Annotated in this window: 53 protein-coding genes, 1 tRNA gene and 2 pseudogenes (2 of these 56 cut by a window edge); 27 read left to right on the top strand and 29 right to left on the bottom strand. The window is 37.8% G+C overall.

The annotated features are described in order from the left end of the window. The 6 genes from CCS77_RS02020 to CCS77_RS01995 form a co-directional block, all read right to left on the bottom strand. On the bottom strand, window positions 1-595 hold the 5' portion of the coding sequence (locus tag CCS77_RS02020) for an EcoRI family type II restriction endonuclease (RefSeq protein WP_103606795.1). Its footprint begins 131 nt before the window's first position; 595 of the gene's 726 nt are visible here — the first part of the coding sequence; it begins with the start codon at window positions 593-595; its stop codon lies off the left edge, out of view. 1 nt (window position 596) lies between these two features. After that, window positions 597-1,697 (bottom strand): DNA adenine methylase, encoded by a 1,101-nt coding sequence (locus CCS77_RS02015; RefSeq protein ID WP_107916411.1) that lies wholly within the window; start codon window positions 1,695-1,697, stop codon window positions 597-599. Next, a complete protein-coding gene (gene trpD, locus CCS77_RS02010) occupies window positions 1,694-3,298 on the bottom strand; it encodes an anthranilate phosphoribosyltransferase (RefSeq protein WP_107916410.1) in 1,605 nt (534 codons plus the stop codon). The genes CCS77_RS02015 and trpD overlap by 4 nt, the downstream gene beginning before the upstream one ends. Before the next feature lie 83 nt (window positions 3,299-3,381). Beyond that, window positions 3,382-3,954 carry a recombination mediator RecR gene (recR, locus tag CCS77_RS02005; protein ID WP_103570086.1) on the bottom strand — a complete coding sequence of 191 codons (573 nt, stop codon included), beginning with the start codon at window positions 3,952-3,954 and terminating at the stop codon, window positions 3,382-3,384. Then, the gene (locus tag CCS77_RS02000) at window positions 3,951-5,207 is read right to left on the bottom strand and encodes an ArsS family sensor histidine kinase (RefSeq protein ID WP_107916409.1); all 1,257 of its coding nucleotides are present in this window, start codon (window positions 5,205-5,207) and stop codon (window positions 3,951-3,953) included. The genes recR and CCS77_RS02000 overlap by 4 nt, the downstream gene beginning before the upstream one ends. Continuing rightward, window positions 5,204-5,875: a response regulator transcription factor gene (locus CCS77_RS01995; protein WP_009294394.1), complete on the bottom strand. Its 672-nt coding sequence runs from the start codon at window positions 5,873-5,875 to the stop codon at window positions 5,204-5,206. The genes CCS77_RS02000 and CCS77_RS01995 overlap by 4 nt, the downstream gene beginning before the upstream one ends. A 123-nt stretch (window positions 5,876-5,998) precedes the next feature. On the opposite strand from CCS77_RS01995, the gene dnaJ reads away from it, so the two are divergent. Further along, window positions 5,999-7,141: a molecular chaperone DnaJ gene (gene dnaJ / locus CCS77_RS01990; RefSeq protein ID WP_107916408.1), complete on the top strand. Its 1,143-nt coding sequence runs from the start codon at window positions 5,999-6,001 to the stop codon at window positions 7,139-7,141. A 979-nt stretch (window positions 7,142-8,120) separates the two neighbouring features. On the opposite strand, the gene pyk is transcribed toward dnaJ, so the two are convergent. After that, window positions 8,121-9,572, bottom strand: coding sequence for a pyruvate kinase (pyk, locus tag CCS77_RS01985; protein ID WP_107916407.1), 1,452 nt, complete (start codon window positions 9,570-9,572; stop codon window positions 8,121-8,123). Between the two features lie 92 nt (window positions 9,573-9,664). Between pyk and CCS77_RS01980 the strand changes: the two genes are divergently transcribed. The 5 genes from CCS77_RS01980 to CCS77_RS01960 all read left to right on the top strand — a co-directional run bounded on the left by CCS77_RS01980 (window position 9,665) and on the right by CCS77_RS01960 (window position 15,722). Continuing rightward, complete coding sequence (locus CCS77_RS01980; protein WP_107916406.1) at window positions 9,665-10,726, top strand: TRAP transporter substrate-binding protein; 1,062 nt, start codon at window positions 9,665-9,667, stop codon at window positions 10,724-10,726. A 105-nt stretch (window positions 10,727-10,831) separates the two neighbouring features. Continuing rightward, window positions 10,832-11,479 carry a hypothetical protein gene (locus CCS77_RS01975; protein WP_107916405.1) on the top strand — a complete coding sequence of 216 codons (648 nt, stop codon included), beginning with the start codon at window positions 10,832-10,834 and terminating at the stop codon, window positions 11,477-11,479. After that, on the top strand, window positions 11,476-11,619 hold the full coding sequence (locus CCS77_RS01970; RefSeq protein ID WP_107916404.1) for a diadenosine tetraphosphate hydrolase: 144 nt from the start codon (window positions 11,476-11,478) through the stop codon (window positions 11,617-11,619). The genes CCS77_RS01975 and CCS77_RS01970 overlap by 4 nt, the downstream gene beginning before the upstream one ends. A gap of 105 nt (window positions 11,620-11,724) precedes the next feature. Then, on the top strand, window positions 11,725-12,555 hold the full coding sequence (locus CCS77_RS01965; protein WP_107916403.1) for a hypothetical protein: 831 nt from the start codon (window positions 11,725-11,727) through the stop codon (window positions 12,553-12,555). After that, a complete protein-coding gene (locus CCS77_RS01960) occupies window positions 12,552-15,722 on the top strand; it encodes an Mbeg1-like protein (protein ID WP_107916402.1) in 3,171 nt (1,056 codons plus the stop codon). The genes CCS77_RS01965 and CCS77_RS01960 overlap by 4 nt, the downstream gene beginning before the upstream one ends. Before the next feature lie 8 nt (window positions 15,723-15,730). Here CCS77_RS01960 and CCS77_RS01955 read toward each other — a convergent pair whose 3' ends face one another. Further along, the gene (locus CCS77_RS01955; RefSeq protein ID WP_103573295.1) at window positions 15,731-16,930 is read right to left on the bottom strand and encodes a molybdopterin molybdotransferase MoeA; all 1,200 of its coding nucleotides are present in this window, start codon (window positions 16,928-16,930) and stop codon (window positions 15,731-15,733) included. A gap of 136 nt (window positions 16,931-17,066) precedes the next feature. Between CCS77_RS01955 and yedE the strand changes: the two genes are divergently transcribed. The 6 genes from yedE (at window position 17,067) to CCS77_RS01925 (ending at window position 23,672) form a co-directional block, all read left to right on the top strand. After that, window positions 17,067-18,125 carry a YedE family putative selenium transporter gene (gene yedE, locus CCS77_RS01950; RefSeq protein ID WP_107916401.1) on the top strand — a complete coding sequence of 353 codons (1,059 nt, stop codon included), beginning with the start codon at window positions 17,067-17,069 and terminating at the stop codon, window positions 18,123-18,125. Window positions 18,126-18,242: 117 nt separating this feature from the next. Then, a tRNA-Met gene (locus CCS77_RS01945) sits at window positions 18,243-18,319 on the top strand. 269 nt (window positions 18,320-18,588) lie between these two features. Next, window positions 18,589-19,740, top strand: coding sequence for a Cj0814 family flagellar-dependent secreted protein (locus CCS77_RS01940; RefSeq protein WP_107916400.1), 1,152 nt, complete (start codon window positions 18,589-18,591; stop codon window positions 19,738-19,740). Window positions 19,741-19,844: 104 nt separating this feature from the next. Beyond that, complete coding sequence (locus CCS77_RS01935; RefSeq protein WP_107916399.1) at window positions 19,845-21,599, top strand: response regulator; 1,755 nt, start codon at window positions 19,845-19,847, stop codon at window positions 21,597-21,599. 91 nt (window positions 21,600-21,690) lie between these two features. Then, window positions 21,691-22,857 (top strand): Cj0814 family flagellar-dependent secreted protein, encoded by a 1,167-nt coding sequence (locus tag CCS77_RS01930; RefSeq protein ID WP_107916398.1) that lies wholly within the window; start codon window positions 21,691-21,693, stop codon window positions 22,855-22,857. 11 nt (window positions 22,858-22,868) lie between these two features. Further along, window positions 22,869-23,672 (top strand): cell surface protein, encoded by an 804-nt coding sequence (locus CCS77_RS01925; protein WP_107916397.1) that lies wholly within the window; start codon window positions 22,869-22,871, stop codon window positions 23,670-23,672. An 81-nt stretch (window positions 23,673-23,753) separates the two neighbouring features. Here the strand turns inward: CCS77_RS01925 and CCS77_RS01920 are convergent, their stop codons facing one another. Both CCS77_RS01920 and CCS77_RS01915 read right to left on the bottom strand, forming a co-directional pair. Continuing rightward, window positions 23,754-24,461 (bottom strand): hypothetical protein, encoded by a 708-nt coding sequence (locus CCS77_RS01920; RefSeq protein WP_107916396.1) that lies wholly within the window; start codon window positions 24,459-24,461, stop codon window positions 23,754-23,756. A 72-nt stretch (window positions 24,462-24,533) separates the two neighbouring features. Then, complete coding sequence (locus tag CCS77_RS01915) at window positions 24,534-25,457, bottom strand: Cj0814 family flagellar-dependent secreted protein (protein ID WP_430516331.1); 924 nt, start codon at window positions 25,455-25,457, stop codon at window positions 24,534-24,536. 146 nt (window positions 25,458-25,603) lie between these two features. Here CCS77_RS01915 and CCS77_RS10810 point away from each other — a divergent pair, with 146 nt between their 5' ends. Both CCS77_RS10810 and CCS77_RS10805 read left to right on the top strand, forming a co-directional pair. Then, the gene (locus CCS77_RS10810) at window positions 25,604-26,788 is read left to right on the top strand and encodes a recombinase family protein (protein WP_021092745.1); all 1,185 of its coding nucleotides are present in this window, start codon (window positions 25,604-25,606) and stop codon (window positions 26,786-26,788) included. Window positions 26,789-26,794: 6 nt separating this feature from the next. Next, window positions 26,795-27,451: a DUF4368 domain-containing protein gene (locus CCS77_RS10805; RefSeq protein WP_009495137.1), complete on the top strand. Its 657-nt coding sequence runs from the start codon at window positions 26,795-26,797 to the stop codon at window positions 27,449-27,451. 2 nt (window positions 27,452-27,453) lie between these two features. Here CCS77_RS10805 and dcm read toward each other — a convergent pair whose 3' ends face one another. Next, window positions 27,454-28,635, bottom strand: coding sequence for a DNA (cytosine-5-)-methyltransferase (gene dcm, locus CCS77_RS01905; protein WP_009495138.1), 1,182 nt, complete (start codon window positions 28,633-28,635; stop codon window positions 27,454-27,456). Window positions 28,636-28,737: 102 nt separating this feature from the next. Between dcm and CCS77_RS01900 the strand changes: the two genes are divergently transcribed. The 8 genes and pseudogenes from CCS77_RS01900 (at window position 28,738) to CCS77_RS01860 (ending at window position 33,149) form a co-directional block, all read left to right on the top strand. Continuing rightward, entirely contained in the window at window positions 28,738-29,655 is a 918-nt protein-coding gene (locus CCS77_RS01900; protein WP_009495139.1) for a type II restriction endonuclease, read from the top strand. A gap of 77 nt (window positions 29,656-29,732) precedes the next feature. Continuing rightward, complete coding sequence (locus tag CCS77_RS01895; RefSeq protein ID WP_009295467.1) at window positions 29,733-30,086, top strand: cupin domain-containing protein; 354 nt, start codon at window positions 29,733-29,735, stop codon at window positions 30,084-30,086. 501 nt (window positions 30,087-30,587) lie between these two features. Next, window positions 30,588-30,776: pseudogene (locus CCS77_RS10600) on the top strand (DUF3847 domain-containing protein); the annotation flags it as partial. A gap of 757 nt (window positions 30,777-31,533) precedes the next feature. Continuing rightward, window positions 31,534-31,878 carry a hypothetical protein gene (locus tag CCS77_RS10455; RefSeq protein WP_009295465.1) on the top strand — a complete coding sequence of 115 codons (345 nt, stop codon included), beginning with the start codon at window positions 31,534-31,536 and terminating at the stop codon, window positions 31,876-31,878. Window positions 31,879-32,079: 201 nt separating this feature from the next. Next, window positions 32,080-32,304, top strand: a complete 225-nt coding sequence (locus CCS77_RS10800) for a hypothetical protein (RefSeq protein ID WP_009295464.1) — start codon at window positions 32,080-32,082, stop codon at window positions 32,302-32,304. Next, window positions 32,258-32,617 (top strand): ATP-binding protein, encoded by a 360-nt coding sequence (locus tag CCS77_RS10795; RefSeq protein ID WP_009295463.1) that lies wholly within the window; start codon window positions 32,258-32,260, stop codon window positions 32,615-32,617. The genes CCS77_RS10800 and CCS77_RS10795 overlap by 47 nt, the downstream gene beginning before the upstream one ends. Then, entirely contained in the window at window positions 32,618-32,914 is a 297-nt protein-coding gene (locus tag CCS77_RS10790; RefSeq protein ID WP_107698022.1) for an ATP-binding protein, read from the top strand. It abuts the gene before it with no gap. A gap of 61 nt (window positions 32,915-32,975) precedes the next feature. After that, window positions 32,976-33,149, top strand: coding sequence for a transposon-encoded TnpW family protein (locus CCS77_RS01860; protein ID WP_009295461.1), 174 nt, complete (start codon window positions 32,976-32,978; stop codon window positions 33,147-33,149). Between the two features lie 676 nt (window positions 33,150-33,825). Here CCS77_RS01860 and CCS77_RS01855 read toward each other — a convergent pair. The 17 genes from CCS77_RS01855 to dnaG all read right to left on the bottom strand — a co-directional run bounded on the left by CCS77_RS01855 (window position 33,826) and on the right by dnaG (window position 53,765). Further along, window positions 33,826-35,418, bottom strand: a complete 1,593-nt coding sequence (locus tag CCS77_RS01855) for a relaxase/mobilization nuclease domain-containing protein (protein WP_107916394.1) — start codon at window positions 35,416-35,418, stop codon at window positions 33,826-33,828. 47 nt (window positions 35,419-35,465) lie between these two features. Next, a complete protein-coding gene (locus CCS77_RS01850; protein WP_107916393.1) occupies window positions 35,466-35,795 on the bottom strand; it encodes a plasmid mobilization protein in 330 nt (109 codons plus the stop codon). A 366-nt stretch (window positions 35,796-36,161) separates the two neighbouring features. Beyond that, complete coding sequence (locus CCS77_RS01845; protein WP_021084979.1) at window positions 36,162-36,449, bottom strand: type II toxin-antitoxin system RelE family toxin; 288 nt, start codon at window positions 36,447-36,449, stop codon at window positions 36,162-36,164. Continuing rightward, on the bottom strand, window positions 36,439-36,690 hold the full coding sequence (locus CCS77_RS01840) for a type II toxin-antitoxin system Phd/YefM family antitoxin (protein ID WP_084042015.1): 252 nt from the start codon (window positions 36,688-36,690) through the stop codon (window positions 36,439-36,441). The genes CCS77_RS01845 and CCS77_RS01840 overlap by 11 nt, the downstream gene beginning before the upstream one ends. 81 nt (window positions 36,691-36,771) lie before the next feature. Further along, window positions 36,772-38,553: a site-specific integrase gene (locus tag CCS77_RS01835; protein ID WP_107916392.1), complete on the bottom strand. Its 1,782-nt coding sequence runs from the start codon at window positions 38,551-38,553 to the stop codon at window positions 36,772-36,774. 659 nt (window positions 38,554-39,212) lie between these two features. Beyond that, window positions 39,213-39,464 carry a type II toxin-antitoxin system Phd/YefM family antitoxin gene (locus tag CCS77_RS01830; protein WP_107916391.1) on the bottom strand — a complete coding sequence of 84 codons (252 nt, stop codon included), beginning with the start codon at window positions 39,462-39,464 and terminating at the stop codon, window positions 39,213-39,215. Between the two features lie 206 nt (window positions 39,465-39,670). Next, window positions 39,671-39,916: an ABC transporter substrate-binding protein gene (locus CCS77_RS10765; protein ID WP_343287516.1), complete on the bottom strand. Its 246-nt coding sequence runs from the start codon at window positions 39,914-39,916 to the stop codon at window positions 39,671-39,673. Beyond that, entirely contained in the window at window positions 39,903-40,580 is a 678-nt protein-coding gene (locus CCS77_RS01825; RefSeq protein ID WP_343287515.1) for an ABC transporter substrate-binding protein, read from the bottom strand. The genes CCS77_RS10765 and CCS77_RS01825 overlap by 14 nt, the downstream gene beginning before the upstream one ends. Window positions 40,581-40,787: 207 nt before the next feature. After that, window positions 40,788-42,950, bottom strand: a complete 2,163-nt coding sequence (locus CCS77_RS01820; RefSeq protein WP_107916390.1) for a retention module-containing protein — start codon at window positions 42,948-42,950, stop codon at window positions 40,788-40,790. Window positions 42,951-43,137: 187 nt separating this feature from the next. Then, on the bottom strand, window positions 43,138-44,901 hold the full coding sequence (locus CCS77_RS01815; protein WP_107916389.1) for a retention module-containing protein: 1,764 nt from the start codon (window positions 44,899-44,901) through the stop codon (window positions 43,138-43,140). A gap of 190 nt (window positions 44,902-45,091) precedes the next feature. Then, window positions 45,092-46,081 carry an argininosuccinate synthase domain-containing protein gene (locus tag CCS77_RS01810; protein ID WP_107916388.1) on the bottom strand — a complete coding sequence of 330 codons (990 nt, stop codon included), beginning with the start codon at window positions 46,079-46,081 and terminating at the stop codon, window positions 45,092-45,094. Window positions 46,082-46,140: 59 nt separating this feature from the next. Then, window positions 46,141-47,364, bottom strand: a complete 1,224-nt coding sequence (gene pepT / locus CCS77_RS01805) for a peptidase T (protein WP_107916387.1) — start codon at window positions 47,362-47,364, stop codon at window positions 46,141-46,143. A gap of 9 nt (window positions 47,365-47,373) precedes the next feature. Next, complete coding sequence (gene dcuC / locus CCS77_RS01800) at window positions 47,374-48,684, bottom strand: C4-dicarboxylate transporter DcuC (protein ID WP_107916386.1); 1,311 nt, start codon at window positions 48,682-48,684, stop codon at window positions 47,374-47,376. Between the two features lie 14 nt (window positions 48,685-48,698). Then, complete coding sequence (gene pepE / locus CCS77_RS01795) at window positions 48,699-49,397, bottom strand: dipeptidase PepE (RefSeq protein WP_107916385.1); 699 nt, start codon at window positions 49,395-49,397, stop codon at window positions 48,699-48,701. Beyond that, the gene (locus tag CCS77_RS01790) at window positions 49,394-50,713 is read right to left on the bottom strand and encodes an amidohydrolase (protein WP_107916384.1); all 1,320 of its coding nucleotides are present in this window, start codon (window positions 50,711-50,713) and stop codon (window positions 49,394-49,396) included. The genes pepE and CCS77_RS01790 overlap by 4 nt, the downstream gene beginning before the upstream one ends. A 2-nt stretch (window positions 50,714-50,715) precedes the next feature. Then, window positions 50,716-51,954 carry a M20 family metallo-hydrolase gene (locus CCS77_RS01785; RefSeq protein WP_107916383.1) on the bottom strand — a complete coding sequence of 413 codons (1,239 nt, stop codon included), beginning with the start codon at window positions 51,952-51,954 and terminating at the stop codon, window positions 50,716-50,718. A 98-nt stretch (window positions 51,955-52,052) separates the two neighbouring features. Continuing rightward, window positions 52,053-53,765 (bottom strand): DNA primase, encoded by a 1,713-nt coding sequence (gene dnaG / locus CCS77_RS01780; protein ID WP_180996312.1) that lies wholly within the window; start codon window positions 53,763-53,765, stop codon window positions 52,053-52,055. Window positions 53,766-53,826: 61 nt separating this feature from the next. Here dnaG and CCS77_RS01775 point away from each other — a divergent pair, with 61 nt between their 5' ends. From CCS77_RS01775 to aroC, 4 genes are read left to right on the top strand one after another with little or no spacing between them, the layout of a single operon-like run. After that, the gene (locus CCS77_RS01775; protein ID WP_107916382.1) at window positions 53,827-54,852 is read left to right on the top strand and encodes a tetratricopeptide repeat protein; all 1,026 of its coding nucleotides are present in this window, start codon (window positions 53,827-53,829) and stop codon (window positions 54,850-54,852) included. Next, window positions 54,830-55,264: a ribonuclease HI gene (rnhA, locus tag CCS77_RS01770; protein ID WP_021084189.1), complete on the top strand. Its 435-nt coding sequence runs from the start codon at window positions 54,830-54,832 to the stop codon at window positions 55,262-55,264. The genes CCS77_RS01775 and rnhA overlap by 23 nt, the downstream gene beginning before the upstream one ends. Then, window positions 55,261-55,932: a ribonuclease III gene (gene rnc / locus CCS77_RS01765; RefSeq protein WP_107916381.1), complete on the top strand. Its 672-nt coding sequence runs from the start codon at window positions 55,261-55,263 to the stop codon at window positions 55,930-55,932. The genes rnhA and rnc overlap by 4 nt, the downstream gene beginning before the upstream one ends. An 8-nt stretch (window positions 55,933-55,940) precedes the next feature. Next, window positions 55,941-57,008, top strand: a complete 1,068-nt coding sequence (gene aroC, locus CCS77_RS01760) for a chorismate synthase (RefSeq protein ID WP_107916380.1) — start codon at window positions 55,941-55,943, stop codon at window positions 57,006-57,008. 31 nt (window positions 57,009-57,039) lie between these two features. Here aroC and CCS77_RS01755 read toward each other — a convergent pair. Beyond that, a pseudogene (locus tag CCS77_RS01755) lies at window positions 57,040-57,432 on the bottom strand (molybdopterin dinucleotide binding domain-containing protein); the annotation flags it as partial. A 122-nt stretch (window positions 57,433-57,554) separates the two neighbouring features. On the opposite strand from CCS77_RS01755, the gene CCS77_RS01750 reads away from it, so the two are divergent. Then, on the top strand, window positions 57,555-57,671 hold the 5' end (the start) of the coding sequence (locus CCS77_RS01750) for a DNA repair protein (RefSeq protein WP_107916379.1). Its footprint extends 1,152 nt past the window's final position; 117 of the gene's 1,269 nt are visible here — the first part of the coding sequence; its start codon is at window positions 57,555-57,557; the stop codon falls past the right edge of the window.

Here is a 57,671-nt window from a genome sequence, read left to right as displayed (position 1 = left end):
CTAATTTAAAAATATATGTTTTATTAAGGTAATAAAATTCATTCATAGTGCTTAATTTTGAAAACATATTTTTAGTACTAATATCTTTCTCGTTAAAATCATCACCACTTCCGAAACAAACAAAAGGAGTTATGTCTTCGTGATTCATCATAGCCCTTATGCCAATCAAATTTTTTCCTAAACGTTCTATAGCATTGCCTCTTGCTTGTCTTTTAAGACCTTCTTCCTCTCTCTTATCATTTGTTCCTTGTCGTTTAACCTCAGCTGCCAAAATAAGTTTCTGATAATTGTCATCATCTCGTTTTTTTAATATTAAAAAACCACCATCTGGCTTAATTGCATTACTTTTCCAAGATGTATCGAATTGCTTTCTAATACCTCCATTTTTTATATTAGCCATCATTTCATCAAGAGATAGTTTTGAACTAAATTCTATATAGAATCCATTGAAATTAGTTATATCGCTAAATCTTTCTTCTATATAGCTAATCGTTTTTTTCATAGACTGGGCTATATTTTTATCATCAAGTTTAGACTTAGTATTTTTTGGTTTGTGCTGATTTTTGTTTTTTCTTAGGTCATTACTACTTGCCATATTAAACCTTTTTTACAATATAAAGATATTCTGTTACATATAAGGAGCGGTTGTTTAAATTTCTACTAGCACGATAGGTTGGATACTTAATTTCGTGTTTTATAACTTTACCTATTTTAGACAAATTTAACAAAAATTCATTTTCACTAATAAATCCTTCCGAATTAAAAGAAATAATCAAATATTTAGATGGAAAGTTTGTTAGTAATGTAAAAAATTCCTCTGCTGCCTTTGATTTTTTATTAAAATTTGAACGATTCCAATCATTTGGTATACCAGATACTTCACTAATAGTTTCAATTTTTGGTGCTTTAAAATTTGCTATTAAATTTAACATAAAATAGTTTGATCCATAAGGATGTTGATTATATGGCGGATCAAAATATGCTATATCTGTTACAGACAGATGACTAGCTAATTTTAAAGCATCTTCCTGATATACCTCAAAATCACTTTTAAATTTTGAAAAAATAGGTTTTTTTAGTGAAATTTCACCTAAAATTCTAGTCAGAGCATTTTCTCCGCTTCCACCAAATTTACCAATTCCATTTTTATCCTTATAAAAGCCTTTAAAAACGCCTCCAGTATTTGAATGAATACTTGCCTCACTAAGAAGTGGTGCTATAAAAAAATGTTGAAATTTTAGGTCTATTTTTTCTATAGATTTACGTAAGCCACCAATTATAAGTGCATTTTTGCGGGTGAAAAAAACTCTTTCTCCTTTACTAATATTCTCATCATTTTTTGGAGCATAAAGCTCGCTAATAAAACTTTCGCATGGATTAAAATTAGATAAAATCTTCTTAAAATTTTGATCTATTTGATCCCTAAGCTCATCTGAAAAATTCGATAGATAACATAAATTTATAATACGAGAGTAAGACTCTAGGTCATTTGCAATAACTAAATTTGAATGTGCTTTGGCTGCTCTTGCAACCACGCCTGAACCGCTAAAAACATCCACAAAGCTTATTTTATCCCTTTTGAGTTCGTTTTTTATTTCATAAATGACTTTTAAAATTTCATTTATTATTGAACGTTTGTTCCCAAGATAACTAATCAATTGTTCCTTTAAAAAAGCAGGGTTTTCAGAATTTTTCAAATGACATCCCTTATAAACTCTTCATAAAATTTATACGCCTTACCAGAATTTATAGCCTCTAAAACCATTTTTTTGGCCTCGTCTGGGCTCTTTGCGCCATCAGACGCGTAGAGTGCAAACATCGCGTTAAAGACCACGATGTCAAATTTCGCCCCCTGCTCCTCGCCTTTTAGCGTGCGTATCAAGGTTTTGGCGTTTTCTTCAGGTGTGCCGCCCTCAATATCGCTGTGAAGCGCTCTTTTAAAGCCAAACTGCTCTGGCGTGATGCTGTATTCAAAAATTTCGCCATTTTTTAGCTCCACAACACTTGTTTCACTGCAAAGTGTGATCTCATCAAGTCCGTCATCTCCGCGAACGACCAAAGCGTGCTTTCTGCCAAGTATCTTAAGCGTCTGGGCGTAGAGTTTTAAAACAGGCTTATGATAGACGCCAACTAGCTGATTTGTAAGGTTTAAATTTGGATTTAAAAGCGGTCCAAGCACGTTAAATACGGTTCTTATGCCAAGTCTTTGGCGCACTTCTCTCACCTCGCCAACTAGCGGATGGAAAAATGGAGCGTGGAAAAAGGCTAAATTTTTACTAGCTAAATTTTCACGCTGTTTTGCCAGTGATTTTTCACTTTTTACGCCTAAAATTTCAAGCACATCAGAGCTGCCTGACTTGCTTGAAACTGCCTTGTTGCCGTGTTTTGCGACCTTTATGCCAAGGCTTGCAAGGATAAATGCCACAGTAGTTGAGATATTTATCGTCTTAAAGCCATCGCCTCCAGTGCCGCAAAGATCGATCATAGGCGTATCGTCGCGGTAAGTTTGCGAGTATTTTAGGATATTTTTTGCAAGCGCAGCGAGGCTTTTTGGATAGAGGCTCTTTTCGCTAATAAGCACTAAAAGGGCTGAAAGCTGCACGATCTCGTACTCTTTGCTGGCTATTATCTCGCAAATTTGCTCAAAGTCGCTATCATCAAGTGGGATGTTTTCTTGAAGCTTGATAAGATATGGCTTGAGTGAGCGAATCTTTGGCTCTTTTACCTCTTTTTTTGCCTTGTAATTTACAAAATTTTCAACTATCTTTTTGCCGTATTGCGTGAAGTAGCTCTCAGGGTGAAACTGGATGCCAAAGATCGGCTTATCTTTAACGCTAAGTGCCATAACTACGCCATCATCGCTCACCGCATCAGCGCTTAAGCTAGCTGGGAGCTCATCGACATAGAGTGAGTGGTAGCGCATAACTTCAAAACGATCAGGCAGCCCTGCAAAAAGTGGCTCTTTATTTTTCACGTCGATAAATGAGGTCTTGCCGTGAAGTGGGTCGTCTAGTCTTTTTATCTTTGCACCAAAACTAAGCCCTATGGCTTGGTGTCCAAGGCAAATGCCAAGCACTGGCACGCCAAGGTCTGCTTTTAAAATTTCTAAACAAACTCCACTATCTTTTGGGTGCTTTGGCCCTGGGCTTAGGATGATCTTACTTGGGTTTAGTTTTTTGACCTCTTCAAGCGTTATCTTATCGTTTCTAACGCATCTAATCTCTTCGTTTGTGAGCTCTTTTACGTACTGTTCGACGTTGAAGACAAAACTATCGTAGTTATCTATAAGTAAAATCAATCTCTATCCTTTTAAATTTAGCGGCGATTGCGCAGACTAAATATTATAAATTTAGGTGAGATTATAACTAAAAGAAATTTTAATTAGGCTTTTGTGCGGCTCTCGTAGGCTTTTAAGAGTGAGAGCATATCGACATTTTCTAAATTTACACCAGTTGGCACGCCTTGAGCGATCTTGCTAAATGAAATTTCACTCATGGCAAGCTTATCCTCGACGTAAAGCATGAGCGCGTCTGAATTTAGCCCCGGCGTAAAGGCAAAGACGACCTCTTTTGAGCCATTTTGCTTGATAGCACTTCGCAGCCTCTCTATGGCATCCTCGTCGATCTCGTCAAGCACGAAGTAAAGGCCATTGTAGATGCCATTTTGCTCAAAAACCAAGATATCTTTTGGGCTCTCAACCAGCAAGATGACCTCGCTATCCCTACTCTCATCGCTGCAAATGTCGCAAATTTCATTTTCGCTTAGCCCGCCACAACGCTCACATCGCTTGATAAATCTCACCGCATCTTCGATATTTTGCGCGAGCCTTAGCCCCGCAAAGCTATCTTGCATGCAGACAAAATAGGCAAATCTTGCGGCTGATTTTTTACCCACACCTGGCAGCTTGGCAAAAGACTCGGTTAGCTCGTTAAATTTCTCTAAGCCCCTTTTCATGCGCGTTTTGCCTTTGCACGAAGTAAAATTTTAAAGACGTGATAGCCGTCTTCGTAGTCGTAAGCAAGCTCAAATTTTTGCATCTGGCAAATTTGCTCGATGATGTAAAGTCCAAGCCCCATACCGCTCCCAGCACTCACTTTATCGCCTCTAACAAAGGCTTGTTTATAGTAATCAATCGGGTGATTTAGCTTTTTGCCTAAATTTTTAACCGCTATAAATTCACTATCGCAGATCAAGATGGCTTTCTTATCCTCTGCGTATTTTAGGGCATTGTCTATCAAATTTTTAATCGCCAAACTAAAAAGCTGAAAATCAACTCTTAATATGACGTCATCTCTAATATCACAGCTCACACGCTCCTCAAATTTATCAAGCATGAGCATATCTTGCACCTGCTCTAAAATGAGCGAAAAATGGCACTCTTGATAGTTTAGCGCGTAGCTTTTTGAAAGGAGCTGCTCGACCTTGCTAAATTCATTTATAAGCATCTCGAGGCGCTCAAAAACGTTTATGAGTCTCATCTTTTGAGTGTCGTTTGCGACCATTTCAGAGACGATCCTGCCCTTGCCAATAGGCGTCTTTAGCTCATGCATGATCGCACGTAAAAATAGCTGCCTTGAGCGAATTAACTCTCTGATCTTGCAAACGGCGTTGTCAAACTCAACTGCGACCTGCCCGATCTCATCTTGCTCGTTTTCATTTAGCCTAGCAGTCATCGCCATCTCCATATTTCCGCTGGCAAATTTCCTGATATCTTTGCTCAGTCTTCTAAGCGGCAAAAGGCTTCTAAGCACCGAGACATAAAGCGAGATAAGTAGAGCCGAGATGATCAAAAATGCCACCCAAAGTGGGTCATTTACGTGTCTTGCGTCGTTGCTCTCAAGTAGCAGCTGAAAAGATGGATTTTTGATAAGTAGATACAAATCACCTTTGTAATTAACAGACTGCATCATGCCAAGAGGTGTGTGCTGCGTAAAAATGGCGTTTCCGCTTGAGGTAACTGAGGTGGCTAAATTTTTGTTGCCGACGTATTCTAAGTTGAAATTTTTAAAGTAGTGCTCCAAATCTCTTGGAGGATTGCCACGCTCGTAAAGCGCCACAAGATAGTTCATGGCGCTTATTTGCTTATCTTTTAGCTTCTCAAGCGCACTTTCTTGCTGAATGTTTGCAAATGTCACAAAAAGCAAGCACATCAGCGAGAAAGCGATGGCAAAGATTATAGTTATCTTGGTGGTTATGGAGTATTTCATCCGATAAGCTTATATCCTATGCCTCTAACTGAAAATATATGTTTTGGCGCTTTTGAGCTGTCGCCGATCTTTGTTCTAAGGCGTCCGATGATGACATCTAGGCTCTTTGAGTCCTTGTCTTTTAGGCTCTTGCAGTTATAAACTAGCTGCTCTCTTGATACTGAAAAGCTGTGCTGTTTGATGAGATAGGTTAAAATTTCATACTCAGCTGGTGTTAGAGCAAGAGCCTCGTTATTAAAGTAAATTTCATGGCGCTTGTCGTCTATCCTAAATGCGCTATCAACGACCTCTTCTTGAACTTCGTTTGTCTTTTTATATCTTCTAATAAGACTTGTGATACGAGCATACATCTCTTTTGGATCGTATGGTTTTGGCAAATAATCATCCGCTCCAAGCTGAAGGCCAACGACCTTGTCACTGATGTCACTGCGAGCTGAGCTTATGATGATAGGGATGTCATATTTTTGGCGAATTTCTTTGCAAACTTCAAGACCATCAATGCCAGGTAATGTAAGATCAAGTATGAGCAGGTCATAGTTTTTTATCCCTGCACTTAGCCCTAGATATGGGTCTTCAAAGTTAGTCACTTTTATATTAAAACTGTCAAGATATTCAGATAAAATTTGTGCAAATTCTGGATCGTCTTCTATCATTAAAACGTTAATCATAAATCATCCTTTTCATTGAAAAATAGTAGAGATTATACGGCAAAAATGTAAATTTTTTTTTAAATTTAAACTTTTTTGGATAAAATCTCACATTTAAAATAAGCTTAATAAACAAGGAAAAATGTGGAGTTTGATTATTACGAGATCCTTGAAATTTCAAGAAATGCAAGTGGCGACGAGATAAAAAAAGCCTTTAGAAAGCTCGCTTTAAAATACCATCCAGACAGAAACGCTGGTGACAAAGAGGCTGAGCAGAAATTTAAACAGATAAACGAAGCCTATCAGGTCTTAAGCGATGAGCAAAAGCGCTCAATATACGACAGATACGGCAAAGAAGGGCTTGAGGGTAGATTTGGCAGTGGCGGTGGCTTTAGCGCTGATTTTGACCTCTCAGACATTTTTGACTCGTTTTTTGGTGGCGGTTTTGGCGGTGGCTCTAGACAGAGAAAAAGACGAAGTGAAAAATACTCAGCCGACCTTGAAATTCCTATAAATTTAGAGTTTAATGAAGCTGTTTTTGGCTGCGAAAAAGAGATCAAATTTGATCAAAAAGTGCCTTGCCCAACATGTAACGCCACAGGCAGCAAAGACGGCAAAAACAAAACTTGCCAGCACTGCGGCGGAAGCGGCAGGATCACGCGCGGAAATGGCTTTATGAATATCGTTCAAGAGTGCCCATACTGCCACGGATCTGGCGAAGTGATAAGCGAGCCATGCCCTGATTGCAATGCAAAAGCTTATAAAATCCAGCAACAAAGCGTCAAGGTCACGATCCCAGAGGGCGTTGATAGTGGCATGAGGATGAGGGTCGCTGGTAAAGGCAACATCGGTGCAAACGGCGTTCAAGGCGATCTTTATGTGAGCATAAATGTAAAAGACGACAAGCACTTCATACGCCACAACGATGATGTTTATATAGAAATTCCAGTATTTTTTACCCAAGCTGTTCTTGGTGAGAGTATAAAAATCCCAACTCTTCGCGGTGAAGCCGAGCTAAAACTACCAGTTGGCGCGAAAGATAAACAGCAATTTGTCTTTGAAAACGAGGGCATCAAGGGTGTAAATTCACGCAAAAAAGGCAGACTTGTAGCTCAAATTTCTATCCAAACACCTGATAAGCTAAGTGACGAGCAAAAAGAGCTTTTAAACAAGCTTCAAGCTAGCTTTGGCATAGTTTCAGGCAAGTCAAGCACCGATGAGAGCGTCTTTGACAAGATAAAAAGCTGGTTTAAAGGCGATGAGCCAAAAGGCAAAAAGAAAAAATAAATTTAAATTTGTGGCGTGAAATTTGGCGTCACAAATTCTTTCAAAATAAATTTTATATCCTAATTTTTACAAGTAAATTTCACACAAATTTTAAAATTTATGAGCGAGCATATCACACTTCTAAATTTAGCGGCGAATAGTTATGAGCCCTAAATTTAGTAAGTTGCTAAGGCAAGCGGGTAAGATTTTAAAATTTGCAAATTTTTTTATCAAGTCAAATAAGTGTCTGACAAATTTTAAAATTTCATGAACGAGTAATTTCGGCTCTAAAATTTGAGCTAAGCGGCAAGCGAAGCCAAATTTTAGTAGTCAATTCTTGCGAGTGAATGGAATTTTAAAATTTACAAAATAGCAAATTTCTCTTTTAAAAATACAGACCTTAAATTTAAAAACTCTTTTATCCAAAAGGGAGACAAGGGGGACTCGAGTTACGAGGCCGTCCCCTTATCCCCCTTTTTAAATCCCCCAATCCCCTCGCACGTTAGAGGTGCATGCAATGGCGCTAGTGCACTGCATGCGTTTTGTTATCAGGTGAATGTAATGCAAATTTTAAAATTTATGAGCGAGCAATTTCGGCTCTAAAATTTGAGCTAAGCGGAAAGCGAAGCCAAATTTTAGTAGTCAATTCTTAGGGGTGAGTGAAAGTTTAAAATTTGCAAAACAATCTAATCAAATTTAAATGTTTGCTTCTTTGTTAAGGGGGAAGAGGCTTGAATTACGAAGTCGCTCCCTTCCCCCTTAACAATCCCCTAACCCCGACAACGTTAGATGTGGCATGCGTCAGTGCTAAAGCACCGCATGCGTTTTATGTGAGAGAATTTATAACAAATTTTAAATTTAGATCCGGCATATCACGGCTCTAAATTTAGTGGCAAAATGAAGAATTTAAATTCGGTAGATTTTCAAGGCGATTGCATAAAAGCGCATAAATTTAAAAGAAATTTTAGTGCCCAAAGTATCAGGCACTAAATCCATAAATTTACTCGGTTGCAAGATCTAGGTAATAATCAAGCTGGTCGCGTCTAATTATACGTATGAGGTTTGTGCTGCCCTCTACGCCTGTTGGATGGCCAGCTGTGACGAGATAGGTCTTGTCATGCTCGACGTATCCAGCATCATAAGCCTTTTTGATGACATTTGCGAGAAGGACATTCAGCTTTGTCTTTTCAAGCACGAGCGCTGGCGTCACGCCCCAAGCGAGGGTAAGCATATGAGCTGTCTGCTCGTCGTGTGCGATAGCGATGATGTCGATGTTTGTGCGGTTTCTAGCTAGCTTTATTGCTGATTTGCCAGAGCCTGTGATAGAGAGTATCGCATTTGCCTTGATACGCACGGCTAGCGAAGCTGCGCTATTTGCGACCATGTCAGTCTCGTCCAAAAAGTCGAATTCGTCAAATTTATTGTATGGATAGATGCTTTGCGTTTGTATGATCGTTTTGCTCATCGCCTCTACGACTGCGACTGGGTTTTTGCCGATCGCGCTCTCCTCGCTTAGCATAACCGCGTCAGTGCCGTCTAGCACGGCGTTTGCCACGTCACTAATCTCCGCTCTTGTAGCAGTTTCATGCTCTGCCATGCTTAGCATCATCTGCGTTGCTGTGATGACTGGCTTGCTGGCTGCATTTGCCTTTTTGATGATGAGCTTTTGTATGGTTGGCACATTGTAAAATGGCACTTCTATGCCAAGATCGCCACGAGCTACCATGATACCATCGCTCTTTGCGATGATGTCGTCTATGTTTTCAACTGCGTCAAATTTCTCGATCTTAGATAAGATAGCCGCACGTGATCCAAATTCTTTTAAGATATTTCTTGCTTTTATCACGTCATTTGCGTCTTGCACGAAGCTAATGGCAACGAAATTTACGCCCTGCTTTGCGCCAAATTCCATATCTTCTTTATCTTTTGGCGTGATAATGTCAATGCCAAGGGCGGTGTTTGGGAAATTTACACCTTTGTTTGAGTTTAAAATCCCGTCATTTTCGATGATCGTTTTTACCACATCTTTGCCCTCGCCTGTAACTCTTGCTCTGATCGAGCCATCGTAGAGATAGACGTACTCGCCAGCCTTTAGCATAGGTAAAATTTGAGGCTGATTTAGGCTCACTCTATAAACGCCCTTTTCGATCTTTTCGCCCACGATATCCTCGGCATAAATGCTAAGCTCGTCGCCAGCTTTTAAGTAAAATGGCTCGCTAAGCTTGCCAACTCTGATCTTTGGACCGCAGATATCTTGCAAGATACCTATGCGTTTGTTTAGTCTTTTTTCGATGTTTCTTATCTTGTCGATGTTTGATTTGTGGTATTCATGTGTTCCGTGGCTAAAATTTAAACGAAAAACATTAACCCCTGCTTTAACCATCGCTTCCATCGTCTCTTCGTTGTCACTTGCTGGCCCTAAAGTCGCTACAATTTTCGTCTTTTTTATCATTTTTATGCCCTGTAATTTGATTTTTGCGATTATAACACATTTTAATAATGTAAATTTTTTGTATAATATGCAAAATTTTTAAAGGAGAGAGTATGAATAAATTTTTATTAGCATCTCTTGGCCTAGCAGCTCTTGCTTGCGCTGCTATAGGAGATGACAAGGTCTATAAGCTCAAGCTTGCAACCTCATGGGAGAGCACTATGCCAGTGCTTGGTGACGTGCCAAAAGAGCTAAAAGAGAAGGTCGAAAAGATGAGTAACGGCCGCATCGAGATCAGGATCGACTACCCGTCAAAACATAAGTCGCCTTTTGCGATGCTTGACTTTGCAAAGAGCGGTCAGTACGACATCGGCTACACAGCTAGCTACTACTACAAAGGCAAAGATCCTAAGACAATGTTTTTTACAGCAACGCCATTTATGATGAATACCGACGAGCAAACAGCTTGGTATGAATTTGGTGGCGGCAAAGAGCTAGAGGCGAAAGTTTTTGATCCATATAACATCAAAATTTTTAGAGCTGGTAACACTGGCATGCAAATGGGCGGCTGGTTTAAAAAAGAGATCAAGTCAGTTGATGATATCAAAGGCTTAAAGATCAGAATTCCAGGCTTTGGCGGTGAAATTTACGCTAAACTTGGCGCAAACATCAACACTATCCCAACAGGCGAGCTTTACATGGCGCTTGAGATGGGCACTATCGATGCAGTCGAGTGGGTTAGCCCAGCTTACGACATGGCGCTTGGCTTTCACAAAGTGGCAAAATACTACTACACAGGCTGGCAAGAGCCAGATGGCGAAACTCAGTTTTTCTTCAACAAAAATGCATATGAAAAACTTCCAGATGATCTAAAAGCCATCTTTGAAGCTGCTGCTGCTGAAGTAGCAAGAGATGTGAATACTAAGGTATTTTACGCAAACGTAGAGTACTGGGACAAGATGAAGGCTGAGTATCCAGACATCCAAGTAAAATCTTTCCCACCAGAGGTCATCGCAGCTCTTAAAAAGGCTACAAATGAGCTACTTGATGAAGAGAGCGCAAAAGATCCACTATTTAAAGAGATCGTCGAGTCTCAAAGAGCTTTCCTCAAAAAAGCAAGAGAATGGACTAAAATTTCTGACTACGCTTACATCAAAACAAACGAAGAGAAATAACCACAGCAGGGAGCTCTCCCTGCTTTTTAAAATTTAAAACTACAACAAAAAACCAGACTTTAAAGCAAAAGATAAGACAATAGTGAAAATTTAAAAGGATTTATGATGAAAAAAGTCAAATTTATAGTTTTTATCTGCTTATTTATACTACTACCACTTGCTTATTTTAATGGCTTTATAAGAATTTCTGATCTAACTAGCGAACAAGAGAGCATTGCTAAAAAATATGGTGGTGTTTATGTATTTGATGAGAAGCTGGAGAGGGAGATAGATAAGAGAGAAGGTGAGAGGAATAAAGTTAATAAAGAAATACTAAAAGAAGTCTCAAATATACAAGACAAAGAAGAACAAAACAAACAACTAAGGTTACTACTACAAGAGAAATTTTATGATAATCCTAAACTAGAAAGGGTTTTATCTAATGGCAAAAGATATTACTCCAGAAAAGACAATATAAAAATAGATAACTATAAAATTTTAAATAACTATGAAGAAAAACTAAAAGAATTTATGGGCAAAGATTACGATCAATATGAAAACTATCTAAGTATAAATTTAGGATATTTCTATATAGACAATGACACTATTGTGCCTATAAGTATAGGAATTTCTACACTTTATACAGAAGTTATATTTGGACTATATGGAGATGAAGCAAGTGGAATAAAATTTACTAAAGAAAACACTCAAAGACTAATTGGAGATAATAAATTTTACTTCATAGACAACAAATTTCAAAAGATAAATAAATGAACACTCTTAAAAATTTAACAAATAAAGAAATGGTAAATAAGATAAAAGACTATGCTGATATAGCCGATGTTGCTTATGCGTTTTTTGAGTATATAGATGAGAATGAAATTTGGAGTATTTCGGATAAATTTTGTAATTAATAAACCTAGCTAGGCATAATAAATTAATAATATTATAAATATAATCACAATAAAATTAAAAGAAATTTTCTATCTTGTATAGTTTTAAATTTAAAAGGATTTATGATGAAAAAAGTCAAATTTATAGTTTTTATATGTTTGTTTATATTACTACCACTTGCTTATTTTAATGGCTTTATAAGAATTTCTGATCTAACTAGCGAACAAGAGAGCATTGCTAAGAAATATGGTGGTGTTTATGTATTTGATGAGAAGCTGGAGAAAGAGATAGATAAGCTTGAAGAGCTAAACAAAGATATAAGAGCAAAAAGATCAAGCCTATATCAAGAGATAAAACAAGAGCTAGATAACAATCAAAGCAAATATTTTCAAGAATTTAATAACAACAAGAGCAAATATATAGATATGGTTATGCAAGATATCTTTAACGATAAATTTTGTAAACAAAAATATGATGAATTTGTAGCTGCTGGTAAAGACATAATGAAAATGGAACATGCTTGCATAAATATAAATGAAAGAGCTAGGGGTAAATTTATAGATGAAATAGTAGATAAAACGTATCATGTTTATGATAGGTTGTCTAACGGAAAGAGATACTACCTCAGATGGATCGATTATGAAAATGAGACAAGAAAAAAAATAAAAACTCCACAAATTTACAAAGATAAAATAAAAGAATTTATTGGTAATGAAGATTATGAAAAATTTAAACCATCTTATGACTTGGGCTATTTTTATATCGATGATAATGATGAAGTAAGAGTAATCGATCTAAGTTTAGACTACTACGTTGTCGAAACAACATATACACTTTCAGGCGATGAAGCAAGTGGGATAAAATTTACCAAAAACAGATATATAAACGTAGCTGGAGATAACTATTTTTACTTGATAGATAACAAATTTCAAAAAATAAATAGGAAAAACAAATGAATACTATTAAAAATTTATCCAACAAAGATATGGTAAATAAAATAAAAGACTATGCTGATATAGCCGATGTTGCTTATGCTTTTTTTGAATACATAGATGAGAATGAAATTTGGAGTTTTGCGGATAAATTTCATAATGAGAGAATTTTAAAAAAGCCAAATCCTAGATGGGATTATGCTGATCATATAAATTTAGGCTATGAAAAAACTATAAATGAAAATGGTATTTCAAAATTAGCTCCAACATCCTATGCTCTTTGCGTAGAAGCTAGATTTATGCAAGACTTGACAATAAAAAAACCAAAAGAAGATGATGAATTAGAAGAAGAAAAAGTAGAAATTTCTAATGAAATAAAGAATTTTATAAAAGTCCCTCGAAATAAAAAGCAGTATTTATTTTACACAATAGACAATCTCTCCAAACGTACCAAAAATTTCACATCAAGATTTAAACTTCTAAAACATCAAAAAAATGACATACTAGGTTTTAGCACTACACTCTTTGAAGATACAGAAAATAGCAATAAAAGAATACTAGCCTTTAGAGGCACTGAGATCACTCCAGGAGACTTATATGCGGATGTTCAGCTGACAACGAATGAGATACCAGCACAAGTAAATTCTTTAATAAATTTCTTTTTAGATAGTGTTATACCTATCTTAAAAGAAGGTGAAAAGATAAATATTTGCGGTCACTCTCTTGGTGGATACTTAACTCAGATATGTGCTTTTACCTTTCCAGAGTATATAGATGAAATTTATACATTTAACTCACCTGGGATATTAACAGATTATATACAAACTAGAGTAGGCATCCCAAATATTGATCTCATGCCAAGGTTCATTAGAAATGAGATCATATATTTCTTTAATAAAAGAAATGTCCCATACTATGAAAAGCTTAAAGAAAATATATTTTTATCGGATAAAGACCACACCTACCTACCAGCACCTTTAAATGTTAATAACATATACCACATGAAAACAGACAATGATAGCCTAGCCTTTAACAATAAACTCTATGAAAACGCTATACAAGACCTTGGGGTTGATATAAATGGCAATGAAGTGCTTATAAATATAGGCAACGTAGATGCTATACTAAAAACAGATATAAGTATAAGCTCGCACTTTCTTACCTATACAGCCGCTACACTATACTTTTTCTCATATCTTTTAAATGAAAAAGATAATGACGAAAAGACAAACAATGTGAGCTTAAAAGGCACATTTTTATATCTAAATGACTTTATGGAGCAAAACTATAAGCTTATATTTGATCTTGATACAAATTTATTAATAGAATATAAAAACAAAACATCCTATATAGACAACAAAGCTACACTTCCACCTCTTTTATATAACAAAAACAAAAATTGGATGTTGCTTATACTAATAAATAACATAAAACACGACTTCAAGATATTAAATCACAATTTAGAAGACGAGCAAGAAGCTTTAATAATAGAAGATATATTTAAGCTTAGTGACAAGAAGCGATACACAAATATAATAAGCAAAGATGAGATAGAGAAATTTAAAGAAAACGGATGTGAAACTATAGAAGATCAAAGGGCTATGCATAAGTGTAGGACATACAAGGTGGTAGATGAGAGCTCTAGCGATGTCACTAGCACTAAGGCTGATGCTAGCAAGCTCTATACCTATGTGTCAAATTTCACAAGGTCGCTTTCATCACAAGATAACAAAGCATATTTTATGAAAAAATCAGAGCAGACCTACTCTCTTTTATTTGATAATAGCACAGGCAGTGGCTCTATAAATTTATATGATGTAAAAGATAGAGGCGAGATAAAATTTGGCTTTTTATCAGCTAGCTCTAGTGTATATGTGGATAAAGATAAAGAGAGTTTAGCCATATTTACAAAAGATAAGGACATAGTGGATATAGAGAGTGTATATGGCAAGATAAAAGATAAATTTGGCGTGGAAAACCCAGAAAACTACAAGGTAGATCTCTTCTTAAACGCCACACTTCTAAAAGGTGCAAATGAAGCTAAAGACTATAAATTTGGCTTTACAAATTTCAAAGATGAAAAAGAGCATGATCTCTTTGAAAACAAAGATGAGCAAAAGCCTTTTTACTACTTTAGCCCAAGGGGTGATGAAAGCTCTAAAGGTTCTCTTGATATCACAAACAAAAACACTAGCATAAGAGTGCTTGGCTATGATATAGATAGGGATAGCTTGGATGTAAAGCTAAAAAGAGCTAACAATGATGAGAAAAAAGAGAGCCAAATGCAAAGCAAAGAGGCGCTAGATCATCAAAGCTTGCCTTTGGGTGCAGTAGCCACAAATTTCACCGCTCACCCAGTCATAGAAGATGATATCATCACTTGCCCGCATGGTGGCCAAGTAGTACTAAAAAGCAAAGCTGGCAGGAGTATCAAATCTCAGGATATAGCGCTTATACTAGGTCGAGACTTCCTTGGCTCTCCGATAGTTGGCTGCTCGGCAAATTCGCCATGCACCTGCGTAGCACACGTGCCAAAGAGCGCCCTAAGTGCCAAAAGAGTAAATGAGGACTACGCCCTTATGCAAGACCTAGTTCATCACTGCTTAAGCGATAAAGGCTGCACGCTATCAGTAGTTAAAAAGTCAAATTTACTAAATTTTGAAGGGATAAAATACGTTGATAGCAGCGGCAACGAGATAACTCCAAAAGATGTGCAGATTATGCAAAATCCAAGGCTAAGGTTTTTCATGAAGAGTGCCGCATCGCAAAGAGATAACATGCACGTCGCAATATACTCCATAAACGGCACCGAGTACAAAGAGCCAAACGGAGCTGACGAGATCGTGCTAAAAGAGAGCGACGCAAAAGACGTTAGCGACAAGGCACTTTTAAAGCTATTTAATGAAAACTTTAAGACTACCAGCCAAAGAAAATATGAATTTAAAGAGTACTCGCTAAAGTATGGCGCAGATGTTTTTAGACTAAATTTCATAAAGCCAGAGTATAAGAGCAAGCACGGCATAAACGGCTACTACGAAAGACTTACCGAGTACGAAAACGACGTTAGAAATTTGATCTTTCTAACGCCAAATCAAACAAAAGATATCACTATAAAAATAGCCAAAGGGCTAGACGCTAAGATAGAAAAAGACGCCGAGATAACCGACGTCGTAGTGCTTCAAGGGCTATAAATTTACCCTTAGCAAGGCATCTTTAAAACTTCTACCACTTCACCTTTTGCGATAAATTCTGTCTCTTTAGGGATGATAAGCAGTGCAGCTTCGTTTGTTAGGTTATTTACGATCGCTGAGCTACCTAGCTTTTTACCGTTTAAATTTACAAAGATCTTGCCATCTCTGTTTTCTAAATTTACCGCTGTAAATTCCAAAAATGGCGAGCGTTTTTTGTAGTCTTCGTCCATTATCGCCGTGATCTTTGGCTCTTCTTGGCTAAACCAAGTGTTTATAAGCACTCTTACATAAAGCACGCACATAACCATCGCTGAATACGGAAATCCCGGCAGCGCAAAGATATATTTATCGCCTGATTTTGCCACTCTGATGTGGCGGCCTGGTTTTATCGCAGCGCCTTCGATGATGAGCTTAAAGTTTTCATTTAAAGCGCCCTTTACAAAGTCATAGTCTCCCATGCTGATACCGCCAGTCGTCACCAAGATATCGGCTGATTTTAGTGCATTTATGATCGCTTTTTCGACAAGCTCGGCCTTATCTCTTACGATCTCACAAAGGATCGGCTCCGCGCCCATTTTGCGTATCTGCATAGCGATGCCTACGTGATTTGAGCTGTGAATTTGTGCTGGACTATCAAGAGGTTCGCCAAGGTCTTTTATCTCGCTACCGGTTGCTAGTATCGCCACTCTTGGGCGGATGAAGACGCTTACGTGAAAGACGCCAAGCTCCGCAAGAAGCGCGATCTCAGAGTATGTTAGACGTGTGCCTTTTTTTATTAAAATTTCGCCTTTTTTGTAGCTCTCGCCGACTGCACGCACGGCAAAGCCCTTTGGCACGCTCTTTTTGATGATTATTTTCGAGCCGCTTACCTCGACATTTTCAACTGGCACAAGAGTGTCGGTACCTTCGCTCATTAGCGAGCCGGTGAAGGTTTTGACGCATTTGCTGCCCTCTACATGTAGCCCTTTGTCACTACCTGCTGGCAGATCGGTGATGAGCTCAAGCTCGTTTAGTCCATCTTTAAAGGCAAAAGCGTAGCCGTCCATCGCCGAAACTGGCTTTGCTGGGTAGTTTTCAGCGGCTTTCACATCATAGGCGATATTTCTATCAAGTGCATCTGTGATAGCCACTTTTTCGACCTTCTCCCACGCATTTATCGTATCTTTTAGAATTTTCAGGCTATCTGCATAGCTCATAAAATCTTTCATTATTTGTCCTTTTTATGAAATTTTTGCATATTTTAGCCACTTCTGTTTTACAAAAAATTAATCTTTGTTTTATTTAATGATTATTAAAATGTCGTTTAAGAAACCAGTCTGGTTTTACCCTTACACAGGAATTTACATGAACAAAACACTACTTTACATCATCGCAGGTGCGAGCCTTGGCATACTTGGTCCGGTGCTCGTTCATTTTGGCAACCCAGCAAACATGGGCGTTTGCGCGGCTTGCTTTTTACGAGATAGCATGGGGGCGCTTGGCTTTCACCAGGCCAAAGTCGTGCAGTATCTAAGGCCTGAAATTTTAGGGCTTATCATCGGAGGCTTTCTAGCTAGCATGCTTTGGAGTAGAAATTTCACTCCAGTATCTGGTAGCGCGGCATTTTCTAGGTTTTTCTTAGGCGTGTTTGCGATGATAGGCTGCCTCATATTTTTAGGCTGCCCTTGGAGAGCATTTTTACGTCTTGGAGGCGGAGATATGACCGCCATAGCTGGCGTTGTTGGCTTATTTGCTGGCGTCTTTGTGGGACGGACTTTTAAGAAAAATGGCTATGTTTTGCCTGAGAGTGAAACCACAGCAAAGGCGATAGGGTTTTTGCCGCTGATCATTGCTATTTTGCTTTTACTAGCACTTATCTTTGGTCTAAAACTTGGTGAAAATGGCGCATTATTTAGCTCAGAAAAAGGCCCAGGCTCACAGCATGCAAATTTATTTATCTCGCTTATTTGTGCCATTATCATCGGCGCATTTATGCAAAGAAGTAAATTTTGCTCAGTGGGAGCTATCAGTAAAATTTTTGAGCGTGACTTTTCGATGTTTTATGGCGTCATCTCTATCATCGTCTGCGCAAGCGTAACGAATTTAGTGCTAAATCAATACAAATTTGGCTTTGAAGGACAACCTATCGCTCACAATGATATGCTTTGGAATTTCTTAGGTATGAGCTTAGCTGGCCTTTGCTTTAGCCTAAGCTACGGCTGCCCTGGCAAACATCTAGTGCAAATGGGAGCTGGAAATTTAAGCTCAGCTGTATTTGTTTTAGGCATGGGAGCTGGAGCTGCGATAAGTCATAACTTTATCTTAGCAAGCTCAGGAGCTGGCATCACACCTTTTGCCCCGTATGCCGTGGCTATCGGTTTCATATACGCTATTTACGTTGGATTTTTCACTAAAAAAGCTTAAATAAATTTGGCTGCTCTTTGCAGTCAAATTTACTTTTTTATCTATAAAATTTGTGTGAGATAAATTTTAGCTAAAAATAAGTTCTTAGGTTGTATAATCCAAAACTTATTTTAAGTTGTCACGGTAGCTCAGCTGGTTAGAGCGCTGGTCTCATAAGCCGGAGGTCGGGAGTTCAAGTCTCCCCCGTGACACCATAGATGTCCTACTTATCGATACTTTAACTGCCCTTTTTGCAGTTTCCCTTTCTTTAAAATTTCCTAAAAGTATGGTACAGTTTTTATAAAAAGTGGTACATTTTTTCAGGATTGTTTTATTTTACAAGATGCTTTCTATAAATTTGCTTTTATTTTTACTGATAGATAAAATTTTTATCTCAAAGTGAACAAACTTAAATTTATCTCACTCTTAAATTTTCGGCACAACTTTTGCTTACTCTTTGAAGCTAAATTTCAAGGAGTAAGCTATGAAAGTCTCTTATAACTCCATCTTAACAAAACAGCACTACCAAAAACAGACAAAAAGCGAAGGCTTTGCAAATTTCTTGCCTAACACTCCAAATATAAATTCGATCAGCCAAACCACTACTCCCAAGAATGACTTTGTTTCATCTAGTAGTATCGACTCTCTTTATCAGGCTAAATTTACTTCACAAGAGGGTTATGGATATAGTGTAGATGCTAAAGGATTTATGGGAGCTGATTTTAACAAGGCAGCAGGCTTGCCACAGGACTTTAAAATCCACAAAAGCACGCTTGATGCGATAGTGCTACACAATCAAAAACACCCAAACTTTACAAATTTTTCAATGAATACAAAAAAAGATAATGTGCTATTTGGAGAGGATAGCTTTGCAAATATCGATCTAGCAGATACCATCAAGCAATACTATAAAATTTTTGATCAAATTTCAGCTGGAGTTATTAGCAAGGGCAAAGAATTTTACTCAAACGAAGATCTAGCAAAGATGCCAAAGGGCTACTTTTCAAAAGATAAAAAAATAGATTATTCCGAATATCTAATGGGTAGGATGTCGAGCGATGAGATAGATGGGCTAACTGATAGGAGTAATGAGAAGGTAACTCATGTCTTCAGGACAGCCCAAGATGCAGACGATGCGCGTAAGCTAATGAATGATCTAAAAGACATAAATGTAGAAGTTAATGGAAATTTCCTTGACTTCTCTCCAGAAGTTATGACAACTGAGCATACTATCCCTTATATGTGGGTTAGTAGTGCTGGATATGACTTTAAGCCTGATATGTCTGTATATGATAATGAACAAGGCTATACAAAGGAGCAAATCTTTGTCGCATTTTTAAAAAACGAGCAAGGTCTTGTGTTGCAAGGTGGCACAACAAGGATAACTGATGAGGCTCGCAATGTATATAGAGACAAACTCATACTTACAAAACAAGATAGAAGTGAGATAGGCATACCAAAGGCTTATTATGATGAGATACTATCTGGTAAGAAAGATCTAAAAGATATACTAGCTAGGATTTTAAAGCTTAGAAATTTGGAGCTTAAAAAAGATCACACGCTTGAGGGACTAGCAAGCAAGATAATGGATGTTTTAAAAGAATTTGATGAGAGGACGAAGACAAGAGAGCTTTAAAAATATAACATAGTAGGCATTCGCTCTAAGCCCTTTTAGCCCCCATACTACTAAACATTTTTTATATTTGCCGATATAAGATATATATTTTAAAAGGATTTAAAATGAATATATCACCAAATTTAGAGCCCATAAATATAAATTTACCCAAAGATATGATCTATTCAAGGGTCCTTCTTGGCGTAGATAGAGTGCAAACTTTAGACAATACAAATTTAAAGTCTGAGCTTAAAGACATCGCTACTAAGCTTATCTCAAATAGCACTTACTCTATCATCCAAAGCGCCAGCACCAGTGGCGTGAAGTCAGAGTATGCTAAAGCAGACAACGGAACAAACGATGCTTTTTCTTACGTGGATATCCAGCGGAGAAACTGGGACAAAAAGGACTTTGAAAACAAATATCTCTTTGGCGAAGATGCCTCAGCACTAAGGAAAGTGGATCAAACTAGCACCTATTTTTCATCTATAAATTCAAAAACTCCCATTAAGCCCATTGCGGCAGCAGATACTAAATTTACAAATTTAAATGACTACGCCTATGAAAAAACGATAAAAACTTCACTGGGTGATGTAGAGGTCTTTTTGGATCTTTATAACGATAATGACAAACTAGGCATAGGCAAGCTAGATGCAAATGGATTTTTATTTAACTTTGATAGCAACAAGGACGGAGTGATAAATTCTGGTGATAAATACTTTGATAAGCTAAAAGTTAGAGGCTACGATAAAGACGGAAATGAGAAAATTTTCAAACTAAGCGAAGTTGTAAGCGAGATAAACCTTAACGACTTTATCAAAAAAGATATTAGAAATTTAAGCCATGAGGCTATGGACTTTGCTAGCAAAAACACGGTTGATTACAGAGTTAGTTTAAATAACTCAAACCCTTATACTCTATTTTCAGCCGAATATCGCTACCAAAAGATAGACAAAGAAGAGACTAATAAATTTTTCAAAGACCATGCAGACAAAGACGGCTGGGTAGATCTTAGGGATAATAAGATATTTAACGAAGAGAGCGGCTTAAATAACTTTGCCTATGAGAAAGTTGGCTTTGACGGCAAGAAAAAGCTTAGCGAGTTTAACCCTATCATAAAGCCTTCTGGGCCTAAACAAGATGAGAGCTTTTCATACGCAGGCTATCAAAAAGATAGCTTTATGAAATTTTATAACGACTACCAAAAAGAGTCTAGCGCTCACAGCAAAGACGTAGAGTGGATAAGCAAAAATTTAAAAGAAAATGATGTAGAAGACGCAGATGATCTCATCTCAAAGCTAAAAGTCACAAAGTCATCTTATATGATCGCTATGGAGAGTGAGTTTGAAAAAGCAACTGGGCTTGAGTTTAGCCTAGAAAATTTAGAAAGAGTAAAGCATGCTTTTGAGAGTGATACTAGCAAGGCAGCAGCTGCGCTAAAGGACACAGACAGCGTAATAGCTATGAAGCTAAACAAAAATGGCACGATCACGCTTAAATTTGATAGCGGAAGAGAGCTAGAGGTAAAAGAAATTTATAGCGACACTGGCAAGCTAATCAGCAAAGATGACAAGGATAGCAAAAGAGCAAGTATAAATTTAGATGCTAAGAGCATGAATGATGTAGAGCTAAATAGACTTGACTTTAAGGCTATGGGCATAAAGCAAGATGATAAGATATCTAGCCTAAAAGAGCTTGGAACAAAGCTCGTTAAAAACCTATCTGATAAATTTACAAGTAAATTTCTGATCGGACTTGAAAACGGCAAAAGCATCACCACCAAAGAAATTTACAACATCACCTACCTTGAAAACGACCTCAAATTTAAAGAACTATCTAGCAAAGATAGGCTTTATAAAAAGGTAGATACGAGAGTTTAGGAGTAAATTTATGCATACTAAAAACCCTTGGCAAAATAAAACTTTTCACAAAAAAGACGATATCTTTGGTATGAAGCTAAAAGGATACTAGATGATAAATGCACTTGGTAGCTACCCCTTAAATTTAGAGCAGAACATAAAGGTATCAACCAAAGTTGCCACCAACCAAACAAGCTCAGAGGTTTTAGGCTACAAGGTAGATAAGGATGGCTACTTTACAGATGAGTTTAACAAGCAAGCTGGCATACCAAGCGGATATAAAATTCACTCAAGCACACTGGAGTCGTTAGTCAATGTTGCAGAAGGAACTTCATTTTTTAGTCGCACCTTTAAAAGCATAGATATAGCAAAGACTGCTGGCAATGCCTACAAAATCCTCTCACAAGTAGTCGGAGAAGATATACTAAACTCAAAAGAAAGCTTTAGCTTAGATGAGATAAGAAATTTCCCTCAAGGCTTTGAGTATAATCGCCAAAGTATGCAAGTAACCAAGATACATAACTCCATTTACGACTTTGATGCAGCTGCTTCTAGCTTTAACTACAAAGAGTCAAACAAGCAGATGATAAGCACGCTCTTTTTCAACCCAAGCTTTAATGGTGGAGATGGCAGGCAACCACTAAAGCCAACAACAGACATCTTTAATAACAATAATGGTGGCAAAGAGAGTGTGGGAAGTGGTGTTTTTATCGATCCGCACGGCGAAAGATACACAAACAAAGATGGCTCTATAACTAAAGGCGGACTTTTAGCAGCAGTTATAAACAGCAACCTTGACGTCAAAGAAGGTGAAACTACCGTTTTTGGAAAGAAACAAGGCTTTGATAAGAGTGTAGATAGTAAAGAATTTAGTAGGGCATTTGAGCTATTTGAACTTATGGGTGAGATGAAATTTGGAGCAAATTTCAACAAAGCAAGCGACTCTGACCTAGCTGGTATGCCTGAATATATGCAAGAGTATGTTAAGTATAAAAGAGACCTTGTCTATGTAGATCTAACGACTGGGTTTGTCGGTAAGTATTCAGATGAAGAAGACGAACTATCATTTAAAAAGATGATGGAGCATAATCTAAAAATACTAAAGCTACTTTTTGGTGAGATAGATAAAGATGGCAAGAAGAGTAAGGACTTTATGGATAGCTTTTTAAAATTTAGTATGCCACCTTTAAATTTAGTAAAAGAGCTAAATGAAAACCCAGCTGGAAAATATCTAGTAGATATGCTTGGTATAAAAAGAGATATTGATATAAAGGCGTAGGGGGGGTTGAAATGATAACTAGCATAAACGGACTTAGCAACACACCGATACAAGATAACACTATCCAAAAAGAAAATGTAGCCAAAGAAGGCAAGCAAGACAAAAACGCTACCGAAGAAAAATTTGACTACTCAAAGAATCTTTTTAAACCCTGGAGCGAAACTATAAAAGAATTTATAGATATAGACAAAAGCAAAGAGGGCTGGATAGCAGATACTATAAATCGAATTGATAATATGCTGTCTGATTACACCATTCAAGAAAGACGAGCTTTATCAGCAAAAAGAGAACCAGAAAATATGGAAGAATTTAGAGTTCGCGAACTCCAAGATTACATGGACTGGTTGCTTACAAACTCTATAGACGGCAAACCAACCATGATGGGCAAACTAATAGGTCTTGGCACAAAAGAAGAAGAAGATGAACTTGATGCTTTTATGGAAACTATGTCTTCTCTTTATCCAAATAATAACAAGGAGTCGCTTAGTCTTTTAGATAGAACCGATCTAAGTATAGATGAATTTAAGACTTTATTTGCCAAAGCAAGAGAAAAAGCTACAAAGGATGTTGAAGAACAAAGAAAGCAGATAATCAAAGAAGAACAAGAATACAATGCAAATTTAGCCAAAGAGCAAAGTGAGAAGAAATTTAAACCTATGCAGGTTAAGAAGAAGTATGAGACCTATGATATAAACAAGGATCAAAAATTTCTCTATGCAAGAGAGCTTTTAAATTTCAAAGAAAAAAGAGGCATAGACGTCTTAGAGCTTATGCAAAAGATAGATAAGAAGCAAATTTTAAATAAGATGGTTTGATGGATAAAGCAAAACGAGGATCATCCTCTATCTTGTCATAGGATGACTTAGTGGCGGCTTGCACTAAATACAAAGATAAATTTAAACCTTTTTATCGACAACCTTTTTACCATTTTCTTCAAGCTTTTGCATGATACGAAGCACATCGATACCACGTTCTCTCTCAAGCTCTTGAAGCTTAAGTAAATATGAAAATTTTTCATCCTTAGTAAAGTCATAAGTTTCAGTGTTTTTGCTATGTCCCTGAATAGGCTTAAAATTTTCTTCTTTTATGTCATTTGAGCCTGGCTCATTGTTTTTATTATTTAAAATTCTTTGAGCTTCTTCATTCATAGCATCTACTTGTGCGAAAAAAACTTCATTGCTCTTTTCTAGCTTCTCTGCCATCCTTGCTCTATCTTGTAACCAGCGTTCTTTAAATTCACTGATGCTCAGATCAGCTGAGTTTAACAGCTCATCACTAATATCATCAGATATCATTGGCATAAAATCGCCTGTCTTGCTCTCTTGTATAAAACGCAATAAAGAATTTGCTTCGTCCTTGCTTATCGAGTTATCAAGTCCTGTTGCTTTACCCCAAATGGTTATCCTACCATCAGCTGCAATACCACTCATGTAGTTACCAAAAATGCGCTGTAGAGCGCTATTTGCTACAGCGTTATTGCTATCATCGTTTATTTTATTTTTATCAGGTTGTTGCTCTACTTTTGCTTGTATGTTTTTCTCTTCCGCTCCAGCTGGCTCATACCTCATATTTTGATATGTAAATCCATTTACACTGCTTATCATATTTAAAAGCCTTTTGTATTTCTTAGTTTGTAAATCGACCTTTCAATAATTTAGTTTATATATAACTTATCTCTACACAAAAGTCTTGCTAATAGAACTTATCCTCTCACTCCAAGAATTTGCTAGAGAATTTATATTCTCGCTAGTTGGTTTAAATTTCTCATATTCGTTTGAGGTAACACTTTCTGCGTTAATGTTCTTTAATCTTGCATACATTAAAAGAGTTAGCTCTTTAAGTCTTTCTTTTATGAGCGCTTTTATGCTCTCACTATCTTTACCCACTTTTTCAAAATCCACAAAATACTCTTTATGCTCTCCAGTGTTTGAGATATCATTTAGTGCAGCACTGCTAAGCTTAGTCTTTGCACTATCACTTGGTAGTGGTCTAGAGCTGCGCAAAAATCCCATAAAAAGAGCCTCTTTGCTGTAGCCTTCATCTGCTTGATATACCGACATATCAGGGCTAAAGCTAAACTCATCGCCTGCTTCGCTCATAGTAAAATCAACCTCTTTTACTATGAGCCTAACTCCTGCACTTGAAAGCTCTTTGCTAAGAGTTTTGGCGCTATTTAGCTCATCAGTGCTAGAGTAGATATTTGAGATAGTGGAGTTTGATAGATCTTTTAGCAAGTGTCCTTTGGCATCATAGTGAGTGCCTTTTGTGCTGTAGCCTTTTGGTAGTTTGTCTATATCTGCAAGGGTGTAGCTCTTTTTATCATCACCTAAAGCAGAGGTCATTTGATCAAATAGTCTGTAGTAGTGCTTTATGGTGTCGGCCATATCGATGTTATCAAAGATCTTTATCTGCTCGTCCTTGCTCTTGATGCGGTTTAACACATGGTTTCGCTCGGCAAATCTATTAAGTTCATCAAGCGTGCTTTTATGGATTTTAAAGTCTTGCGGCAAGCCTGCTGCTTTGTTAAAATCAGCTCCCATAAAGCCAGCTTTATCTACTGTGTAGCCATAAGCTTGAAGATCATTAAAATTTAAAGAGATAAGGCTATTTTGTTAAGAAGTGGTATAAGTAAATTTAGCTGGTTCTTGGAGTAATAGAATTAAGGAGAACACTTAATCACTATATTAGTGAAATATGTACTTCTTAATTCTTTTTTATTTAAGAAACTAAGAGAAAGGGGGTAAAAATGAGGAATTATGAAAAGATAACAGCACTCTATGAGAGATTAAGTCGTGATGATGAACTTCAAGGAGAAAGCAATTCTATTGTAAATCAAAAGAAAATCCTTGAAGAATATGCAGGTAAAAATAATTTAAGCAACATCATACATTTTACAGATGATGGAATAAGCGGAACACAGTTTGATAGACCGGGCTTTATGGCAATGATGAACGGAGTTAATCAAGGTAATATAATAGGTTGTATAATCGTAAAAGATATGAGTAGACTTGGCAGAGACTATCTTAAAGTCGGTCAATGTATGGAAATCTTAAGACAAAAGGGAGTTAGGCTCATTGCTATCAATGATAATGTAGATAGCTTTTATAGAGAAGATGATTTTACCCCTTTTAGAAATATTATGAATGAATGGTATACAAGAGATACTTCAAGAAAAATACAATCTACATTCAGGTCAAAAGGGGAAAGCGGAAAGCATACGGCAAGCTCTCCACCTTATGGATATATCAAAGATGAAAAAGACAAAGATAAGTGGATTGTAGATGAAAAAGCAGCGGAGATAGTAAGGAGAATATTCAATCTGACCATGCAAGGCAATGGTCCGTATCGAATAGCAAAGATATTGGAAAGTGAAAAAGTAGATATACCTGCTTACCATCAGCAAAAATTAGGATATGGACTACATCAAAGCAAAGTGTTTGAACATCCTTATCGCTGGTGCAGTTCTACAATTGTAAGTATCTTAAAGAAACAGGAATATTTAGGTCATACTGTAAACTTCAAAACAAGAAAGCATTTCAAGGATAAGAAAAGCAAATATGTATCTGAAGAAAACTGGCTGATATTTGAAAATACCCACGAGGCAATTATAGACCAAGAAACCTTTGATAATGTGCAAAGGATAAGAGGAAATGTAAAAAGGTATCCCGATGGTTGGGGAGAATATCACCCTTTAACTGGGCTTATGTATTATGCAGATTGTGGCAGTAAAATGTATGTTCATAGAACAAGTAATTACAAAAATATTCCCTATTACACTTGCAGTGCTTACACGAAAGTACCCTGTGGAACGCTTTGTCCATCTACTCACAGGATAAAAGCGGAAGCAGTCTTAAACCTTATACAGGAAACCTTAAAAGACATTAAAAAATATCTTGATGAAGATCACGAAGCCTTTATCCGTTCCATTTAAAATGAAATGGAAGAAAAGGAAAAAGTAGAGATAGAAAAGAAAAAAATAAGATTAATGGAAAGTAAAAACAGGCTTCAGGAACTTGAACGATTGATGTGCCGTATTTACGAAGATATGATACTTGAAAAAATACCAAGTAATAGATATGAGATACTTAACAGTCAATATGAAACAGAGCAAATAGCTTTAAGCAAAGAAATTAAAGACTTAGAGTTTGCAATATCAAGATATGAAAAAGAAACAGATAAGGCGAAAAAGTTTATATCTCTAATAAGCCGATATGAAAATTTTGATGAACTTACAACTACAATGATAAATGAGTTTGTAGAAAAGATTATTGTTCATGAAAGGAATAGAAAAGGTAGTCAAACATCAAAGCAAAAAATAGAGATATATTTTAATTTTATCGGTAACTATGAGCCACCAAAAGAAGAATTGACTGAAGAAGAAGAAGAAGAAAGATTAAAAATTGAGGAAGAAGAGAGAAAAATCAAGGAAAGAAAAGATAGACTTCATCAAAACTACTTAAAGCGTAAAGTAAATGGAAAACAACAGGAATATGAGGAAAGGTATAAGGCAAGGAGAGAACAGAGAAAACAAGAAAAATTAAAGGTTCTGAAAAGGGCAGGTATACAAGTTAATAAGTTAGAAAAAAGAGATTGAAGTTAGTCAATCTCTTTTTTAGTACAGGTATCAAGTATATCAATTATGTTATTTGCAATTGCATGGATAACAGTAACGGCAACAGAATTACCAAACTGTTTGTAACTTTGAGTATCACTTACAGGAATGATATAGTTTTCGGGGAAGCCTTGAAGTCTTGCAGCTTCACGAGGTGTTAGTTTTCGTGGATTTTTTCCTTTTTGCTCAATAAGTATTTCACTCCCGTCTTTATAATATCTTGCAGATAATGTATTTGTATAAGGACTGTTTTCATTGAACAATGTGTAACCAAATCCATTTCCCTTTATTTTATGTTCTTTCTTTCGTCGTTGATGACCTTGCCAAAGTGCATTTGAAATGGTGTATTTAGTATCAACATTTTGCTCTAAAATATTTCCCACAGAAACATCTGGGCAGGGAGGAATTGGAAAAGAAAAATCTTTATAGTTATCTATTTTATCCTTATCAAATCCAACAATGTAAATACGCTCTCTATTTTGTGGAACACCGAAGTCTTTTGCTTTAAGTATAATAGAATGAACATCGTAGTTTAAATCCTTTAATGTTTTTTCTATTGTTTTATAGGTACGACCTTTATCGTGAGATTTTAGGTTTTTGACATTTTCAAGAAGAAATGCCTTAGGTCGTTTCTCTTTAATAATTCTTGCAATTTCAAAAAATAATGTTCCACGAGTATCTTCAAAACCAAGCTTTTTACCGGCTTGACTAAATGCTTGACAAGGAAAACCACCGACAATAATATCATGATTAGGAATATCTTTTTCAGATATTTTTGTAATATCTCCAAAAGGAGTTTCACCAAAATTTGCCTTATATGTTTTTACTGCAAATTTATCAATTTCACTACTGAATACGACATTTGTTTTACCTGTTTGGTAAAATCCAAGCCTTGTACCACCAATTCCGGCAAATAAATCAATGATTTTATAGGGGGCATTTTCATTATTGGGGAAAGGTACTTTTTCAGGAAATGATAAAATATGTTTCAGCTCAATGGACGATGGCTGACTTTCTCCATTTTCCCATCTGCGAATTGTCCTATCTCCGAATTTGGACATACCAACAGCATCAGCTAATTCTTTTTGAGTCATTTGTAATCTGATACGCTTATTTTTTATTAAAATAGCAGGGGAATTATCTATGATTTGTGGTATAATATTCATATATATTCTCCTTTTTATATATGTTATTTCAAGGACTAACTGTCCTCTATTTGACACTATTGTACCATATAGAAGAAAATTTTTCAAGAAAGGAAAAGAGTTATGGCAAATATTTCTCTTGATGAATATAAAAACTTAGTTAAAGAAAAAAGGAAAGAAGGCTTTAAACAGCCTTATGACTTAGTTTATGATAATTTTATTACATTAGGATACGACAAAGTCCCTAAAGAATTCTTTTTAAGTAATGCAAGTGAAGTTGTTGAAAAACTTAGAAATAGCTGTTGGAGTGAATTTCAGCCATTAGAAAAAGACTTTACTTCAAAAATGCTAAAAGAGTTAGTTGATGATGAGTATATCAAAACTCTTACACCAATAGAGGCAATTACTTGGTTTGTGGAAGAATTTCCGGAACATATATATGCTTTGACTTTGTCAAATACTCAAAGTAGGAGGAGTAGAGCAGGTAAAGAATTTGAAAGTATTATAGAACTCATTTTGATTGGTGCAGGGATTCCACTTGACAGTCAAGGTAATATAGGTAAACAAGAGTTTGTCAATAAAGGTCTTGGTAAATTGGTAGATTTAGTTTCTCCGGGTGTTTTAGAATACATTGTAAATAAGAGAAATACTGTCTTAATTAGTGCAAAAACCACATTAAGAGAAAGATGGCAAGAAGTACCTGAAGAAATGGGAAGAACAGGTGCAAGAGAAATGTTTTTAGCAACTCTTGATACTTCTATTAGCTCTGATGTATTGAACACTCTATATGAGGCTAATATACAAGTTACAACAACAAAAAATATAAAAGAAACATATTATTCCGATAATGAAAGGGTATTAACCTTTGAAAAGTTGGTTGAAATATGTTTAGACAATGTTTCTCATTGGAAAAATTTCAACTACACAGTAGAACAAAATGAGCAAATGATAGAGCTTATCACTAAGCAAATTGAAAAACACCAAAATCATAAATTTGTAGAAGAATATTATGATGAGAGATTAAAAAACATAAAGAAGTAGACAAATTAGAATTTGTCGGTATATCATTAAATCGCATTTTTTCGATTAAACTATGGAATACAAAGGAGCAAATAATCATGAGCGAACAGAGAATCTATTGCATGGACCTTGTAAAAAAAGAGGATCCGGAAAAGGCTGTCAGAACACCGTTTTATCAGACAGAATCTACAGGCGGATCGGTCTGGGTTATCAAACCCGGTCAGACATTGCAAAAGCACTATCACCACAATTCCGACGATATATGGATCGTCCTTCAGGGAGAGGGAATATTCTACCCCCAGCCTAATGAAGAGGTTCCATTCAAGAAAGGCCATGTCATAGTATCGAAGAAAGACTCCTGCCACGGAGCAAAAAATACTGGAGATGAGGATATCATCTTTGTAAGTATAGTAGCACCTGTCCCTTCCGACTATGATCCTATAAACGAGTGACAGGAAAATAAAATTCCCGTTTGACAAAGGATTGTGATTATACTTGAGAAAGAAAAATGTTTATATAACATTGGGATACATAGCTGTATATCTGGTGATATATTGGTGAGAGCAACTTGATTGGTTGGCTATTTACTAATATTTCAACTGGTGAGCATAGTTATTTATATGGTTGGTTGCTCAGTAGTAATCTGTTTTGGTATGCACTTGCGATTTCTGCGCTTCCTTCTCTTTGGGGTAAGTTTAAGTTTTCGGCTGTTACTACGGCGGGATTTATTGTAGGTATTGTAGCAGGCATAATCGTTGAGAAATACAAGAAGTAAGTCAAATTTCAGTTTGTCGAGCTGAATAATACAGATTCAAGACGATAGAAAGTAAAACATCTATCGTCTTTTCTTATGAAAAAAACTTGAAAGGAGATGAAATTTATGGACAATAAAAACAGAATTAGAAAAAGTAAAAGAAAAGATTGAAAGCAAGTAAGAAGAAAAAAAATATGAAAAGAAACTATCTCAGCTTAAAAATCAGGAAAAGAAAATCAGAAAGCAAACGAGCCTTGAAGAAAGAAAAAAGCGAAACCATAGATTGATAGAGCGAGGAGCAATCTTAGAAAGTTTAATTGAGGGAGCAAGCGAGAAAAGTAATGAAGAAATAAAGGCTATTTTGCAAAGAGCATTTCAAAAAGACTAAGAAACGCAAGGACATAGTATAATTGTAATTCCCTTAGATTTTCTAAGGGCGCAATTATACACCCTTTAGGTGTCCTTGCGACCTGCGGTGCTTTTACCCTTGCGGGGAGCAAAGAAAAAAGCCGAAGCATTTTTCCGTATTAAAGGCAAAAGACAACTGAATATAATTCATTCGCTTTTTTATCATCAAGGGTAAAGCACATTCACTATCGCTCACCCTTGACAATAAAAATTTGAAACAGATAGCTTACATTAAGCCGACATACTGAAACAACAAAAGTCGGCTTTTTCTATTGTACCGTTTCAAAACGCTCATTCAGTTTATAGAAAAGCAAAAGTATTTTTAAGACCGACATCTAAAACAACAAAAGAAAAATAAGAAGATGACAAATGCCACATTCCCAAAATGGGAGTGTACCTAAATCAAAGACAGTACTAATCAAAGGGGGTAGTGAAACACGACTTCCTTAAAAGATAAAAGGAGTAACGATTTGTTGCTACATTTTCATAACAAAAGATAGGAGAGAAAAATGGCAGATAAAAGGATGTTTTCAATAAAGATAGTGGATAGCGACTTATTTTTGGATATGCCATTAAGTAGCCAATGCCTGTATTTTCATCTATCTATGAGGGCAGATGATGATGACTTAAAAATTCTAATTACAAAAGGTTTTGTAATTGTCTTTTAAAGAGGGGTTATAGTCATTACCTATTGGAAGATAAATAACTACATCAGAAATGACAGACGAAAAGAAACGATGTATCTTGAAGAAAAGCAAAGTATAACGCAAACGGAAAATGGAGCATATATCAAGGTTGAAAATCTTGGTATACCAAATGACAACCAAGTGTCAACCGTTTGTCCGCATAGTATAGTTAAGGGTAGATTAGATAAGAGGAGAATAGAACAGGTTGCCCCAGTGTCCCTTTATGGAGAGTATCAAAATATTCATTTAACCGATGAAAAATACCAAAATCTAAAAGATAGGCTGAAAGGTCATACAGATACAATGACTGAAAAGCTATTAAGATATATCAAAAGTAAAGGCACAGACTACAAAGACCACTATGTAACAATCCTTAATTGGTATGAATTGGTATGAACAGGATAAAGAAAAGCTATCACAGAAAAATAATCAAAATAAAAGCCATAGAACCTATTCAACCAACTATGAAGACAGCGACAGCCTATAAAAGGTGTTTTTAAGGGTTTAATCATAAAAGAGGTGTCAGACTATGGTTAAGATAAAAATAAGCCTTAAAAACGCATTATAGAGCCTGATGTAGAAAAGGAGACTAAAATTATGAATGATAAAGAAAATATGATTACTACAAAAATTCAAGGGACAGATTTTATCTACAACAAAGATACTCACTATGAAGAAGACGGACATATCTATTGCAAGATTTGTAATGAAAGAATAGACGGTAAGGTAATTCCGATGTTGGATAAGCCTATGATTATCAGAACGGCTTGTAAATGTGATAGAGATAGAGCTGAACAAGAAAAAACTGTTAAAACAAGATAGGTTGAGACAAAGCTGCTTTATATCCAAAAATCAAATAGCCTACACCTTTAAAAATGCCGATGAAGATACAGATAAGGAAATCATCAAAAAAGCAAAGAACTATGTAAAACATTTTGAAGAAATGAGAAAAGATAATGTTGGACTGTTACTTTACGGAAATGTAGGAAGTGGCAAGACCTATGTAGCTTGTGCTATTGCCAACGCTATAATTACAGAATATAGCCATACAGTAAAAATGAGGAACTTTGCACAGATATTAAACGACTTACAAAAAGGCGGCTTTAATCTTGATAGAAACGAATATATCGAATAGATAACAAGCCCTACCCTACTAATTCTTGATGATTTTGGAATAGAGAGAAATACAGAATATGCCTTAGAGCAAATTTACAATGTAATCAATGCAAGATACCTAAAGGCAAGACCAACCATTATAACTACTAACCTTAATTTCAAAGATATAGAAAAAGAACAGGAAGATATAATGCTTGGCAGGATTTATTCAAGGATAATCGAGATGTGTTTACCTCTTAGGATAACGGGACTTGATAGAAGAAAAATACAGAGCAAAGAAAAGCTGAAGAAAGCACAAAACTTAATAGATGAATGAAAGCGATTGGAAAAGTAAAAAATTCTAATCGCTTTTTAATTGCAAGAAAAGGAATGATGATATGCAAAAAAATAATACAGAAACAAAAACAATAAAGAAGATTGGAAAAACTACCTATGAAGTTGTTGTACATTTTAATAAAAATACTACTGAAACAATGCAAGACAAATTGAAACGCATAATGCTTAGAGAAATTGAGAGTGAAAAACATCAAAAAAATGATAAAAATGATTAGAAAGTCCTTGACAAGTTGTTACAGGTTTGGCTCGCTAATCTTTTCTTTGGTCTTTTGGTTAAAAATATCACTAAAATTTGCAGACCTGCCTTGTTTGTGCTGTTGCTTAGTGTATGAATTTATATTGGTGCTTAAGATGCTAATATCATTCGTGGTTTGCCTCCTAGCTTCTTGCTTTTTAAGTTTTAATTAAAGTAACCATAAAATAATTGACTATCCAAATTTATCAGTCAAAATAAACAAGTGACAAATATGCCAATCACAAAAATCACAAAAATTACAAAAATTTACTTTTACTAAGTCATTCTTTGGTGGGACTGATTTAATTCCAGTATGCGCCAAAATTCAATTCAGATATTAGGGCGAGCATACTCTATGTAGCTACAAAATGTTACCATTTGCATCTCCATAGAGGCTCGCAAGGATAGCTTGCCGCTCCCTTGACCCACGCTTAAAAAATATTTTCTTTATTAAAGTGGCCATGCAAGATAGGCTTTTTTTAATAAAAGCTTAAGTTGATTAAAGGCAGCCATAAGAACAAAAATAATTAGACTAAATTATTTTTTATGATCTACAAAATATATTTTAGTATATTTTTAAAATGGCAACGTAACAAATAATGTTTGGAAGTAATAAATGAGATGATTATGTAATAAACTTAGTAGAGTCTCTACGTTTAAAACATATCTAGACTTTGAGTTTTTTCCTTGCATACATCACTCACATGGTGATACATGCTGGCTTTTTTGGAGTATTCACGCTCCTCTATAAATTCTCTACATATTCTTGTAGCATCTTGTGCTCTATCTGTAAGTTCTCGTATTCTTCTCTCAAATTTTGGAATTTTTCTTCTGAATTTTTTAATTTTTCTTCCAAGCAAGATATTGAACTCTCGTACATATCTCTTTGTTGCTGCAAAGATTCCGTTAAGGCGTCGTTGCAATCTTTGTTCAAGCTCTTGACTTTCTTTGTTAGCTCTGTCACATTTGTCTGTAATATCGCGAGCTTCTTCTCGCAGTCTTGTTGCAAATTCATTGTTTCTAATTCGTGCTTGCTCCTTTCGTCTTCGATCGTCTTCGTCAAGCGCTCGTTCTCTTCTAGCAATGCTTTCTCTAATGCTGTCATCCTCTACTCCATTTTCATTAATATAAATTTCCTGCTCTCGTTCTCTATTATCTCTTTGTCTTTTGGAATCGATATGTAATACTCCCTCTGGGTCTTGTCCGCAGTAGGTTGGCTGTATCTCCATTGTTTTGGTATCGTCCAAGCTACTTCTTCCTTTAATATCATTGCGTGCACTACCCAGCCAATTGCTATTCCCAAAATTAGTGCGGTAGCCGCTGATAGCGAGATTATCACCGATCTGTCCTTGTGATGCAAGGATATTGTTTTTTGAAGTTCTTTCGACATATCTTTCTTGATTAAATCTATCTCTTTTAACAATAAGCTCCTCAAGTTTTCGCCTATTTTCTCTGCACTCTGCTTGTGTATTTCTATCATGGAATTCTCTAATTCTTCTGCTTGAGCTTTGGCTGAGTTCTCCAAGTCTTTGAGCACTGGTGAAGTCTGCATCGTATATTCCTCCTTTTAGACGATTTTTTGTTTTTTTAGTAGGCAGTATGATCGTTATGCCTTTTTTGTTGATCCTGGTTATTTCGATACCATTTTGTTTAAGAAGTTCAATCATGTGGTCTCTATTTTTAATATAGCCTTGCTTAACCAGATCGTGCAGCTTTTGGTCGAGCTCTTCCAAATTTTTATAATGATTGATGTTTTTCTTGCTAGACAATATAGTTTGCTCTTTTGCTGGATCATCTGGACTTGATAGTCCATACTCATCGTTAATGATCTTTTTGATTAGATCTATTCTAGTTTGATCATATTTAGCAAAATAAGGATTAAATGACCTGTCTGTTTCAAGATCTATCTTAGGGATAAGGAAATTTAACTCAAGCCGTCCATCCTTATCAGAATGCTCTACCCATAATACATTTGTACGTTCAAGCATATATTCACCCAAAAGAGCACGTTCAAAATCCTTAATGATTTTTAGTTTTTGCTCTTCAGTCAAAAAGTCATACTTCTCTTCAAATGATAAAACACCAAAGCAGGTCTTTTGTTTATAGGTGATGCCTTTTATAATAGCTCTAGTTAAATTTTCATCACCTTTTATAACTCTTGCTGTTCCAGCAGCCTTTCTCTCATTTAAAAGATAATTTATGCTCCCAAGGCCACCACCAGTATAAGTACGAAGAAATTTAACTAGCATCATTAGTGCCTTTATTTGTATTGATGCAATGTAAATCAAGCGACATATTATTTACCCAATGCTTCATATACTTTATGTAAGACATCATTATCGTCCGCTATGATCTCAATACCAACTCTATCTAGGCTTTGCCCACTATTTAGTTTGGCGGCTATTTGGTTTATGTTTTGTCCATGTCTAGATAGTTCAGCTAAAAGCTCTCTCATAATTGGTGCATAAATCTGCTTAGACAACATAGCTCTTAGGGCAAATTTTGAGAAAGTTAGGCCACTTTCTTGTAATTTATCATTAACTACCAACCATTCTGCATTACTTAGCCTAAGTCTTTTAGTTATGACTTTGGTTACCTTGCGTTTTTTTATCTTTTCAGAACTCACGTAAATTTACTCCCAATCTAAGAAGAAGCCACTCAAAAAATCCTATGCCATAAAAATTTTTGTCAGACTTGCTCTTTAAATATCTTTTAAGGTTATTTTATAAAATTTCATAGCCTAAAACAAGGAATTCGGTAGGCTTCAGGCCGCTAAAATGCGTGTTTTTTAAAAATACTATGAAATATATAATATAATTTTTGTAGCTTTTAAATTTCTCTTAGAGATTTAGTCTGGTATGAAATTAAGAAAATAAAATAATAAAAATGTAGGGGGTTATACTCATCATAAAAGAGCACTTTAGATAGGACAAGCTAGCAATATGAAATTAACTGCTAACAGATCAAAGATAACTAAAGTCTAGCTTTATGCTTAGTTAAATTTATCCTTTAGCATCTCATACACTTCGTTATTCTCTCTTTTGCCGACAACTAGCACCAATACTACGATCTCGTCATCTTTTACTTGATATGCCAAGCGGTAGCCGACATCTCTTAGCTTGATCTTGTAGACATCTTCATAGCCTCGTAGCTTGTCTTTGGTAACCTTTGGGTTTTCTAGACGCTCACTTAGCTTCTTTTTAAACTGCACTTTTATGCTATTGTCAAGCTTTTGCCACTCTTTTAAAGCACTTGGCAAGAACTCTAACTCATAACTCATCTAGACTTACTTTTACTGGTTTTTCACCACTTGCTAGAGCAGCGTCTACTGCTTTACTTAGATGATACTCTTCTATTATCTCTGCCATTTTTTCATAGACAGAGCTGGGTACTAGATAGGCGCTAGGGACATTGTGGTTTAGTATAGCTACAACATTATCTCCAGCTTGTTTTAAAATTTGAGCTGGAGACTTTTTTAGCTCGCTTATGCTAGCTGTGAAATTTGCTTGTATGGTTTGCATTTTTATCCTTTATTTAATACCTAAAATAATACTAAATAAGATATAAAGATAGTCTTAAAACTCATGCTTTGAAATTTGCCCCTATTCATTTTCATACGATACCATCTCTACTTTAGCCTTTAGTGTATTAGCGTTAATGGGCTTGGCATAAGTGTTTAGCAAAATTTTATACTGCTTTTCATGTCCTACTATCTGAGCTATAAGGTTAGCTTCTACCTCGCGCTGCACTAGATAGTCTATAAAGTAGTGTCTAAAAGAGTAGAAGGTCTTTTTAGAGTCTTTGTCTATAAACTTTCTTTGGATCTGGCTTCTAAAAATTTCAGAGAAGTCCTTATTGCTTACCTTAAATATATTTCCGCTTTTCTTGCTATTAACATATTCTAACAAACCTAGATCTATGAGCTTACTATGGATGGGCACAAACCTAATGCTGTTTTTAGTCTTGGTAGTTTTACCATCATTTGTGTTGATGTTAAAGCAGTAAATTCCATCTTTTAAGACTATATCTTCTTTATGAAGTTGTGTGATCTCTTTTATCCTCATGCCACTATAAGCAGCTATCATTGTGACGTAGTAGAGCTCACTAGCCTCTATCCTTGAACTTGGTGATTTACCACTTTGTTTGATACTAGTTACTATCTCAAAGATCTTCCTAGCTTCTGATGCTTCGTATGGAAGCACTGCCCTTTCGCTAGGGTCTATGTCTATCTTGACGTTCATTTTTGCAGTTATGCTTTTACCTATATAGCCACTATCAAAGCAGTAGTTAAAAAACTGAATAACCCTTATCATATATTTTTGGATAGTAGGCTCAGAGAGTTTATCGTCCTTTTCTCCTAGCTTAAGTATCTGAGATAAACTTTTATCTTTATACCTACTCTTTTGAGCTAGCTTAGTTGGAATTTTATAAAGAAGATCTCTAAATTCAAGCAAATTATCTCTTGTGATCTTATACACTGGCGTATCTTCTTTAAAGTATAAAAATAAGAGCTTTTTTACGCCAGTAACTAATCTTTGCGTATCTGTCGACCACTTGTCAGCTCTTTTAGTGTTTGTCTCAAATATCTCGAATGCATCTTTTAAGCTCTTTTGATCTTCTAAATTTAAAGCTGAGAATTGATTGCTAGAGCCAGATGCCACTTGCAATGCTTTTCTAATCTCATACTCTTGTGTTACTTGGGCGCTAGGATTAAAAATACTAAAGCTACTATCTTCATCTAATTTTATCTTGATATTTTTTGGTGGATTTGGATCCATTATGATATCTTCCATGCTTCTATGGCTATTATTTGTTCTTACTAGCTTTAAATTTGAGGTCGAGCCATACTTTTGATCTAGTATGGCATAAACCGTTTCGCTAATCCTCTGAGCCATAGCCTTAAGCTGTCCATCCGTAATGGGCAAACAACCACTATCTTCAAGCTCTTTTATATTTTCTTGGAATGAAGCTATGTCCTTAGCGTCAAACGAACTAGGTTTGGCATGTTTGGCTAAGTTATCGCTAGAATCATCTTCGAGAAAGTATTGCTCACGCTTATCATCAAAGAGCACGCTGCTCTTCTCAAGCTTTGATACAAGATAGTTAAGTGTTAGTATATTCTTCTCTAAAAGAGTTTGCCCTATGTTCTCTTTATCATTACTACCAAGAGCGCCAGCAGTGTTAGTGATATTGCTTATATCCTTAATTAAAATTTGAGGTAGATCGCCATCTATCAAACTTTGTTTAAAGTAGTCATTGAGCGCATTTAGAAATTCTACATCCATCTTCTTGTTAAGAAGAGAGTGCTCTTTGATACTCTTACTAAGCTTCACTTTCATAAACGAATTTACAAAAGATTGGATTATGCTATCACTAAGATTCATGTGAACCGCCCTTTTTATCAGGTAAAGATTATTATCTAGAATTTTAGCCCTTTTTCTGGCTTTTTCCAAGAGATTAGTGGATGTGGAGAAGCAAATTTCTCGCTTTTCGTTAAAAAATTTTCTGATGCTTGGAGCAAGTGTAGCTCGGTAGTAATATATACCGTTTCGCTCCCTTAAGTGTTGTCCCATATTTAATAGTCAACCGGTCAAAAATGGAACAGTTTTACGTAATGACTAAGTAAAAAATCGTCTAAAGTGCGTATTTCAGGCTTTTGTGAGCTCATATAAAAAATCCTCATAAGCCGGAGGTCGGGAGTTCAAGTCTCCCCCGTGACACCAAAACACCCTATTTTAGGCACTAGCAGTGATGCTTTTGTTCTTTCCCTTTCTTTAAAATTTCCTAAAAGTATGGTACAGTTTTTATAAAAAGCGGTACATTTTTTCAGGATTGTTTTATTTTACAAGATGCTTTCTATAAATTTGCTTTTATTTTTACTGATAAATAAATTTTATCTCAAGTAGACATCTTCATAGCCTAGTAGCTTGTCCTTGGCAACCTTTGGGTTTTCTAGACGCCCACTTAGCTTCTTTTTTAACTGCACCTTTATGCTATTGTCTAGCTTTTGCCACTCTTTTAAAACACTTGGCAAAAATCACACTCATAGCTCATCTAGACTTACTTTTACTGGTTTTTCACCACTTGCTAGAGCGGCATCTACTACTTTACTTAGATGATACTCTTCTATTATCTCTGCCATTTTTTCATAGACAGCACTAGGTACTAGATATGCACTAGGGACATTGTGGTTTAGTATAGCTGCGACATTATCTCCAGCTTGTTTTAAAATTTGAGCTGGAGACTTTTTTAGCTCGCTTATACTAGCTGTGAAATTTGCTTGTATGGTTTGCATTTTTGTCCTTTATTTAATACCCAAAACAATACTAAAAATTATAAAAACAACCTAAAAGCTCTAACATCGTAACTATACTCACCATAAATTTCTATTTACCCTCTGGGTCTAGACCGTTTAAGATGCAGTCAGCCTCTTTATCGGTTAGGTCGTAGTGCAGAAATTCTTTATAAAATTTCTTTGTTTCAGCCACAATGTCCAGATCTTCAAAAAAGCTCAGGATGCAGAGTCTTCGCCGCCCATAAAATTTGCAAAGCACCCTCGGCGCCATATCTATCCCAGCTAAAGACGCCAGCTGGATTTACATAGACTTTTTTGTTTTTGACAGCGTTTGTGCCAGCATAGACTTGATCTTCATATAGCTTTTTTAAAATTTCTGGTGCTTTGGCTCTGCCTATGATGATCACGTCTGGATTTAAATTTGGTATCTCTTCATCGTTAAGCTCGAGCATATTGCCCTTTGCTTGCACCGCATTTACGCCACCTGCAACGCTGATCCACTCGTCGATTATGGTTATTTAAGCCATCTACTTTAAATAAATTTTTACCTTCTGCTATGTGAAGCACTTTTGGTCTATCTGACGTTGCGATCTTATCTGTTTTGCTTAGTACTTTTTGAAGGTTTTGATCAAAATAGTCGTTAAATTTCTTGGCTATCTTTGGCGCGTCACCACCTATGACTTCGGCCATGATGGATATGCTCTTTTTCATGTCTGCGTGGTTGGTAAATGACGGATAAAGAACGGTAAAGCCGTTTTTAGCTAGCTCTTCTTTGTTGTTTTTATCAGCAGCTATGACGATATCTGGGTTTAGTTTAACTAGCTCTTCAACCTGCAAACTCTTGGCACTTACGCCATTTGGTATGCTCGAAATTCTAGGATATACATGCGCAAACCACTTGTTATTTTTGATAAGATCGGTCGTCGCTACTATCTTATCAGCCCCACCTAGCATCAAGACGATCTGGTTATTTGCATACCAAAGCGTGGCGATCTTTTCGACATTTACTGGGACTTTGACGATATCGCCAGAGATATCTTTGATCTCTCTAACCTCGGCGGCATTTATGCTCAAGGTAGTTAGCAGAACCACAAGGACAGTAAAAATTTTTCTCATTTTATTCCTTTTTAAAGTATATATTTTTATATTTAACTTGCAAATAATATATACTATTGCATTAATATGCAATTTAAGCATAATATATTTTTATAATTTAATAAAAATTTGACAAAGCAATGAAATTTGATTGGTATTTTTAAAATTTGAGTATAAATTTAGAGAAAAGTTTTTGGTCCAAAAGGTTTCCCTTTTAGACCAAATTTATTATATATCTACAACGACGTCGTTTCTTATCTCAACACTTACCGTAGTGCCTGAGTGGTTTGCTGTGTATGTTTTGTAGCCATCATGCGAGCCAGCTTCTATAAAGCCGCCATCTAGCGTTACTCTATCGCCATTTTCGCCATCTATCTTAAGCTCGTTGTTTCTAAGGATATCATCTTTAGTTAGCGTGATATTTAAATTTTTATCAGCTCCGCCAAGCTCAAGGCTTGTTATTTTCTCAACCTTACTAAAGTCCACAGAGCCATCTTCTATGCTAAGTTTGCTAGCTTTTGTACCGTCGCTAGAGCCAACTACTTTACCATTTATAGTAGAGCCCGAAATTTCGATCTCGCTATCACCACCGCGAGTGCTACCTTCTACGGCGCCTTTTACTGTGGCATTTTTGATGATCACTGTATTTTTATCAGAGTCTTGAGCGCCACCATATACGCTAGGCGCCTCGCCACGACCACCGCTTACATATTGATTTACAGTAGCTCCGTCTAAAATTCTAATAGTATCAGCATCTTCGTTGCCCTCTACATACTCAGTCACAGTAGTGCCAGCACCTGTTACAGTTATGTTGTCATTGCCCCATCTGCCGATTACTCCTTCAACCGTTGCTTGGTCGCTAACTAAGATAGTATCGTCGCCACCTCTGCCGTTTACTGCGCTTGTGAATGTGCCAGCGCCAGTTACAGTTATGGTATCGTCGCCCTCATCTGCTTGGATAAGTACAACACGCGCACCATTTTCTACTGTGATGGTATCATCGCCGTTTCCACCACCTATATTTTTTACACTAGTTCCTGCGCCACTTATTTTTATGGTGTCATTACCAGCGCCATTATCTGTTATATCTAAAGATGGATTTACCTGTTTTTCATGCATATCATTTTTAGTCTTTGTATCGCCAAGCACCCAGCCATCTACCTTAGCACCGCCTTGAACTACTATCGTATCTTCGCCAGCGTTACCAAATACATTCTTACTAACAACAGAGTTATTATCTATCGTTATAGTGTCTTTTCCGTCGTTTCCATATACACTTTTAGCAACTTTTGAGCCATTATCTACATTTATAGTATCGTCGCCTTCGTTGCCCACAACCATGCCAGTGATCGTAGTTTTGTTTAGATCGATCACATCATCGCCAGAGCCACCAGAGATGTTGCTAAGCTTTGCAGAATTTATGCCTGAAATTTTATCAGCACCAACACCGCCATAAACATTATTTATCTGCGCATTATCTACAACTATTTCGTCGTTGATATCTGAGCCAAAAACGTTTAGCTGTGCATTCGGAGCTACTATCTTTGCTACTGTGCCATCATCTGGGTAGTTGCCCTCATTTGCGTTGCTCGTTACTGCTAGCTTTTTAGCCTCGTCTTGACCGATAGCTAGCTGGCCGTCGTTGCTCACGTACCAGCCATTATTGTATGTAAATTCATTCACACCATCATCAGGCACTAGGTAGCTTCTGCCATCACCTTGCTTTTGCACGCTATATCCGCTAGGTATCTTTGTTGTAAATGCCGGTATCAGCTCAGCTGCTGGGTCCTCGCCTTTGTGTGCTGAGAGTGGGATTTTGATTATTCCGTTTGGTTGTGGTGGCAATGGTGGTTGTGGCAATGGTTGTGGTGGTACTACGTTATCAGTAGCCGCTCCGTCACCTAAATTTTCACCCTGTCCGCCGCCAACTGAGCTAACCGGAGATTCAAATACAGCACCTAGGTCGCCAAGATCATTAAAATTCGCACTTATATTTGAGTAGTGACCACCTTGTGCAAAGCTAGCAGCACCAAGACTTACTCCATCACCTCCAGCGTTTCCACCAGCTTGGTTTCCACCAGCTGCAGTCTCTTCAAGAGCGTTAAGGTCTTGACCACCAAGTATTGCTTTTTGAAGTGAATTTATATCAGCTGTTGTTTGAGAATTTTCACTAACGCTTTGGTCTAAATTTATTGAGTCTTTACCTATTAGGCTTATCTCTTTTCCATCTGCTTTTGCTATTACTACTTTTGCGTCAGTTGTTTCAGTGACTATCTTTTCACCTTGATATACTATGTCACCTACTTTTAATTCTCTGCTTTCGCCTGTTGGGCTTACAGCTTTTACGCTTCCTTGCGTTACATTTTTTACTACGCCTATTTCCTTTGACATGTGTCTCCCTTTTTAAATTTTTTCTTAAATTTAGCGGTTTTATTAAAATCAAACCATTGTACTTTGGTACAGTTGTGACATATTTATGACTGTGAATTTTGCAAATTTAGAATTTTTGGGGGTTGGAGCGGTTGTAAAAATTTAGAAATATAAAAATAAAACTGCCACCGAAGTGGCAGAATAAAAATTAAAGATAATCAGTTATAGCATATGAATATGGTATCTCATTTTGAACGTTTAGTACATAGTTTTCGCCATTATGCTCAAAACTCATCTTGTAAAAATGTTCATCTTGCTCTGTTGTGACACCAGTAGGTTTACCACCATTAATGTTTGGGCTTCTGCCATCAACAATACTCCAAAAATAGACACCGCCATTAAAAAATTTACCTGGTTCAGTCGTTCTATCTGTTACAAGAGTAAGCTCATGTGAGCCGTTATTTGTAAATCTATCTATAATAGCAGCCAGGTCGGCTTTGCCAGATATTTGGATTGCTTCGCCCTCTGTAAGAGCCGTAACATCTACTTTTTCAAAGTTTTTATAAGTATTAGTCGTATCTGTAAATGTATCTCTACTACCAATAACCAAAGTATCTACGCCGTCTCCACCATCAAAAACATTGCCAGTTGATACTCCGTCTTTGGTGGTAAATTTGATTACATCGTCGCCGTTTCCACCTAAAACAGTTGTGTCGATCGTCTTATCATTGCTTGTTAGATTGATGATATCGCTTCCGTTTCCGCCATCGATCGTAGTATTCATGATCGTATGGTTTTCAAAAATAGCCTGATCATCGCCATCACCCATCTTGATATTAATGTTTTTAACATCGCCCTCTTTAGCGTGGATAGTATCATCGCCAATGCCTGTGTTAAGCTCCTTGCCCTCAGCATCTACATCGCCAGCAAATTTAACAAAGTCATCGTTTTCTACTATTTTGCTAGATGCAGAGTCTGAGCTTATAAGGCCGTTGTCTGAGCTTATAGAGATAGTAGCCTCTTCACTATATTTACCAAATTCTGTGATGTTAGCATGGATTTGTGTGCCCTCATCGCTCATTTTTGTGCCCTCATTTTGATTACCAGCATGTTGTCCGTAGTCGTCGATGACTTTCATTCTAAATTTGATAACGCCGTCTTGTACAACTACGTTTTTTAGCACCATATCAGGATCAACAGCCGTCCATGTATTGCCTCCGTCCATTGAGTACTCAGGATGCTCATAGTCTTCACCCTTAGTAGCTTGGCCGCCAAGATCGATCTTTAGATTAGTAGTAAGTGAGCCTGCTGGAGCATTTTCGATATGAAAGTTATATTGCATATAAGGATAGCTCCTATCGCTCTCTGAGACCTCGCTACTATGTGCCGAGCCGCTATCTACTGTGATATAAGCTCTAGCAGGAGCTATCACAGGCTGAACAGGCTGACTAGAAGCTGCTGCGCTTGATACAAAACCATCAGATGGCTCAGCAGATGCACCACCACGCACATTTGAAACAGCTGGGGCATTTGCGCTTGTTTGAGATGAAAGGTTAGAGAAATTCGCACTTATATTTGAGTAGTGACCACCTTGTGCAAAGCTAGCAGCACCAAGACTTACTCCATCACCTCCAGCGTTTCCACCAGCTTGGTTTCCACCAGCTGCAGTCTCTTCAAGAGCGTTAAGGTCTTGACCACCAAGTATTGCTTTTTGAAGTGAATTTATATCAGCTGTTGTTTGAGAATTTTCACTAACGCTTTGGTCTAAATTTATTGAGTCTTTACCTATTAGGCTTATCTCTTTTCCATCTGCTTTTGCTATTACTACTTTTGCGTCAGTTGTTTCAGTGACTATCTTTTCACCTTGATATACTATGTCACCTACTTTTAATTCTCTGCTTTCGCCTGTTGGGCTTACAGCTTTTACGCTTCCTTGCGTTACATTTTTTACTACGCCTATTTCCTTTGACATGTGTCTCCCTTTTTAAATTTTTTCTTAAATTTAGCGGTTTTATTAAAATCAAACCATTGTACTTCAGTACAAGTGTGACATATTTATGACTAGAAATTTTGTGAATTTAGATTTTGTGGGGGTTTGAAATAGTTATAAAATTTTAGATATTGCAAAGAAATTTAGATCAAATTCCTTTGCAAATTTGGATTTATTTTACAAAAAACTCTTGCGCTAGTTTTTTATCTTCAGGTTTGATGATAAATTTCTCATTAGCGATGCTAACTTCAAATTCATCTTCTCTGCTTGCTTTTGTATAAGCTAACGCAAGCCTTGCAGCAAGCTCTTTGTCAGCTTGGCTAGCGTTTTTGCTTATGAAGCTAACAGCTCCCACGATGTCGTCGCTCTCTTTAAATTTCACCTGCTCAAATTTATCATTTGGATGGGCCAAAAGTGCGTTATTATCACTCTCATCACGTCCTATTATCATTTTAGCTCCATCAACCAAGCGCAGATGCCTACCAAGTTTTAGCCACGTAACGTCGATATCTCGCATCTCTTTATCAAATTTCAAGTAGTCTTTTATCTTGACTGCAAAGCTCTCGATCGTTAGCAAACAGCCACCTCCAGGCGTTGCAAAGTCCTCAAAGCCAAATTCCTTCGCCAAAGCAAGTTGCGGCTTTCTATCGCGCCCGCTTATATCAAGTAGCCTCTCTCTATCGACCCAGCCCTCGCGCTCTGGCTTAGTTGGCGGCAAGAGCTTAGCGCACATCGGACGAAGCACTAGATCGTCCTCGTCATCAGCTAGGCGCTTAACCTGAAAAAGTGCGTCTCTGCGCTGGCTCATCGGTCTTTGTCCTACGACTTCGCCTGTGATTATAAAATTTGCATTTTCACTTTTTAGCATATTAAGAGCGGTTTTAAACATATATCCGTGGCAGTCGATGCAAGGGTTAAACTGCTTGCCGTAGCCGTATTTTGGGTTAAAAAGCACGTCGCGAAGATACTCGTTTCTCATATCAACCACCTTTAGGTTAGCTCCAGCCAAGGCTGCACGGCGCCTTAAAACTTCGTGCTTCTCCTCATCCACGCCAAATCCAGTATCCATATAAAGTGCGACCACTTCAATGTTTTGATCACTTATTATTTTCATAGAGAGCATGCTATCAAGCCCTCCGCTAAACAAAGCTAAAGCCTTCATTTTTGTCCTGAAAGTAAAATTTAAAGCCTAAATTTACTAAATCTAGGCTTTTATGAAGTTTATTTAACAGCGTTAATTATGATTTTTTTGATCACTTCGCTTGCGGCTTTTAGGCTGCTAACTGGCAAGTACTCGAAGATAGAGTGAAAGTTATTTCCACCTGTGAATAAATTTAGCGTTGGCACGCCCTTTGCAGAGATCGCAGCGCCGTCATATCCGCCTCGCATCGGCTTTATGTTTGGCGTGATATTTAGCTCACTAAAGGCATCTTTTGCTAGTTTTATAGGCAGTGAGTTTTCATCTTTTAAAAACTTAAAGACATTTTCATAGCGTGTTTTTAGCGTGATCTCGCAACGATCTCCATAAATTTTATTAAAAGAATTTGCCATCTCGCTTAAAAACTCAAGCCTTTTTTGAAATTTCACCTCGTCAAATTCTCTTATGTCGATCTTGAGCGTCGTTTTTGCGCTGTTTCCGCTAAGCTCTTTCACCCAGAAGTAGCCCTCTTTGCCCTCGGTGCACTCTGGCACTTCACCGCCTGGCAAAAGCGAGATAAATTTATGCGCAAGAAGTAGCGAATTTACAAGCTTGCCCTTTGCGTTCATCGGGTGAGCCGAAACGCCTTTAAAGACCACCGTGCAGTCAGCTGCGTTCCAGTTTTCGTATATTAGCTCGCCTATCTCGCAGCAGTCTAAGCAATAGCCAAAATCAGCTCCCAGCAAATTTACATCAAGCGCCTTTGCACCAAGCAAGCCCTGCTCCTCATCGGGCACAAAGCAGATCACGATCTTGCCGTGCTTGATCTCAGGATTTTGCATGAAAAAACTAGCCATATTTACGATACTAGCGATCGCCGCCTTATCATCAGCGCCAAGCAAGCTAGTGCCGTCAGTCACGACTATATCATCGCCCTCGTATTTTTTAAGCTCTGGGTTGTCGCTAAATTTAAGATAGATGCCCTGCTCTTCGTTTAGGCAGATGTCGCCACCTGTGTATCTTACTATCTTAGCTTTTGTGTCGTTTTTTTGCTCGCTACTTGTATCCAAGTGCGCAAAAAAGGCGATACTTGGGGCTTTTTCGCAGTTTGCAGGAATTTTTGCTATCAAGATAGCACTATCTTGCAAGATGATATCTTTTATACCAAGCGAACTAAGCTCATCTTTTAGAAAAAGAGCCAGCTCGTACTCGGTTGGATTAGAAGGCATGATGCCTTTTAATCCATTCTCTTTATTTGTCGTGGTGTTAAATTTCGTATAGTTTATAAATCTCTCTACGATATCCATCTTTCATCCTTAGATGACGAAAAATGCGATCGCCACAACAGAGAGAAACATACCTAAAAACGTTCTTTTTGCAAGCTCGACTGGGCTAACCATAGCAATACCAGCACAAACGATAGCAGCACCAGCGATCGGAGAAGCTGAACGTCCAAGTGAGCCAGCGATGGCTGCGGCCATACCAAGCTTATCTTGCTCAAAGCCAAGAGCAGCAGCGTTTGTTGTGACAGCTTCGTTAAATGCAAATGTAGCAGCGTCGCCTGAACCTGTAACTATACCCATGATAAATGGCACAAATGTTCCGCCAAATTTAACGTAGCTTTGATCAGTTTTTAACCACGCTATGACCACATCAACAGCTCCGCACGCCTTTAAGCCAGCGACAAAAACGCCAGCTGCGATGATGATACCGATGACATCAGCGTAAGCATGACCCATGCCGTTAAAGAACTCTTTTGTGATCTTTTGTGGGTTTGTAAGAGTAGCAAAGATAGCTATGATAGCACCAAGTATCATCGCCTCAGCAACGCCCATCTTTGTCCATGCCAAAAAGCTGTAGTCTTTTGCAAGGCTAGTTCCGCCGATAACCAAGATGACAAGTGGGACAAGTGGCATAAGAGCGTAGATCAAATTTACTTTAAACATTGGTCTCTCTTCGTTAGCAGCACCATTTTCAAGAGTAAAATTTGTACCTTTTTGATAGTCTTTAAATAATATTGCGACGATAGTTAGCATGACAACTACGATAACAAGAGCTGTAAATGCACTAGGAATTTGCACTTTTATGATGTCTTGAACTGTATAGTTTGCAACTGTCTTTTTAACAAGGTCAGCCACATATATGTTGTGCGCAGAGCCTGGACTTAGGACTGAGCCAAATGTGCCTGCAAAAACAGCCGCACCAGCCATCGCAGGGCGAACACCTGATGCCATTAGAAGTGGTATAAGCGTTGCACCAACAGCAGCAGAGCAGCCAGCAGCTGAAGGGATAGCGATATTTATAAAGTAAGTTAGCACTGTTGTTACAGGGATCAAGATAAATCCCACGTTTTTAAGTGGCTTTGTAAGAAGCGCAACAAGGTGCTTATCGCACATTGTGTATTTCATAACGAAAGCAAAACCCATACTCGCACAAATAGCTTTTATAAGCCCTGCTTTAGTCATATAGTCAGTAAAAGCACTTAGTGCCCCCATCGGTTTTAGCGCGATTAAACAAAGCACCAAACCAACACCTATTAGCACTGTTCTTGTCTCTTTTTTTAAGACTAGAAGTGCTACAACTGCAACGATGCCAAGAATGGCAGCAATTAGCTTGAATGATTCCATACCTCTCTCCTTGTTTAGATTTTAAATTTAGTACCAACTTCTATTTTTTCTATCTCTTTTTGATACTCAAATTTTAAAATTTCACTATGTCCTATGACCTCAGCCTCGTTGCCCTCTATAAGCAAAGCCGTGCCCTCAGGCAAAGCATAGATAGTCTCTTTTGGATTTGCTATCAAAAACTCCTCTAGCCTCTCCTCCCTGCTCTCGCCGTTATGACCTGCTAGCTTGCCGCTTATGAAGTGCGGATTGATCTGATATGGGAAGATATTTAAGCTATCAAAGGACTTTGGCATGATGATAGGCATATCATTTGTCGTCATCATCGTCTTGCCAGCGATGTTTGCGCCTGCTGACCAGCCAAAGTATTTTGCGCCGTTTGCCACAGCTTCTTTTATAGGCTCAATCAAATTTAGCTTATAAAGCGTGTAAAGAAGCATAAAGGTATTACCACCGCCAACTGCGATACTGCTAGCATTTTTGATAGCTGAAATTTTATCCTCGTAGTGGTGGATCGACTTTATATTTTTATTTTTTAGGCGGTCGATCACCTTTTGCTCGTACTCGTCATTACTTCGTCTAACTCCAGCGTAAGGGATAAATAAAATCTCCTCCTTGCCACTCTCACCCAAAAAGTCCTTTACCCAGTTTTTGCAGTGTCTCAAGTAGCCAGTATCTTGGTAGCTTGAAGCGCTGATTAGTAAAGCATTTTTCATTTTTTAGCTCCGTTTAGTTTGTAAGCAGCCCTTAGATAGATATCAACCCCAGCGACCAAGCACTCCTCGTCAAAGTCAAATTTGCTGTTGTGATGGCCTGCTTTTAAATTTGTACCGATCATCATATATCCGCTCTTTGCGCCCCTATCTTGCAAAGCTCTCATAAAGTGAGCGAAGTCCTCGCAAGCGCCAAAGTCAAGCTCTTTAACGATCTTATCATCATCTATAAATGGGCTTTGTTTTGCTGCTTCATAGAAAATTTCAGTCACCTCTTTGTCGCTATTTGCCCCGCTTGTGCCCCCAGTCATCACGACCTTACTCTCAACACCATAAATTTCACTCACACCTTTTACGATATCCATGCATTTTTTATACATAAACTCATTTAAATTTGTATCCTCGCCCCTTGTTTCGCAGGCTAGATAGCCATTTGGTGCTATGACGTTTCTGCCCTCGCCTGCTCTTAAAACACCTACATTTATCCTAGTCACGCCCTTTGCGTGCCTTGTGATGCCATGCATATTTAGAGCCATTTGAGCAGCGGCTAAAAGGGCATTTGCTCCCTCCTGCGGCGCTCCTGCTGCGTGGGCTGAGCGACCAGTGATATGCACGTCAAATTTAGAAGTTGCAAGCAGTTTGTTTGTGCCACAAACTATGCCACCATTTGTTTCTGCTTGAAAGCCGATGTGTCCGCCAAGTAGGTACTCAACCCCGTCAAGCACCCCAGCAGCCTCCATAGCCACAGCACCTCTTGTGCCCTCTTCTGCAGTTTGAAATATAAATTTAAATTTACCGTTAAAATCGTCTAAATTTTTAGCGATCAGCTTTGCAAGCGCTAGACCCATCGCCATGTGTCCATCGTGCCCACAAGCGTGCGTGATACCAGCGATGTCTGAGCCAAAGCCCTCTTTACAAGGTCTATGAGCAGCCTCTACGCTCTCTGTCACATCAACGCTATCGATGTCAAATCTAAATGCACTAAATTTACCAGGTCTTTTTGTGTCGATGAAAGCTGTTAAGCCAGTTAGGCCGTCTTTCATGCATTCAAGGTATTTTGCTTCGTCAGGGTTTAAAAGGCTTTTTGCTCGCTCGATCGCCTTTTGGCACTGCTCTTTGCTACCAACTCCAAGCCTTGCATCGCTCTTTACGACCTCTTCGCCAAGCTTCACCTCATATCCTAGCTCGCTAAGCCTTTTTGCCAAAACCGCGGTCGTAAAAAATGTAAACCAGCCAGTTTCTGGGTGCGAGTGAAAGTATCTGCGATCTTTGATCATATCCTCTTTTAAAGATAGTGCTAATTTTGCTATTTTGTCCATGGCTACTCCTCGTTTGAAAGTCTTATTAGTGCGTTTGTTAAAATTTTAGTTGCGGCTACTGCGTCTTTGAAATTTATCGCCTCTTTGGTGTTGTGGCTGATACCATCCACGCAAGGGATAAAGAGCATGCCAACGCTGCTTGCAAGTTTTGTTAAATTCATCGCATCATGCCCAGCCCCACTTGGCAACGTGAGGCTTTTTACGCCAAGCTTTGCGGCTTCATTTTCAAGTAAATTTATGGCGTGTTCGCTTAGTTTTACTGGCTCGTCGCTACTTAGCTCTCTTATCTCGTAGCTAAATTTAAGCTCACGGCTTAGCTCACCCACAAAATTTCTAAGCTCTAAATTTAGCTCCTCTAAGCTTGCCTTATCGATATCTCTTAGATCAACGCCAAGCCTTGCCTCGCCTGGCACGACGTTTAAAACGCCTGGTTTTGCATGCACGTAGCCAACGGTCGCGACAGCTGTTTTTTTGCTTTTAGCAAATTTATTTGCAGCGATTATGATGTGTGAGGCGGCAAGCAGGGCGTCACTACGCATATTCATCGGAGTTGCGCCACTGTGATCAGCCTTGCCACGTATAGTGATCTCAAATCTAATAGGCGCTGCGATACCACTTACCACGCCAACGCTTATACCGCTTCGCTCTAAAACTGGACCTTGCTCTATGTGAAGCTCTAAGTATGCGTGTAGGGAGTTTTCTTTTAGGATGGCATCATCTAAATTTTGTGGCTTAAACCCAGCCGCACTCATAGCCTCAAAAAGCGAAATTCCATCTTCATCTTTTAGCTCATGAAGCCTTTGCTCGCCAAGTTTGCCGCTTATTATCTTGCTGCCGATAGTCGCTGTCTTAAAACGGCTTGACTCCTCACAGCTAAAATTTATGAGCCAAAGTGGGCGCTTTAGCTTGATGCCAGCCTCTTTTATCGCAGTTAGCGCCTCAAGCCCAGCCATGACGCCAAGTGTGCCGTCATAAAAGCCACCATTTGGCACGCTGTCTATGTGAGAGCCCACGCAAACTGGCTTCGCGTCCGCCTCGCAGCCATCATCATATATGGCGTAGATATTGCCAACATTGTCAATTTTAAGTTTAAAGCCATTTTTTTCTATCAAATTTATAAGAAATTTTCTTGCCTCAAGGTCCTCTTTGCTAAAGGCTAGCCTTGTTAGCCCACCACCTTTTAGCGCTCCAAACTCGCTTATGGCGTTAAAATTTCTCTCAAATCTTTTAGCGTCTATCATCATAAATCCTTAAAATATAAAGCCAATCTTAAAAAGATTTATTACTTTAAGCATTTTACATTTTGTTTTATGATTTGAAGCTGAAAAAGTGTGAGTTTTTAAATTTTATAAAGCTGAGTCTTGAGATCTTTGATGATAAATAGCATTTTTTCTAAAATTTCTATCTTATTTGGGTTGTCTGAGCTTTTTAAAATTTGCTGCTCGTTCTCGTAAAAGGCGATTTGCATATTCAAAATAGCCTTTTGCAAAGTGGTTGCATCAGTGATCTCATGGATATTTTCGTCCATTAAAATTTCTCTAACCATCTGCTCATCGCTCACGTCGTATCTATAAAGGATGGCGTTTAGGTATTCAGGATGCTTTATAAAGTATCTAGCTCCAAGCTTTAAGAGTATCTCATCTCTGTAGTTTGGGTTATTTAGCATAGTTTTAAAAAGTGCAAACTCAAGTGGGTCTTTATTCATCACAGCTGGCACCTCATCCACCATGACAGAGTTGCTAAATTCATCTTTATCTTTTTTTCTAAATTCTCTTTTAAATTTAGCTTCATTTTTTGGCTTCTGCTTTAGCCCAAACCTATCTGCCACGCTTTGTGGAGTGAGGTTAAATCTTGCCGCTACCTCTGTCACATACGAGCTTGCTATCTCCTCTCCAAGCTCGTCCATATAGGCTTTTATCTCGCTTAGGCAGTTATCTCTTTGCATTGAACGGGTTATGTCATACTTTTGCATGATCTTTTCTATATAAAATTTCACCGCGTCCTCGCCTGAGCCAAAGAGCTCACTAAGCTCCTTTATCTTGCCTGCAAAGACCATATCAGCAGGATCTGCGCCGTTACTTATGATGACTACTTTTGTATCTATCTTATTTATGCTTAGCAGGTGAGCTGACTTTATGGCTGCATTTATGCCAGCGCCGTCTCCGTCAAAGCAAAGCACTACGCTTATCTCGCCCCTTTTTAAAAGCGGCAAGTGGCTTGTAGTAAGTGCTGTGCCAAGAACCGCAACAGCATTTGTAAAGCCAGCATAGTGAAGCATGATGACGTCTAAATAGCCCTCTGTTATTATTATCTGATTTTTCTCAAATATACTTTGTCTAGCAAGGTGGTAGCCATAGAGTAGCTTTGACTTATCAAATACCGCACTTTGGGGCGAATTTACATATTTTGCAGGGTGATCTGAGATCGTTCTACCGCCAAAGCCAACTAGCCTTGTCGTGTGCGAGTAGATGGGAAAGGTTATGCGCTCTATGAAACTAGCATAAATTCCCTTCTCATTTTGCTTTACGATGCCAACTTCAAGCGCCTCTTTTGGCTCTATGTTTTCATTTTGCAAAAGCCTAATGGTACTTTTACTATCCCCAGCCCAACCAAGCTCAAATTTCTCGATCATAGCGTCATTTATACCGCGCGACTTGATATATCTAATGGCTGCTTCGTTTTTGTAAAACTCACTTCTGTAAAAGGCATTTACCTTTTCTAAAATGTGCTTATTTTCTTTTTGAGTTGGCACCTTGTCGTTTGTGTATTCAAGGCTAAAATTTGAAATTTGAGCGATCTTTTCTATCGCCTCTGGGTAGGTAAGCTTTTCATAATCCATCACAAATTTAACCGCATCTCCGCCAGCCTTGCAGGCAAAGCAGTGATACATCTGCTTGTTTTGATTTATGCTCATGCTCGGGTTTTTGTCGTCGTGAAATGGACATACGCACTTGTAGCTTGAGCCCATCTTTTTAACAGGGATATACTGCTCGATGATGCTAACAATATCTATTTGGTTTTTTAATTTTTCAATGGATTTTGGATCTATCATAAGCAAAATTATACAACTGCTTTGTTATAATTAAAGTAAAATTTTATTACAAAGTGTTAGCGTGGATATTTTTTTCATTGGACACAGAGATCCGATATTTAGCCTTATTATTCTATTTAGTATCATCTTGATGATTGCTGCTTTAAGCTATGCTTGGGGCATATTTTCAAGTAAAGATGAGAAAAAACGTATCGAAAAATTTATAAAGAAATTTGACAGCAAAGATGGCATAAGCGACGAGCACAAGCAGATGCTAAAAAGCCCAGAAGTAGATATACCAAGCCTTAGCATGCTAGGTCAGACCTTTGCTAAAAATGGCGACTTTGAAAAATCGATCGGCGTCTATCTCATCGCACTTGAAAAGGTAAAAGATAAAAACGAGAAGGAATTTATCCTAAACGAGCTTGGAGAGGTATATTTTAAGGCTGGATTTTTAAAAAAAGCTAGTGAAATCTTTGAAAAAGCGCTCGAGCTAAGCCCTAGAAATGTCCTCGCACTGCGCTTTTTAACGATGATAGATGAGAAACTTAAAAACTACAAAGAAGCGCTTTATGCGCTAAATTCTCTTGAAGAGCTAGGGACAAATGTAAAAGATCAAAAGGCCTATATAAAGGCGATCAGCACGCTTGATGATAGAAATTTAAGCTTTAGCGAGAAGGTAGAAATTCTCTCGCACCTTAGCCAAAATTTTGAGCTTTTAAAGCGCATGATCTTAGCGCTTTTTATAAGGCACAATGAAAATTTAGAAAATTTAAAAGATTTTGCCAAATTTGAAGACGTGCTAGACCTGCTTTATAACCTAAAAACGCCTATAAATTTAGACGATGCAAAATACAAATCCCTCTTTTACGCAAAGGGCGACATAGATGAGCCATGTGAAATTTACGGCTTTGAGCTAAATGCCATAAAAAGGCTAAAGGACGCTAAATTTGACGCAGCTGGGCTAAGCTTTAACTACGTTTGCAAAAACTGCAAAAACTCATTTCCTATGCACTTTTACCGCTGTCCGGTCTGCCACGAGCTAGGAAGCGTCAAAATTTTATCCCACCTCACAGAAAAACCAAGTGAAGATAGTAACACTTTTTAGTGACGGCTCATGCCTTGGAAACCCTGGAGCTGGCGGATGGGCTTATATCTTAAGATTTAACGAAGCGCAGAAAAAAGCAAGTGGCGGCGAGGCATATACTACAAATAACCAAATGGAGCTAAAAGCTGCGATAATGGGGCTAAAAGCGCTAAAAGAGCCCTGCGAGGTAAGGCTCTTTACAGACAGCTCATACGTGGTAAATAGCATAAATGAGTGGCTTGCAAACTGGCAAAAGAGAAATTTTAAAAATGTAAAAAATGTCGAGCTTTGGCAGGAGTATTTAGAGATTTCAAAGCCACATAAAGTCGTGGCTAGCTGGGTCAAGGGGCACGCTGGGCACCCTGAAAATGAGGAGTGCGACCAGATGGCAAGGGACGAGGCATTAAAAATAAAAGATGAGAATAAGATATGAAAAATTTAGAAGAATTTGAACGTAATCTTGGCTATAAATTTAAAAAATCTGAGCTTTTAGAAGAGGCGCTAACGCACAAGAGCACCAAGCAGGCGTTAAATAACGAGAGGCTCGAGTTTTTGGGCGATGCGGTGATGGATCTGCTCGTGGCTGAGTATCTTTTTAAGAAATTTAGCAAGATCGCAGAGGGCGACATGAGCAAACTTCGCGCCGCGCTTGTCAATGAAAAAAGCTTTGCAAATATGGCTAGGCGGCTAAATATGGGCGAGTTTTTAAGGCTTAGCCAAGCTGAAGAAAACAACGGCGGCCGCGAGAAAGATAGCATTTTAAGCGACGCATTTGAAGCGGTGATGGGTGCAATATACCTTGAGGCTGGACTTCTTAAAGTTAGAGAAATTTCGATCGCCTTGCTTGAGCTTTGTTATCCGCAGATCGACTTTGCACACCTTGAAAAGGACTACAAAACCGCCCTTCAAGAGGTCACTCAAGCGACCCTTGGCGTCATACCAACATACGAGCTCATAGGCTCTTTTGGCCCTGATCATAAGAAAGAATTTGAGATAGCCTTGCTACTAAATGGTAAAGAAATTTCACGTGCCGTTGGAAGCTCGAAAAAGCAAGCCCAACAGCTTGCAGCAAAAATCGCACTAGAAAAAATCAAAAAATAGGATAAATTTTGAATACATTTGGCAAAAAACTAACCTTAACTAGCTTTGGCGAGAGCCATGGGGTGGCGATCGGCGGCGTGATAGATGGCCTACCTGCTGGGCTAAAGATCGATGCAGACTTCATCCAAAGCGAGCTTAATAAGCGTCGCCCTGGACAAAGTAGCTTCACAACGGCAAGAGATGAGGCTGATAAGATAGAAATTTTTAGCGGCGTCTTTGATGGCATGAGCACTGGAGCGCCGATAGGTTTTGCCATTTTTAACAACAACCAAAAGTCAAATGACTATGAAAATTTACGTGAAATTTTCCGCCCTGGACATGCTGATCTTACATATTTTAAAAAATATGGCATCAGAGATCACAGAGGTGGCGGGCGTGCGAGTGCTAGAGAGACAGCAGTTAGGGTTGCTGGTGGGGCATTTGCACAGCTACTTTTAAATGAATTTAAGATCGAGGTTTTAAGCGGCGTGCTTGGCATTGGCAAGGCGATTAGCGACAAGGTTGATTTTGATTTTGCCAAAAATTCGCAAATTTACACCCTTGGCAACGAAGAAGCGATGAAAGAGGCGGTAAATAAAGCTAGAAGCGAGCACGATAGCGTTGGAGCTGTGGTTTTAAGCGTGGCTAGAGGCGTGCCAGCTGGTCTTGGCGAGCCACTTTATGATAGGCTTGATAGCGCTCTAGCGGCGGCCTTAATGGGCATAAACGGAGTAAAAGCCGTAGAGATCGGCGCTGGCGTAAATGTAAGCTCTATGCTTGGCTCAGCAAACAACGACGAGATGGACGAGCTTGGCTTTTTGAGCAACAACGCTGGTGGCATACTTGGAGGCATAAGTAGCGGGGCTGAAATCGTGCTAAAGAGCCATTTTAAGCCAACGCCTTCGATATTTAAAGAGCAAAAGACGCTAAATTTAGCTGGCGAGGCGGTGGATTTTGAGCTAAGAGGCAGGCATGATCCTTGCATAGGCATACGTGGCAGCGTCGTCGCAACCGCGATGATAAGGCTAGTTCTTGCTGATATGCTCCTACTAAATGCAAGCACGAAGCTTGAAAATTTAAAGAAAATTTACGGCTAAATTTGACTTAGCCCCCAAGCGAGGGCTAAATTTAGAAATTTACAGCGACCAACTTGATCTCGCCTTTAAATTTTTCTAAATTTGCTAAGACCCCGTGTCCGCAGTTGCTTTGAGCGATGCTAGATGTGCCCTTGTCACGAGTTAGGACATTGACGCAGCCGTGTTTACAAAGGCTCTTTTCGCCTAGCACTTCAGGATCGTACCACGCACCCTCGCAGATGGCGATGACATGCTCTGGGATGATGTCGGTGACTAGCGCCCCAACCAAAATTTCGCCCCTGTCGTTAAATACTCTCACCACGTCGCCAGTTGCTATGCCTTTTGCTTTGGCGTCATTTACGTTTATGAGCATTGGCTCTCTTGCGCATACTTCAGCGTAGTTTCTGATTATTGAGTTATTTAGCTGTGAGTGGAGGCGGTATCTTTATCGCGTGCTCTTTACACTCAAATTTAGCCTTTTTTCTAAAAGATTTTTATTAAAATTTTAAGCCATTTCAAACAAAATTTGCAAACTAACTTTTACCAAATTTCATCTATAATCCTCTCATGAAAAATAAAATTCCAAAGAGCAAAATTTACGCCGTTATCGACCTAAAGTCCTTTTATGCCTCGGTTGAGTGCGTCGAGCGCGGGCTTGATCCATTTAAGGCTGATCTAGTCGTG

The sequence above is a fragment of the Campylobacter concisus genome (assembly GCF_003048375.1).
Classification (GTDB): domain Bacteria; phylum Campylobacterota; class Campylobacteria; order Campylobacterales; family Campylobacteraceae; genus Campylobacter_A; species Campylobacter_A concisus_T.
Note: the sequence above shows the minus strand (reverse complement) of the source record. Positions and strands in the feature narration are given on the sequence as shown.

Coding starts and splice junctions, on each gene's coding strand:
- CCS77_RS01995 (WP_009294394.1), bottom strand. CDS start 5,875: ATGATTAACGTTTTAATGATAGAAGACGATCCAGAATTTGCACAAATT.
- CCS77_RS01830 (WP_107916391.1), bottom strand. CDS start 39,464: ATGCAAACCATACAAGCAAATTTCACAGCTAGTATAAGCGAGCTAAAA.
- CCS77_RS01930 (WP_107916398.1), top strand. CDS start 21,691: ATGATAAATGCACTTGGTAGCTACCCCTTAAATTTAGAGCAGAACATA.
- CCS77_RS01920 (WP_107916396.1), bottom strand. CDS start 24,461: ATGATAAGCAGTGTAAATGGATTTACATATCAAAATATGAGGTATGAG.
- CCS77_RS01895 (WP_009295467.1), top strand. CDS start 29,733: ATGAGCGAACAGAGAATCTATTGCATGGACCTTGTAAAAAAAGAGGAT.
- CCS77_RS10765 (WP_343287516.1), bottom strand. CDS start 39,916: ATGCTCGAGCTTAACGATGAAGAGATACCAAATTTAAATCCAGACGTG.
- CCS77_RS01825 (WP_343287515.1), bottom strand. CDS start 40,580: ATGAGAAAAATTTTTACTGTCCTTGTGGTTCTGCTAACTACCTTGAGC.
- CCS77_RS01860 (WP_009295461.1), top strand. CDS start 32,976: ATGCAAAAAAATAATACAGAAACAAAAACAATAAAGAAGATTGGAAAA.
- CCS77_RS10800 (WP_009295464.1), top strand. CDS start 32,080: ATGAATGATAAAGAAAATATGATTACTACAAAAATTCAAGGGACAGAT.
- CCS77_RS01855 (WP_107916394.1), bottom strand. CDS start 35,418: ATGCTAGTTAAATTTCTTCGTACTTATACTGGTGGTGGCCTTGGGAGC.
- CCS77_RS01940 (WP_107916400.1), top strand. CDS start 18,589: ATGAAAGTCTCTTATAACTCCATCTTAACAAAACAGCACTACCAAAAA.
- CCS77_RS01975 (WP_107916405.1), top strand. CDS start 10,832: ATGAAAAAAGTCAAATTTATAGTTTTTATCTGCTTATTTATACTACTA.
- CCS77_RS01925 (WP_107916397.1), top strand. CDS start 22,869: ATGATAACTAGCATAAACGGACTTAGCAACACACCGATACAAGATAAC.
- CCS77_RS02000 (WP_107916409.1), bottom strand. CDS start 5,207: ATGAAATACTCCATAACCACCAAGATAACTATAATCTTTGCCATCGCT.
- dnaG (WP_180996312.1), bottom strand. CDS start 53,765: ATGATAGATCCAAAATCCATTGAAAAATTAAAAAACCAAATAGATATT.
- CCS77_RS01960 (WP_107916402.1), top strand. CDS start 12,552: ATGAATACTATTAAAAATTTATCCAACAAAGATATGGTAAATAAAATA.
- CCS77_RS10455 (WP_009295465.1), top strand. CDS start 31,534: ATGTATCTTGAAGAAAAGCAAAGTATAACGCAAACGGAAAATGGAGCA.
- yedE (WP_107916401.1), top strand. CDS start 17,067: ATGAACAAAACACTACTTTACATCATCGCAGGTGCGAGCCTTGGCATA.
- dcm (WP_009495138.1), bottom strand. CDS start 28,635: ATGAATATTATACCACAAATCATAGATAATTCCCCTGCTATTTTAATA.
- CCS77_RS01835 (WP_107916392.1), bottom strand. CDS start 38,553: ATGAATCTTAGTGATAGCATAATCCAATCTTTTGTAAATTCGTTTATG.
- pyk (WP_107916407.1), bottom strand. CDS start 9,572: ATGATAAAAAAGACGAAAATTGTAGCGACTTTAGGGCCAGCAAGTGAC.
- pepT (WP_107916387.1), bottom strand. CDS start 47,364: ATGGATATCGTAGAGAGATTTATAAACTATACGAAATTTAACACCACG.
- pepE (WP_107916385.1), bottom strand. CDS start 49,397: ATGAAAAATGCTTTACTAATCAGCGCTTCAAGCTACCAAGATACTGGC.
- recR (WP_103570086.1), bottom strand. CDS start 3,954: ATGAAAAGGGGCTTAGAGAAATTTAACGAGCTAACCGAGTCTTTTGCC.
- CCS77_RS01935 (WP_107916399.1), top strand. CDS start 19,845: ATGAATATATCACCAAATTTAGAGCCCATAAATATAAATTTACCCAAA.
- CCS77_RS10810 (WP_021092745.1), top strand. CDS start 25,604: ATGAGGAATTATGAAAAGATAACAGCACTCTATGAGAGATTAAGTCGT.
- dcuC (WP_107916386.1), bottom strand. CDS start 48,684: ATGGAATCATTCAAGCTAATTGCTGCCATTCTTGGCATCGTTGCAGTT.
- CCS77_RS10805 (WP_009495137.1), top strand. CDS start 26,795: ATGGAAGAAAAGGAAAAAGTAGAGATAGAAAAGAAAAAAATAAGATTA.
- CCS77_RS01810 (WP_107916388.1), bottom strand. CDS start 46,081: ATGAAGGCTTTAGCTTTGTTTAGCGGAGGGCTTGATAGCATGCTCTCT.
- CCS77_RS01970 (WP_107916404.1), top strand. CDS start 11,476: ATGAACACTCTTAAAAATTTAACAAATAAAGAAATGGTAAATAAGATA.
- CCS77_RS01820 (WP_107916390.1), bottom strand. CDS start 42,950: ATGTCAAAGGAAATAGGCGTAGTAAAAAATGTAACGCAAGGAAGCGTA.
- CCS77_RS01955 (WP_103573295.1), bottom strand. CDS start 16,930: ATGAAAGATTTTATGAGCTATGCAGATAGCCTGAAAATTCTAAAAGAT.
- CCS77_RS01790 (WP_107916384.1), bottom strand. CDS start 50,713: ATGGACAAAATAGCAAAATTAGCACTATCTTTAAAAGAGGATATGATC.
- CCS77_RS01815 (WP_107916389.1), bottom strand. CDS start 44,901: ATGTCAAAGGAAATAGGCGTAGTAAAAAATGTAACGCAAGGAAGCGTA.
- CCS77_RS01785 (WP_107916383.1), bottom strand. CDS start 51,954: ATGATAGACGCTAAAAGATTTGAGAGAAATTTTAACGCCATAAGCGAG.
- CCS77_RS01840 (WP_084042015.1), bottom strand. CDS start 36,690: ATGCAAACCATACAAGCAAATTTCACAGCTAGCATAAGCGAGCTAAAA.
- CCS77_RS01980 (WP_107916406.1), top strand. CDS start 9,665: ATGAATAAATTTTTATTAGCATCTCTTGGCCTAGCAGCTCTTGCTTGC.
- rnc (WP_107916381.1), top strand. CDS start 55,261: ATGAAAAATTTAGAAGAATTTGAACGTAATCTTGGCTATAAATTTAAA.
- CCS77_RS01900 (WP_009495139.1), top strand. CDS start 28,738: ATGGCAAATATTTCTCTTGATGAATATAAAAACTTAGTTAAAGAAAAA.
- CCS77_RS01965 (WP_107916403.1), top strand. CDS start 11,725: ATGAAAAAAGTCAAATTTATAGTTTTTATATGTTTGTTTATATTACTA.
- CCS77_RS01845 (WP_021084979.1), bottom strand. CDS start 36,449: ATGAGTTATGAGTTAGAGTTCTTGCCAAGTGCTTTAAAAGAGTGGCAA.